The sequence below is a fragment of the Pseudomonas rhizoryzae genome, assembly GCF_005250615.1.
Taxonomy (GTDB): domain Bacteria; phylum Pseudomonadota; class Gammaproteobacteria; order Pseudomonadales; family Pseudomonadaceae; genus Chryseomonas; species Chryseomonas rhizoryzae.
On record NZ_SULM01000019.1, the window covers coordinates 1 to 57,671 of the forward strand.

Annotated in this window: 47 protein-coding genes and 2 pseudogenes (1 of these 49 running past the window's edge); 42 read left to right on the forward strand and 7 right to left on the reverse strand. The window is 63.4% G+C overall.

Annotated elements, in window-relative coordinates; genetic code table 11:
• The 5 genes from FAZ11_RS22785 to FAZ11_RS22805 all read right to left on the reverse strand — a co-directional run.
• Positions 1–9,406 (reverse strand): non-ribosomal peptide synthetase (locus FAZ11_RS22785; RefSeq protein ID WP_137283168.1); only part of this gene is annotated, 9,406 nt, incomplete at its 3' end.
• Positions 9,406–14,619, reverse strand: a complete 5,214-nt coding sequence (locus tag FAZ11_RS22790; protein WP_058773050.1) for a non-ribosomal peptide synthetase — start codon at positions 14,617–14,619, stop codon at positions 9,406–9,408. The genes FAZ11_RS22790 and FAZ11_RS22785, both read right to left, overlap by 1 nt.
• A gap of 47 nt (positions 14,620–14,666) precedes the next feature.
• Entirely contained in the window at positions 14,667–15,653 is a 987-nt protein-coding gene (locus FAZ11_RS22795; RefSeq protein WP_058773049.1) for a TauD/TfdA family dioxygenase, read from the reverse strand.
• A complete protein-coding gene (locus FAZ11_RS22800) occupies positions 15,650–16,375 on the reverse strand; it encodes a thioesterase II family protein (RefSeq protein WP_058773048.1) in 726 nt (241 codons plus the stop codon). Before FAZ11_RS22800 ends, FAZ11_RS22795 begins: the two co-directional genes overlap by 4 nt.
• Before the next feature lie 3 nt (positions 16,376–16,378).
• A complete protein-coding gene (locus FAZ11_RS22805) occupies positions 16,379–16,594 on the reverse strand; it encodes an MbtH family protein (protein WP_058761231.1) in 216 nt (71 codons plus the stop codon).
• Between the two features lie 261 nt (positions 16,595–16,855).
• Here FAZ11_RS22805 and FAZ11_RS22810 point away from each other — a divergent pair, with 261 nt between their 5' ends.
• From FAZ11_RS22810 to FAZ11_RS23000, 42 genes and pseudogenes are all read left to right on the forward strand, one after another.
• On the forward strand, positions 16,856–17,407 hold the full coding sequence (locus FAZ11_RS22810) for an RNA polymerase factor sigma-70 (protein WP_058773047.1): 552 nt from the start codon (positions 16,856–16,858) through the stop codon (positions 17,405–17,407).
• 478 nt (positions 17,408–17,885) lie between these two features.
• Positions 17,886–18,014, forward strand: a pseudogene (locus tag FAZ11_RS22815) (transposase); the annotation flags it as partial.
• Between the two features lie 378 nt (positions 18,015–18,392).
• Positions 18,393–19,253, forward strand: coding sequence for a ParA family protein (locus FAZ11_RS22820; protein WP_137279567.1), 861 nt, complete (start codon positions 18,393–18,395; stop codon positions 19,251–19,253).
• A gap of 1 nt (position 19,254) precedes the next feature.
• Entirely contained in the window at positions 19,255–19,956 is a 702-nt protein-coding gene (locus FAZ11_RS22825) for a DUF2786 domain-containing protein (protein WP_058783989.1), read from the forward strand.
• A complete protein-coding gene (gene dnaB / locus FAZ11_RS22830) occupies positions 19,953–21,365 on the forward strand; it encodes a replicative DNA helicase (protein WP_081320997.1) in 1,413 nt (470 codons plus the stop codon). Before FAZ11_RS22825 ends, dnaB begins: the two co-directional genes overlap by 4 nt.
• Positions 21,362–21,793, forward strand: coding sequence for an FYVE zinc finger domain-containing protein (locus FAZ11_RS22835; protein WP_058783988.1), 432 nt, complete (start codon positions 21,362–21,364; stop codon positions 21,791–21,793). Before dnaB ends, FAZ11_RS22835 begins: the two co-directional genes overlap by 4 nt.
• Before the next feature lies 1 nt (position 21,794).
• Positions 21,795–22,184, forward strand: a complete 390-nt coding sequence (locus tag FAZ11_RS22840) for a hypothetical protein (protein ID WP_058783987.1) — start codon at positions 21,795–21,797, stop codon at positions 22,182–22,184.
• Entirely contained in the window at positions 22,181–22,420 is a 240-nt protein-coding gene (locus FAZ11_RS22845; protein WP_007160909.1) for a hypothetical protein, read from the forward strand. The genes FAZ11_RS22840 and FAZ11_RS22845 overlap by 4 nt, the downstream gene beginning before the upstream one ends.
• The gene (locus FAZ11_RS25245) at positions 22,417–22,695 is read left to right on the forward strand and encodes an Arc family DNA-binding protein (protein WP_058783986.1); all 279 of its coding nucleotides are present in this window, start codon (positions 22,417–22,419) and stop codon (positions 22,693–22,695) included. The genes FAZ11_RS22845 and FAZ11_RS25245 overlap by 4 nt, the downstream gene beginning before the upstream one ends.
• Entirely contained in the window at positions 22,692–24,440 is a 1,749-nt protein-coding gene (locus FAZ11_RS22855) for a ParB family protein (protein ID WP_058783985.1), read from the forward strand. The genes FAZ11_RS25245 and FAZ11_RS22855 overlap by 4 nt, the downstream gene beginning before the upstream one ends.
• 58 nt (positions 24,441–24,498) lie before the next feature.
• Positions 24,499–25,254 (forward strand): STY4526/YPO1902 family pathogenicity island replication protein, encoded by a 756-nt coding sequence (locus FAZ11_RS22860; RefSeq protein ID WP_158295291.1) that lies wholly within the window; start codon positions 24,499–24,501, stop codon positions 25,252–25,254.
• Positions 25,251–26,549 (forward strand): STY4528 family pathogenicity island replication protein, encoded by a 1,299-nt coding sequence (locus FAZ11_RS22865; RefSeq protein ID WP_058783983.1) that lies wholly within the window; start codon positions 25,251–25,253, stop codon positions 26,547–26,549. Before FAZ11_RS22860 ends, FAZ11_RS22865 begins: the two co-directional genes overlap by 4 nt.
• A 474-nt stretch (positions 26,550–27,023) precedes the next feature.
• Positions 27,024–27,821 (forward strand): PFL_4669 family integrating conjugative element protein, encoded by a 798-nt coding sequence (locus FAZ11_RS22870; protein ID WP_058783982.1) that lies wholly within the window; start codon positions 27,024–27,026, stop codon positions 27,819–27,821.
• Positions 27,822–27,826: 5 nt separating this feature from the next.
• On the forward strand, positions 27,827–28,402 hold the full coding sequence (locus FAZ11_RS22875) for a DUF3158 family protein (RefSeq protein WP_058783981.1): 576 nt from the start codon (positions 27,827–27,829) through the stop codon (positions 28,400–28,402).
• A 1-nt stretch (position 28,403) separates the two neighbouring features.
• A complete protein-coding gene (locus FAZ11_RS22880) occupies positions 28,404–28,874 on the forward strand; it encodes a single-stranded DNA-binding protein (protein ID WP_058783980.1) in 471 nt (156 codons plus the stop codon).
• Between the two features lie 240 nt (positions 28,875–29,114).
• Positions 29,115–29,564, forward strand: coding sequence for a hypothetical protein (locus tag FAZ11_RS22885; RefSeq protein WP_058783979.1), 450 nt, complete (start codon positions 29,115–29,117; stop codon positions 29,562–29,564).
• A 57-nt stretch (positions 29,565–29,621) separates the two neighbouring features.
• On the forward strand, positions 29,622–29,822 hold the full coding sequence (locus tag FAZ11_RS22890) for a CrpP family ICE-associated protein (protein WP_081320996.1): 201 nt from the start codon (positions 29,622–29,624) through the stop codon (positions 29,820–29,822).
• A gap of 96 nt (positions 29,823–29,918) precedes the next feature.
• Positions 29,919–30,899: a hypothetical protein gene (locus FAZ11_RS22895; RefSeq protein WP_058783978.1), complete on the forward strand. Its 981-nt coding sequence runs from the start codon at positions 29,919–29,921 to the stop codon at positions 30,897–30,899.
• Entirely contained in the window at positions 30,856–33,672 is a 2,817-nt protein-coding gene (locus tag FAZ11_RS22900) for a hypothetical protein (protein ID WP_137279564.1), read from the forward strand. Before FAZ11_RS22895 ends, FAZ11_RS22900 begins: the two co-directional genes overlap by 44 nt.
• Entirely contained in the window at positions 33,665–35,632 is a 1,968-nt protein-coding gene (locus tag FAZ11_RS22905) for a DEAD/DEAH box helicase (protein WP_240043640.1), read from the forward strand. The genes FAZ11_RS22900 and FAZ11_RS22905 overlap by 8 nt, the downstream gene beginning before the upstream one ends.
• A 433-nt stretch (positions 35,633–36,065) precedes the next feature.
• Positions 36,066–36,332: a DUF3606 domain-containing protein gene (locus FAZ11_RS22910; RefSeq protein ID WP_137279565.1), complete on the forward strand. Its 267-nt coding sequence runs from the start codon at positions 36,066–36,068 to the stop codon at positions 36,330–36,332.
• 102 nt (positions 36,333–36,434) lie between these two features.
• Positions 36,435–37,637: a PFGI-1 class ICE element type IV pilus protein PilL2 gene (gene pilL2 / locus FAZ11_RS22915; protein ID WP_058783976.1), complete on the forward strand. Its 1,203-nt coding sequence runs from the start codon at positions 36,435–36,437 to the stop codon at positions 37,635–37,637.
• Positions 37,634–39,370, forward strand: coding sequence for a PilN family type IVB pilus formation outer membrane protein (gene pilN, locus FAZ11_RS22920; protein ID WP_058783975.1), 1,737 nt, complete (start codon positions 37,634–37,636; stop codon positions 39,368–39,370). Before pilL2 ends, pilN begins: the two co-directional genes overlap by 4 nt.
• A 4-nt stretch (positions 39,371–39,374) precedes the next feature.
• The gene (pilO2, locus tag FAZ11_RS22925) at positions 39,375–40,709 is read left to right on the forward strand and encodes a type 4b pilus protein PilO2 (RefSeq protein ID WP_081320994.1); all 1,335 of its coding nucleotides are present in this window, start codon (positions 39,375–39,377) and stop codon (positions 40,707–40,709) included.
• A complete protein-coding gene (gene pilP / locus FAZ11_RS22930) occupies positions 40,699–41,343 on the forward strand; it encodes a type IV pilus biogenesis protein PilP (RefSeq protein WP_058786276.1) in 645 nt (214 codons plus the stop codon). Before pilO2 ends, pilP begins: the two co-directional genes overlap by 11 nt.
• A gap of 15 nt (positions 41,344–41,358) precedes the next feature.
• Positions 41,359–42,975: a GspE/PulE family protein gene (locus tag FAZ11_RS22935; RefSeq protein WP_167497029.1), complete on the forward strand. Its 1,617-nt coding sequence runs from the start codon at positions 41,359–41,361 to the stop codon at positions 42,973–42,975.
• Positions 42,965–44,056 (forward strand): type II secretion system F family protein, encoded by a 1,092-nt coding sequence (locus tag FAZ11_RS22940; RefSeq protein ID WP_058778674.1) that lies wholly within the window; start codon positions 42,965–42,967, stop codon positions 44,054–44,056. The genes FAZ11_RS22935 and FAZ11_RS22940 overlap by 11 nt, the downstream gene beginning before the upstream one ends.
• A gap of 34 nt (positions 44,057–44,090) precedes the next feature.
• Positions 44,091–44,615: a type 4 pilus major pilin gene (locus tag FAZ11_RS22945; protein WP_058778673.1), complete on the forward strand. Its 525-nt coding sequence runs from the start codon at positions 44,091–44,093 to the stop codon at positions 44,613–44,615.
• Between the two features lie 6 nt (positions 44,616–44,621).
• Positions 44,622–45,557: an ATPase, T2SS/T4P/T4SS family gene (locus tag FAZ11_RS22950; RefSeq protein WP_058778672.1), complete on the forward strand. Its 936-nt coding sequence runs from the start codon at positions 44,622–44,624 to the stop codon at positions 45,555–45,557.
• A complete protein-coding gene (gene pilV, locus FAZ11_RS22955; RefSeq protein ID WP_081320993.1) occupies positions 45,554–46,969 on the forward strand; it encodes a shufflon system plasmid conjugative transfer pilus tip adhesin PilV in 1,416 nt (471 codons plus the stop codon). The genes FAZ11_RS22950 and pilV overlap by 4 nt, the downstream gene beginning before the upstream one ends.
• Before the next feature lie 20 nt (positions 46,970–46,989).
• Complete coding sequence (gene pilM / locus FAZ11_RS22960; protein WP_058778671.1) at positions 46,990–47,427, forward strand: type IV pilus biogenesis protein PilM; 438 nt, start codon at positions 46,990–46,992, stop codon at positions 47,425–47,427.
• 203 nt (positions 47,428–47,630) lie between these two features.
• A complete protein-coding gene (locus tag FAZ11_RS22965; RefSeq protein ID WP_058783972.1) occupies positions 47,631–49,523 on the forward strand; it encodes an acyltransferase family protein in 1,893 nt (630 codons plus the stop codon).
• Positions 49,524–49,631: 108 nt separating this feature from the next.
• A complete protein-coding gene (locus tag FAZ11_RS22970) occupies positions 49,632–51,656 on the forward strand; it encodes a DNA topoisomerase III (protein WP_058783971.1) in 2,025 nt (674 codons plus the stop codon).
• Positions 51,657–52,650: 994 nt separating this feature from the next.
• Positions 52,651–53,070: a hypothetical protein gene (locus tag FAZ11_RS24875; protein ID WP_058783970.1), complete on the forward strand. Its 420-nt coding sequence runs from the start codon at positions 52,651–52,653 to the stop codon at positions 53,068–53,070.
• A 79-nt stretch (positions 53,071–53,149) separates the two neighbouring features.
• Positions 53,150–53,326, forward strand: coding sequence for a hypothetical protein (locus FAZ11_RS24825; protein WP_167497030.1), 177 nt, complete (start codon positions 53,150–53,152; stop codon positions 53,324–53,326).
• A gap of 1 nt (position 53,327) precedes the next feature.
• On the forward strand, positions 53,328–53,453 hold the full coding sequence (locus FAZ11_RS25250) for a hypothetical protein (protein WP_256203955.1): 126 nt from the start codon (positions 53,328–53,330) through the stop codon (positions 53,451–53,453).
• A 299-nt stretch (positions 53,454–53,752) separates the two neighbouring features.
• The gene (locus tag FAZ11_RS22980) at positions 53,753–53,983 is read left to right on the forward strand and encodes a hypothetical protein (RefSeq protein ID WP_058778667.1); all 231 of its coding nucleotides are present in this window, start codon (positions 53,753–53,755) and stop codon (positions 53,981–53,983) included.
• A 103-nt stretch (positions 53,984–54,086) separates the two neighbouring features.
• A complete protein-coding gene (locus tag FAZ11_RS22985) occupies positions 54,087–54,557 on the forward strand; it encodes an STY4534 family ICE replication protein (protein ID WP_058778666.1) in 471 nt (156 codons plus the stop codon).
• A gap of 141 nt (positions 54,558–54,698) precedes the next feature.
• Positions 54,699–54,866 carry a hypothetical protein gene (locus FAZ11_RS24830; protein WP_167497031.1) on the forward strand — a complete coding sequence of 56 codons (168 nt, stop codon included), beginning with the start codon at positions 54,699–54,701 and terminating at the stop codon, positions 54,864–54,866.
• Between the two features lie 51 nt (positions 54,867–54,917).
• Positions 54,918–55,142, forward strand: a complete 225-nt coding sequence (locus FAZ11_RS22990; RefSeq protein WP_058767891.1) for a hypothetical protein — start codon at positions 54,918–54,920, stop codon at positions 55,140–55,142.
• A 73-nt stretch (positions 55,143–55,215) separates the two neighbouring features.
• Positions 55,216–55,773, forward strand: coding sequence for a hypothetical protein (locus FAZ11_RS22995; protein ID WP_058767892.1), 558 nt, complete (start codon positions 55,216–55,218; stop codon positions 55,771–55,773).
• Between the two features lie 113 nt (positions 55,774–55,886).
• Positions 55,887–56,318, forward strand: coding sequence for a hypothetical protein (locus FAZ11_RS23000; RefSeq protein ID WP_042133145.1), 432 nt, complete (start codon positions 55,887–55,889; stop codon positions 56,316–56,318).
• Positions 56,319–56,641: 323 nt separating this feature from the next.
• On the opposite strand, the gene FAZ11_RS25640 is transcribed toward FAZ11_RS23000, so the two are convergent.
• Complete coding sequence (locus tag FAZ11_RS25640) at positions 56,642–57,397, reverse strand: methyl-accepting chemotaxis protein (RefSeq protein ID WP_420849724.1); 756 nt, start codon at positions 57,395–57,397, stop codon at positions 56,642–56,644.
• Between the two features lie 102 nt (positions 57,398–57,499).
• Positions 57,500–57,671, reverse strand: a pseudogene (locus tag FAZ11_RS25645) (methyl-accepting chemotaxis protein) (its annotated part continues 1,097 nt past the right edge of the window); the annotation flags it as partial.

Genomic DNA, 57,671 nt, shown 5'->3' on the forward strand with positions numbered 1-57,671 from the left:
CGGGAGTGCGCCGCGCCTGCTCGGCCAGCAGCGTCGGCAGCAGCGGCGTGCGCGGATAGGCTACGGCGGTCTGGTTGCGCGCCGCGACCTGGGCCTGGCACTCGGTGGCATCCAGCAGGCACAACTCGCCCAGCGGCTGGTCGACCAGCTCAGGCAACTGGATCAACAGCGCCTCGAAGGCGGTCGCCAGGCGTTGCACCGTGGCGCGGGAGAAACGCTCGGCGCGATAGCTGTATCTCAGTTGCAGCCGCTCGCCGGCGCTGGCGATCAGCGCCAGGGGATAGTGCACGCCATCGACATGGCTCGGCGTGCCGATGCGCAGCCGCGGAGGGGGACTAGCCAGCGACGCCTCCAGGGGAAAGTTCTCGAACACCAGCAGGGTGTCAAACAGCCCCTGCCCGGCCTGGCCCGCCAGGCGCTGGATCTCGTGCAGCGGCACCTGCTCGTGCTCGCGAATCTCCAGGTTGTAGGCCTGCAGTTGCGGCAGCCACTCGCCCAGGGTGGCGGTGGCGGCCGGCCGCTGGACGATGGGCAGGGTGTTGATGAACAGTCCCAGCAGCTCCTCGGCGGCCGGCAGAGTCGCCGGGCGCCCCGCCACGGTCGCGCCGAAGCACACCTGGGCCTGTCCGGTATGGCGTTGCAGCAATAGGATCCAGGCGGCCTGCAACAGGGTGTTGAGGGTGACCCGCCGAGCCTGGGCGAAGGCTTGCAGGCGCTGGGTAGTGGTCAATTCCAACATCCTGTTCAACGGCTCGGCCGGCTCGTCAACGCGCTCTGCCAGGGGCGCCGGCAGGGCATCGGCCAGGCGGGTGGCACCGTCCAGATCGGCGAGCCGGGCCTGCCAGAAGGCCGTGCCGGCCCCGGCGTCCTGGGCCTGGAGCCAGGCGATGTAGTCGCGGAACTGCCCGGCGGGTACCGCGGGCGTCCGGCCGTCGTAATGCGCCAGCACCTCGCCCAGCAACCGGCTGCTGCTCCAGCCGTCCAGCAGCAGATGGTGGCAGGTCCAGATCAGGCGATAACGCTGCTCGTCCAGCCGCACCAGCGCCAGGCGCTGCAGCGGCGGCTGGAACAGGTCGAAGGGCTCGGCGCGCTGGGTCCGGGCGAGCTGCTCCAGCGCGGACTCGTCGACGTCATGCTCACGCCAGTCGAGCAGCGTCACCGGCAAGGCCGGCGCGCGGGCGACCCACTGCAAGGGTTCGCGCAAAACCGCCACGCCACCTGGCGCCAGGAAGCCGCTGCGCAGGATGGCATGGCGCTGCTGGACGGCACGCCAGGCGCGCACGAACGGCTCGGCGTCCAGGCCCTCCAGGGTCACCGCCAACTGGTTGACGTAGAGCCCATCGCCCGGCCGGTCCAGGGCATGGAACAGCAGGCCCTGTTGCAGCGGCGACAGCGGATAGAGATCCACGACGTCCGCCAACGACAGCGGCAGGTGATCGAGCTGTTGCTGGTCGAGACCGGCCAGGGGCACGTCGCTGGGCGTCAGGCCACGCGGGGTGTCCAGGCACAGGGCGACCAGCGCCTCCAGCTCCGCCTGGAACAGCTGCAGCAGCGCAGCCATGTCGCTGCTCGCGTATTGCGCCGCACTGTAGCTCAGGGTGAAGCCGAGACGACCGCCGAGGACCTGTCCGGTGAGCGTCAGGCGATTGCCCAGGGGGGCCGCCAATTCGACGGTACGCCCGGGCGACTCGGGCGCCAGGCTGAACAGCGCCTCGCGACTGAAGGCCTGGTCGAGCTGCCCCAGGTAGTTGAAGGTGAGCGACGGCTGCGGCAAGGCGGCCAGCGCGGCGCCCTGCTCGCTCAGGTAGCGCAGCACCCCGTAGCCGATCCCGCCACGGGGCACCTGCCGCAGGCGTTCCTTGACTGCCTTGAGGTTGGCCAGGCGCTCGCCGTGGCCCGGCAGGCGCACCGGGTAGAGACTGGTGAACCAGCCCAGGGTACGGTCGAGCACCAGCTCGCTGTCGGCGCTGGGTTGCTCGCGGCCGTGGCCCTCCAGCTGGACCAACGCCTCGGCTTGCCCGCTCCAGGCCCCCAGGGCGCGGCCCAGGGCGGTCAGCAGCAGGTCGTTGATGCGGGTGCGATAGGCCTGACCGGCCTCCTCCAGCAGGCGCCGGGTGGTGGTGGCATCCAGGGCGAAGCGGGCCTCGGCGACCTCGGCCCAGGTCGCCGGGGCCTGCGGATCGCCTAAGGGCAGGCAAGGGGCATGCTGCAGGCAGGCCTGCCAATAAGGCAGTTCAGCGAGCAGTTCGGGGCTGCCGGCCAGGCGCTGGAGCTGGGCCGACCATTCGGCGAAGCTGCTGCCCTCGGTGCCCTCCTCATGGCCGGAACCCGCTGGCGTGAGTGCCTGCCGATAGGCCTGTTGCAATTCCTCCAGCAGCACGCGCCAGGACACGGCATCCACCACCAGATGGTGGATGACCAGCAGCAGGCGCTCACTGCCGTCCGCCAGGCGCAGGTGCAGCAGACGCAACAGCGGTCCGGCGTGGATGTTCAGGCTGCCCTGGGCCTCGTCGAGCAGAGCGGTGAAGGCCTCGGTATCCGCCGCCTCGCGGATCCACAGCAACTCTTCCACGGCCTGGGGCTGGCCGGCGCGGGCCAGCCAAGGCGCGGTCTCGGCAAACACCAGATTGAGCACCGGGTGGCGCGCCAGCACCTGGCGCAGCGCGGCCAGCAACGCCGACCGCTGCAGGGGCTCACGGGGGATCAGCAGGATGCTCTGATTCCAACGCTGGCGCAGCGGCGCCGGCACCTCGGCGAAGAAGCGCGCCTGGATCGGCGTGGGGGCGATGGTGCTGGCGCTCTTGCCTTGCGGTCGCGTCGGCGCGGTCTGGGTTCCCGCCAGCGCCTGGGCCAGTTGGCGCAACGTCTGCCGCTCGAATAACTGCCGTGGGGTGAGTGGGTAGCCCAGCTGACGTACCCGCGCGACGATCTGTAGGCTGAGGATGGAATCGCCACCCAGCTCGAAGAAGTTATCGTCCAAGCCCACCTGTTCGCGCTTGAGCACCTGCTGCCAGATCGCCGCGAGTTGTCCTTCCAGGGCATTCGGGACGGCCACTGGCGGCGTACCGGCGTCCAGGCGACGGGCGAGCTGGCGCACGGTCTGGCTCTCGAACAACTGCCGCGGCGTGAGCGCGTGGCCCAGCTTGCGCAGACGCGCGACGATCTGCAGGCTGAGGATGGAATCGCCGCCCAGCTCGAAGAAATTGTCGTCCGGCCCTAGGCTTTCGCGCTTGAGCACCTGCTGCCAGACGTCGGCCAGTTGCCGTTCGAGGGGCGACAGGACCGTTTCCGGTGCCCGGACCTCGGCCGTGGTGGCGGCCACCAGGGCCTGGCGATCGACCTTGCCGTTGGCCGTGCGCGGAATGCGTTCGACCAGGCTCAGCTGGGCGGGCAGCAACTGCGCCGGCAGGCGTTCGGCCAAGGCCTGCCGCAGGGCCTCGACGCGCTGCCCGGGCGCGACGCAATAGGCCAGCAGGCGTGCCGGCTGGTCCTCCGGCCGCTCGGCCAGGGCCCAGGCGTCGGCGATCCCCGGCAGGCTGGCCAGGACCCGCGTCAGCTCGGCGGGTTCGACGCGGTAGCCACGGATCTTGACCTGGTCATCGACCCGCCCGAGGAATTCGATGGCGCCACTGGCATTCAGCCGAGCCCGGTCACCGGTGCGGTAGAGGCGCTCGCCGCTCCCGTCCGGGTCGGCGACGAAGCGCTCCGCGGTGAGTCCCGGCTGGCCCAGGTAGCCGACGGCCAGGCCAGCGCCGCCGATATAGAGCTCGCCAACCATGCCCGGGGGCACCGGAGCCAGGTGCGCATCGAGCAGGCAGACCCGGGTATTGGCCAGGGGCCGCCCCACGGGCAAACGGGCAGGCGCACGGGCATCCCTTGGCCATTCGTGGGTCAGGACCCCGACGGTGGCCTCGGTCGGACCATAGTGATTGACGATGCGTAACCCGGGCGCCAGCGCGCGGAGCTGATCGAGCAGGTCCGCCGTGCAGGCCTCGCCCCCCAGTACCAGCAGACGCCGCGGCAACAGGGCACGTGGCTCGGGCGCCGCGGCGAGCAGACCACCCAGATGACCGGGGACGATCTTGAGCACCGCGACCTGGGCCTGTGCCAACGCCTGGGCCAGGCGCTCGGCGTCGGCGACCGTCTCGTCGTCGGGCAGGAACAGGCAGCCGCCACTGGTCAGGGCGCCGAATACCGTGGTGTAGCCCAGGTCCGCCGCCACCGACGACAGCATCGCCTGGCATTCCCCCGCCTGGGGCTCCAGGCGTCGAGCCAAGGCCTGGGTGTAGTTCAGCAGGGCACCATGGCTGACCAGCACCCCCTTGGGCCGGCCGGTGGAGCCGGAGGTGAAGACCACATAGGCCGGCTCGTCGGCCGCGGGCGTGACCAACGCTGCCCAGGGCGCGGCGTCCTTGGCCGGAGCGGTGACGCTCAGCGCCCGCTCCGCGAAGGGTCTTCCCTGCTCCCCATCGGCCACCAGCACCTTGACCGCCCCGCTCTCGTCGAGCAGCTCGTGCAACCGGGCCACGGGTTGGCGCGGGTCCAGCGCGACGCAGACGGCGCCGGCCCGGTGTACGGCCAGCAACGCGATGATCCAATCGCGGCCACGCGGTAGGCAGACGCCGACCCGCTGGCCACGCGCCACACCGGCGGCGACCAGGCGCTGCGCCAGACGGGCGGCGGCCAGGTCCAGCTCGGCATAGCTCAGCGCACCACAGGCATCGCGCAGCGCGACGGCCCCGGGAGTCCGGTGGCACCAGTGGGCAAAGGCCTGCAGCCAACTACCGCCGGCCAAGGCCAGATTCTCGCCGGTCAGTCGCGCCACGGCGCCGGGTACCGCCAGTTCGCGCAGCGGCCGCGTCGGGGCGGCGGCTAGCGCCCGCAGCCAGCCGCGGAAATGCGCGGCCAGCGCCTGGATGTTGGCCTCGTCGAACAGATCGGTGGCATAGGTGAAGGCACCCTTAAGGCCCTCGCCCCCAGCCGCTTCGGCCAGGTCCAGCGCCAGGTCGAAGCGGGCGCCGTACTGGGCCTCGTCGACCAGCGACAGCCGCAGCCCGGCCGGACTGGGCAACGCGGACAGATCGAAGCCGAAGTTGAACTTCACCTGCACCAGCGGATTGTGGGCCAGGCTACGCTCGGGTTGCAGCGCCTCCACCAGTTGCTCGAACGGCAGGTCCTGGTTGGCCTGGGCCTCCTGCACCGCCTGACGGGCGTACTCCAACAGCCGGTCGAAGCCCGCCTCGACGCGCACCGGACAGCGCAATACCTGAGTGTTGACGAAGAAGCCCACCACCCGCTCGAGCTCCTGCCGGGTACGGTTGGCCACGGGTACCGCCACGCTGATCTCGGACTGGCCGCTGTAGCGCGCCAGCACCACCTGGAAGGCAGCCAGCAGGACGGTGAACAGGGTGGTGTCGTGGGTCCGGGCCAGCTGGCGCAATGCCGCCCCCTCCTGGGCATCCAGGGTGAAAGGCAGGCTCGCGCCCTGCAGACTTTGCACCGCGGGCCGGGGCCGATCGGTGGGCAGGCGCAGGGGTTCGTGCCGCACCTCGCCCAGGCGGCCGGTCCAGTAGTCGAGTTGCCGCTGCCCCTCAGCGCCGGCCAGCAGCGCCTGCTGCCAGTGGGCGAAGTCGGCGTAGCGCACCGGCAGCGGCGCGAAGTCGGGTTTCTCACCGCCGGCATAGGCGCTGTAGGCGGTGGCGAACTCCTCGATGAGGATCGCTAGGGACCAGCCATCGGCGGCGATGTGGTGCAGGGTCAGCAGCAGCACATGCTCCTCCTCGTCCAGCCGCAGCAGCTGCAGGCGCAGCAGCGGTCCCCGCTCCAGATCGAAGGGGTGCAGAGCCTCTTCGCGGGCCAGGCGGGCGACTTCCCACTCCCGGGCGGCCGGTTCCAGCGCGCGCAAGTCCTGCACCGCAATGACCTGGTCGCCGGCCGGCTGCAGCCGCGGCCGGACCTGGCCGTCGCTCTCGTCGAACAGGGTGCGCAGGCTCTCGTGGCGTGCCACCAGGGCGCTGAAGGTCCGCTCCAGGGCAGCCAACACCAGCGGCCCCTGCAGGCGCAGGGCGGCCGGGATGTTGTAGGCCGCGCTCACGGGGTCGAGGCGCCAGAGGAACCACAGGCGGCTTTGCGCCGGTGAGGCCACCGGCACCCGATCGTCGTCCAAGCGCCGCAACGGCGGTACGGCGGTCGCCACGGGCGGTTTCGCCAGGCGCTGCACGAAGTCGGCGAACACCGGCGTCTCGAAGACCCAGCGCAACGGGCACTCCAGCCCCAGTTCGAACTTGAGTCGCGCGACCAGTCGAGTAGCCAGCAGGGAATGCCCGCCCAGGTCGAAGAAGTCGTCCGTGCGCTCCAGGGCGGGGAGCTCCAGCAGCTCCTGCCAGAGCGCCGCCACCCGGATCTCCAACTCGCCTCGTGGCGCCTCGCGCGGTGCCGTAGTGGATACCGGCGCCGGCAGCAGACGTCGATCCACCTTGCCATTGGGCGACAGCGGCAGGGCGTCGAGCACCAGGATCTGGCTGGGGACCTGATGATCGGGCAGTTGCAGGCGCAAGGCCTCGCGGAGGGTACGGCCGTCCAAGGTCGCTCCCGCCTGGGCGGTCACGTAGGCGGCGAGGTAACGACCCTGAGCGCCTTCCACCGCGTCCACCACCGCTTCGCGTACGCCCGGTAGCTGGCGCAACTGCGCCTCCACCTCACCGGATTCGATGCGGAAGCCACGGATCTTCAACTGGCCGTCGAGGCGGCCGAGATAATCAAGGGCGCCATCCGCCCGCTGCCGCACCCGGTCACCGGTGCGATACATCCGCCCGCCGGCCAGGAAGGGATCGGCGATGAAACGCTCCGCGGTGAGCCCCGGGCGCTTCAGGTAGCCGCGCGCCAGGCCCGGACCGCCGATATGCAACTCGCCGGCAACGCCGAACGGGACCGGCTGCAGGTCGGCGTCCAGGATATAGAGTCGCCGCTCGCCCACGGCGCTGCCGATGGGCGCGTAGGCGGCGCCACACGGCTGGTCCGGTTGCGCCTTCCACAGCAGGGGGGTGATGACCGTCTCGGTGGGTCCGTAGCCGTTGATCAGGTGTTGCGGGCGCAGGGCCTGCCAGGCCTGCCGGTAGCTGGCCTCGGGCACGGCGTCGCCACCGAAGCAGTAGATGCGTACCGGCACCGCCCAACCGACCCGCTCGGCGTGTTCGGCCAGTTGCTGCAGGTAGGCTGGCGGAAAGGCCGCCACCGTCACGCCGAAGCGCTGCAGCGCCGCCTGGGTCTGTTCCGGCGTCCAGAGCTCGTCGCCGCGCAGCACCAGGCTGCCGCCATGGGCCAAGGTCGCCAGCCAGCGTTCCTGGACGCCATCGAAGGCGAACGACATGAACAGCAATTCGCGATCCGCCGGGCTCAGGGCGTAGCGCTCACCGATGGCCTGGCAATGCATGTCCAGTTCGCCGTGGGCCACGGCCACGCCCTTGGGCTGGCCGGTGGAACCGGAGGTATAGATGACGTAGGCCAGTTGGCCGGGATGGAGGTCCGGCCAGGCCGGCGGAGCCGCCCCCTCCTCCGCCAGCAATTCCTCCACAGCCAGACACTGCACACCCGGCGGCAACGGCAGGCGGCCCGCCACCGCGCGGCTAGTCAGCACCCAGTGCGCGCCGCAGTCCTGCAGCAGATAGGCCAGCCGCTCCCGTGGATAGTCGATGTCCAGCGGCACATAGGCGCCGCCGGCCTTGAGCACGGCCAGTAGGGCCGTCGGCAATTCGAGACCGCGCGGTAGCGCCACCGCCACCCGCGCTTCGGCCCGCAGCCCGCGCCACCACAAGGCGGCAGCCAGACGCTCGCTGCGCTGGTGCAGCTCGGCATAGCCGAGCTGACCCTGCTCGGTCAGCAGCGCCGCGCGCTCGGGTTGCCGCTGCGCCTGGGCGACGATACGGCCGACGATGCCACTGCGCGACCAGCGCCCCGCGGCATCGCCATGCAGCTCGGGCAGCGCCAGCCAGCCGAAGTCGGCGACCGAGCGCTCCCAGGATGTCTCCAGCAAGGCGCCCAGTAGCGCCTGATAGTCCGCCAGCAGGCGGGCGACGGTCGCGTCCTCGAATAGCGCCGCGGCATAGGTGAATTCGCAATCCAGCCGACCATCGGCCTGCTCCAGGGCATCCAGGGCCAGGTCGAACTTGGCCACCGGCGGCGCATCGTCTAGCAACCGGGCGTTCAGCCCAGCCATCGCCAGCGTCTGCCAGGCCTCGCGCCGCTGATGGTTGAACAGCACCTGGAAAGGCCCGTTGCCGGTGGCGCCACGTTCGGCCGAGGAGGTCTCGCACAGCCGCTCCAGGGGCAGCTCACCCTGGGTCTGGGCTTCCAGTGCCTCGCGCTGCACCGTCGCCAGGAAGGTCCCCAGGCTCAAGCCCGGGTCGCGCGGCGCACGCAGCACCAAGGTATTGACGAAGCAGCCGATCAGCCCGCTGGTTTCGGCCCGGGCACGCCCGGCGACCGGCATGCCGAGGCGCACGTCGCGCTGCCCGGCATGGCGCTGCAGCAGCAGCATGAAGCCACCCAGCAGCAGGTACGGCAGGGTGAGGCCCTGAGCCTGTGCGCGCTGACGCAGCGCGGCCACTACCGACGCCTCCAGGCGCAGGCGCAAGCGGGCGCCCCGGGTATCCAGCTGCGCGGGCCGCGGGTGGTCGAGCGGCAATTGCAAGACCGGCGTCTCCGCGCCGAGATAATCACGCCACCACTGGCGCTGGCGCTCGGCGTCGCCGGCGGCCAGGCGTTCCTGTTGCCAATGGGCATAATCGGCGAATTGCAACGGTAGCGCGGGCAGCACGGCCTGCGGCTCGGCATAGAGTGCCGCCAACTCGCGCAGGAAAATCTCCACCGAGACGCCATCGGCCACCACGTGGTGCAGGCTCACCAGTAGTTGCTGGCGTCCTGCGGCCAGGTGCAGCAGTTGCACCCGCAACAGCGGACCGCGCTCCAGGTCGAAGGGCCGCAGGGCGAAGGCTTCGCGCTGCGCCGCGGCGTCTTCCGGGGCCGCCGTCAGATCCAGTCGCTCCAGCACCAGCTCGCAGCTGTCATCGATGCGTTGCCAGGTGCCCTGGGCATCCTCGTAGAACCGGGTGCGCAGACTTTCGTGGCGCTGCACCAAGGCTCGCAGAGCCTCTTGCAGGCGCGTCGGGTCCAGCTCACCGTCCAGCTCCAAGGCACCGGCGATGTTGTAGGCCGGGCTGTCCGGATCCAGACGCCAGAGGAACCACAGGCGTTGCTGCAGCCCGGTCAAGGGCAGCGGCCGGCCGCGGTCGGCGGGGGGGATGGGCAGGCGCTCGGCGATGTCGATGCCCTTCTTGGCCAGGACCGCAGTCAACGCCCGGCGCTGGGCGGGGGTGAGCTGCTGCAGGGACAACGTGAGGTCATTCATTACAGATTCTCTTGATCCGCGCGCTCGGCGAGCGCCAGTAGTTCGGCTTCGGACAACCCCTCGAGGGCGGCCAGGGCGGCGGCGACTTCTTGGTCGACGGCGGCGCTCGGAGCGTGCCGTTGCGCCAGCTCCACGCGCCGGGCCAGCGCCGCCAGGTCGCTGGCGGCGAACAGCTCGCGCAACGGCAACTCGACACCGAAACGCTGGTTGATCCGGGCCAGCAACTGGACCGCCAGCAGCGAATGCCCGCCCAGCTCGAAGAAATTGGCCGTGCGACTCACCCGCGCGCGCCCCAGGGCCTCGGCCCAGAGTTCTGCCAGGGCCGTCTCGGTGGCACCCTGGGGCGGCTGGTGCTGGCGCTCCTGGCTGTCGTGCTGGGGTTCGGGCAACCCCGCCTCGTCGAGCTTGCCATTGACGGTCAACGGCCATTGCGGCAGGACGAACAGCCGCGCGGGCACGGCCTGAGCCGGCAGCGCCTGACGCAGGCATTCCCGCAATCCGGACTCGTCCAGCGCCGCTCCGGAGGCGGCCAGCGCATAACCGACCAGCACCTCGGCGCCACTGGCATCGCGGCGCAGCCGCACCAGGGCGTCGGCCACCCCGGGGACGGCCCGCAACTGTGCCTCCACCTCGCCCAGCTCGATGCGGAACCCGCGTAGCTGGACCTGGCGATCGGCGCGCCCGAGGTACTGCATGCCGGTTTCCGGTGACCAGCGCGCCAGGTCACCGGTGCGATACAGGCGTGCGCCCGCGACCCAGGGATGGGCGACGAAGCGCTCCGCGGTCAGCCCCGGGCGGCCAAGGTAGCCGCGGGCCAGGCCGGCTCCGCCGATGTGCAACTCGCCCACCATCCCCGGTGGGACCGGCTCGCCGCGCGCGTCGAGCAGATACCAGTCGAGGTCCGCCAGGGGCGTGCCGATCAGGCTGGGACCGTCCAGGTCGGCCACCGCCAAGGTGCGCGCGGTCACGTGGACGGTGGTCTCGGTAATGCCGTACATGTTCACCAGGCGCGGCCGCTCGGCACCGAAGCGCTCGAACCAGGGCCGCAGCAGGGCCGGCTCCAGGGCTTCGCCACCGAAGATCACATAGCGCAGCGGCGACGGCCGCGGATCGGCCACTGCCACCGGGATCAGGCCACGGAACGCCGAGGGCGTCTGGTTCAGCACCGTGACGCCCTCCTCCTGCAGCAATGCCTGCAGGGACTCGGGCGAGCGGCTGGTCAGCCAGGGCACCACCACCAGACGACCGCCGTGCAGCAGGGCGCCGAAGACTTCCCAGACCGAGAAGTCGAAGGCATAGGCATGGAACAGCGTCCAGACATCCTGGGCGTCGAAACGGAATTCCGCCGAGGCGCTCTCGAACAGCCGCAGCACGTTGCCCTGGGTCACCTGGACACCCTTGGGCGTACCGGTGGAACCCGAGGTATAGATGACGTAGGCCAGGTGCTCAGGGCGCACCTGGCGCGGCGGATTGATTGCGGTCCGATGCTCGGCCCAGTCGTCCAGGTACAGGGTTTCCCGGTCCTGCGCCCAGGGCTGGTCATCCAGCAAGCCGCGACTGGTCAGCAACAGACGCGCGCCACTGTCGTCGCACATGAAGGCCAGGCGCTGGGCCGGATAGCTCGGATCGAGCGGCAAGTAGGCGCCGCCGGCCTTGAGGATGGCCAGCAAGCCCACCACCAGCTCCAGGGAACGTTCCACTGCCAGCCCGACCAGTACCTCGGCCCCGACGCCGCGGCGTTGCAGCTCATGGGCCAGGGCATTGGCCCGGGCATTGAGATCGGCATAGCTGAGCCGCGCCGTACCCCAGGTCACGGCGCTGGCCTGCGGCTGGCGTGCGGCCTGCGCCTCGATCAGGCCGGCCAGGTCCGCAACGGCCCAGCGCACTCCGGGCGGGGTCTGACACGGCCGCTGGTTCCAGGCCAGCACCTGCGCTCGCGCCTGCGCTGGACTCTGCCAGGCCAGGTGCGCGACCGGTGTAGCCTGGGGCACCGCCAGTTGTTCGAGCAGGCCCAGCCACCGCTCGGCAAAGGCCTCGAGGGTCTCACGCTCGAACAGGTCGCAACGATAGACCAGACGCGCCGACAGCGCGGTTCCGCACTCCAGGGTGTGCAGCGACAGATCGAACGGTGTCTGCCGCTGGACCAGCGCAAAGGCTTCCACCTCCAGCCCCGGCCAGGCGGCGAGCTCCGTGGCGGGCCGCCACTGGTGGTCGTAGACCACCTGGAACAACGGATGGATTCCCGCGAGGCGTTGCGGACGCAGCGCCTCGACGATCTGTTCGAACGGCAACTCGCCGTGCGCCTGGGCCGCCAGCAGCTCGTCGCGGACCTGGGCCAGCAGGGTGGCGACCGTGGCGTCCTCGGCCAGGTCCAGGCGCAACGGCAACAGATTGACGAAGAACCCCACCAACGGCTCCAGTTCGCGGCGATTACGCCCGGCCGTGGTTACCCCGATACAGACATCGCGCTGGCGGCCATAGCGACTCAGGACCTGCTGGAAGGCCGCCAGCAGCAGCATGGGCAAGGTCACCCCGCGGGCGACGGCCAGGCGCCGCAGTGCCTCGGTTTGGGCGTTGTCCAGGGTCATCTTCACCTCGGCGGCCGGTCCTTGGGCCGCCCCCGTGCGCGGACGATCCAGCGGCAGCGCCAGCATCTCCGGCACGCCGGCCAGACGCTGCTGCCAATAACGGAGCTGGCGCACGCCCTCGGCCCCGGCCAGGCGCGCCCGCTGCCAGCGAGCGAAGTCGCCATAGGCGATGGCCAAGGGGGGCCAGGCGGGTTGGGTGTTCTGAAGGGCCGCCCGGTAACCCTCGGCGAATTCCTCCAGCAACAGATTCAGCGACCAACCGTCCGCGGCGCTGTGGTGAGTACAAAGTTGCAGGGTATGCCGCTGCTCGGCCGCGGACAGTACCGCGACGCGCAGCAAGGGCCCCGTGTCCAGGGCGAAGGGGGCGTCGGCCGCCTGATCGAGGGCCGCGGGATCGGCCGGCAGGTAGCGGATCTCGACGGGAGCCGCCGGCAGCACCTCGGCCTCGGGCTGGCCCGCCCGCTCGATCACCCGGGTCCGCAGGGGCGCATGGCGGGCGACCAGACCATCCAGCGCCTTCTGCAAGGCCTGGTGATCCAGACTGCCGCGCAGGTGCAGGCGCCCGGCCAGATTGTAGGCCGCGTTGTCCGGCTCCAGACGCCAGAGGAACCACAGGCGATTCTGCGCCGGAGACAGCTGGTGGTGCTCGGCCTCGCTCAGCGCCACCAAGGCCGGCTCGGCGTCCGCCGCAGCAGCGGTCAGGTGTTGGGCCAGCTCGCCCAGGGTCGGCGCCGCGAACAGCGTCGCCAAGGGCAGCTCCAGGCCCAGTTGCTCGCGCACCCGACTGGTCAGTTGCACCGCCTTCAGCGAATTGCCGCCGAGGGCGAAGAAATGCGCCGCGCGCTGTTGTGGCCGGACGTCCAGCACCTCTTCCCAGAGCGCCGCCAGGCGACTTTCCAGCGCGTCCAGGGTATCGACCGCGACCGCGACCGGCGCCGCCGTGGCCAACAACGACAACTCACCGGCCTCCAGCAGGCGGCGGCAGGCCGAACGCTGCAGCTTGCCGCTGGAGGTCTTGGGCATGCCGCCCGGCTCCAGCAGCGCCACCTGTTGCGGCGCCTCGCCATGCACCTCGGTCACGGCCTGGCGGATAGTCGCGGCCAGCGCGGCGGTGTCCAGATCGCGCAGCCGGTTGCGCGCCACCTCGGCGGCGATACCGATGCCGGGCGTGCCGCTGGCATCGCTCACGGCGAAGGCCGCGACGCGTCCCTTGCGCAACGCCGGCGCGGCCATTTCCACGGTCAGCTCAATGTCTTGCGGATAAAGATTCTGACCGCGCAGGATCAGCAGGTCTTTCAAGCGGCCAGTGACGAAGAGCTCGCCGTCCAGCAGTACCCCCAGGTCGCCGGTGCGCAGCCAGCGCCGCCCTTCGCGCTCGACGAACGTCTCGGCGGTCGCCACGGGATTGCGCCAGTAGCCACGTGCGACGCTGGGACCGCTGGTCCAGATCTCGCCGACCTGGCCCGACTCCGTCAGTGCGCCGCTGTCGGCATCCACCAGCAGCAGGTGCTGGCCGGGGCAGGCGTAGCCGCAGGCGGCCAGTTGCAGATCGCTACCCGCCGCAGCGCGCCCGGCGGCCAGGGCGGCGCGATCGAAGCCGCGTCGTCCGATCCCGCCACCCGGAGTGCCGCCGCTGACATAGAGGGTTGCCTCGGCCAAGCCGTAGCAGGCCATGAAGGCTGCCGGATCGAAGCCTGCCGGCGCGAAGCGCTCGGCGAACAAATCGAGGGTATCCGGACGGATCGGCTCCGCTCCGGAAAATGCCACCCGCCAGCGCGACAGATCCAACTCCGCCACGGCGCTGTCGCGCAGGCGTTCGGCGCACAGTCGATAGGCGAAGTCGGGGCCGCCGCTGACGGTGCCGCCATAACGCGCCACCGCCTGCAGCCAGCGCAGCGGTCGTTGCAGGAAATGCAGCGGCGACATCAACACGCAGGGAATGCCGCTGTAGATGGCCTGCAGCAGACCGCCGATCAACCCCATGTCATGGTAGAGCGGCAGCCAACTGACCATGACGTCGTCGCTGCCGATGCCTAACCCCTGGCGAATGGCTGCCTCGTTGGCCGCCAGGTTGCCATGGGTAACCTCGACGCCCTTGGGCGTGGCGGTCGAACCGGAGGTGTACTGCAAGAAGGCGACCTGCTCGGGCGCCGGCAGGCACGGCTGCCAGTCGGCCGGCACCGGCAGGTCGTCGGTGGCCAGCACCAGGGGAGCCTCGGCGCCCTGGCCGCAGGCCTGCTGCAAGGTTGCCTGCAGGCTGCCCTGGGTCAGCACCAGGCGCGGCGCGCAGTCGGTGAGAATACCTTGCAGCCGGGCCAGATGCTGCGGGCGCAGGGATTCCGGTGGATAGGCCGGCACGGCGATGACACCGGCATAGAGACAGCCGAAGAAGGCCGCGACGTAGTCCGGTCCGCTGGGATACAGCAGGACGGCCCGCGCGCCGGGTTCGGCTTCGACAAGCAGGCGGCAGGCGATGGCACGCGCCCGGGCATCGAGTTCGCGATAGGTCAGAGGGGTCTCGCCCTGCTCATCGAGAAAGCGCAGGGCCAACCGTTCGGGGGCAACCCGAGCCCATTCGACCAAGGCCGCGGCCAGGCCTCGTTCGTCGTCAAAGCGACCGTCCATTGCATCGTCCTGTAGGCAGGCGAACACAGCCCCGCGAGGGGCCGCGTTCAAAGGGTTTCGTTGAGATTGGAATGGCCTTCGGCCATGGCCACGATGACCTTGCGCGGTCCCTCGAAAGGGGCGCGGGCATGGGCGACCAGCATGTTGTCGAGCATCAGCACATCGCCGCTCTGCCAGGGAAAGCTGACCTTTTCCTCTTCCAGCACGCCCCGTACGTCGTCCAGCAGGTCGGCCTCGATGGGGCTACCGTCGCCGTAGTAGACGTTGCGGGGCAGATCTGCCTCGTCGACGATCTCCAGCAGCGATTCGCGTACCTCGGGTGGCAGGTTGGAGACGTGAAACAGGTGAGCCTGGTTGAACCACACCGCCTCACCGGTCCGCGGATGGCGGGCGGTCGCCTGGCAGCGCTGCCGGGTGCGCAATTCGCCGTCGTCCTTCCACAGGCAATCGATGCCACGCGGTCGGCAATAGGCCTCGACCGCCTGGCGGTCGGAGGTGTTGAACACCTGCTCCCAGGGCACATCCAGGCCATTGCCGAAATTGCGCGTATAGAGCAGACCGCGCGCCTCGAAGCGCTCACGGATCGCCGCGCCCAGGCGGGCATGGATCGCGCGACTGTCGGCGATCGGCGTTTCGCCGCCGCGCTGGGCGGCCACCAGGCTGTAGAACCAGATGCGCAACGGCCATTCACGGGTATAGGCCTGCTCGTTGTGCAATGGGATGTGCTGGTGCGCCGGATACTCGGTGGAGGTGTACACCCCCTGCGTCACGTTGCTACGGGGCGTCGAGCCGAACTCGTAATTGAGCAGCGGCTGGCCGAAGCCGGCGGCGAAACTGCGGAAGCGCTCGGCCTCCCCCACGCTGAAACCGCGGAAAAGCAGTCCGCCGCAGCGCTCCAGGCGCTCGTCCACCAGCGGCCGGAGCGCCGCCTGGACGTCGAGCAGATCGATGCCCGGTGCGCGAGCCTCGACCAGCAGCGGCAGGGCACCCGGCACTCCGGGCAAGGTCTCGATACGGAACAACTCGCTATTCATGCGGGCTTCGCCTCCCCGGCCGTCGCGACGGCCGCTTGCAGGTGGGCCACGAGCACTCCGAGCACCTCGGACTCCTGGCTGTTGATGAAGAAGTGATCGCCCTGGAACCAGTCCAGGCTGAAGGCCCCCCGGGTTTCCTGCTGCCAGGCCTGCATCACCACCTCGCTGGCGTCGTCCTCGCGCCCGGCGAAGACATGCAGCGAGCAGCTCAGGGGCGGTCGCGCCAGCGGCTGGTAATGCCCGCAGAGGTGAAAGTCAGCGCGCAGCACCGGCAGGGTAAGGGCCATCAGCTCGGCGTCCTCGAGCACTGCCGAGGCCGTTCCACCTAGGCTGCGTAGCCGCGCGATCAGCGACTCGTCGGAAAGCGCCCCGCGCAGCTCGGCATCGTCACGCCGGGTCGGCGCCTCGGTGCCGGAGGCCAACAGCGCGCGCGGCGCCGGGGCTCCCTGCTCACTCAGGGCATGGGCCATCTCCAGCGCCAGTAGGGCACCGAGGCTGTGGCCGAACAGGGCATAAGGGCGTGCGGTAGCCGGTGCGATCTCGGCCGCCAACTGGCGCGCCAGGAGGCGCAGGTCGGTGGCGAAAGGCTCGTCGAAGCGTCGACCGCGCCCCGGCAGCTCCACCGGCCGCACCTCGATCCAGGCGGGCAGCAACCGGCGCCAGCGGGCATATACCATGGCGCTGGCGCCGGAATGGGGCAGGCAGAACAGTTGCAAAGCCATGACTCATTTGCCCGCCTGGACATCCATGGCCTGGCGCAGGCTTAGCGGCCGCATGTCGGTCCAGGTGCGCTCGACGTAGTCAAGGCACTCCTGCTTGGAACCTCGCGTCCCGGTCTCGCGCCAACCGGCGGGTACCGCCTTGTAGTCGGGCCACAGCGAGTACTGCTCCTCGTGATTCACCAGAACCTTGAAGGTCGCGTCTTCTTGATCAAATGCCATGTCGTTCTCCTCTGGATATTAGGCCTACTACCGCTGGATCACCGGGGTAAAAGCCGCTTCTCAAAGGAAGACGCGCGACCAGAGAAATTAATTAGCCACTGTTCATAGGCGCCTCCAACGCACGGTTGTGACCGACACCTCTGCTCCGGAGGAGAAAACCGCCCGTGGCCGGCGCGAGCACAAGGCCCGCTTTGTAAAATGGTTGTAAACCATTCTCATTAACATTAGATTTGTCAGCCCATCGCAGCAGGAGGCCAAACCATGTCCGTTCGCCCCGATCCTCTTCCCCAAGAGGGCTTCGAGTCCCTGCAGGAAATCTATCTGAGCAATCGGCCATCCCTGCTCAACGTGGCCACCCGTATTACCGGCTGCCGCAGCCATGCGGAGGATGTGGTGCAGGACGCGTTTTTCCGCTTGAAACGCTCGTCCTTATCCAATATCCGTTCGCAGATCAGCTATCTCTTCCAGGTCGTACGTAACCTCTCCATCGACCATTACCGCAAGCAGACGCTGGAACACCGCTACGCAGCTCCTGAAGAAGAGGGGCTGGATGTGGTCAACCACTCTGCTACCCCAGAAGAAATCAATGCTCAGCAGCAGACACTCGAGCTGGTACAGCAAGCATTGGCGCAGTTGCCGGAGCGAACGCGCTACGCCTTCGAGGCCTACCGCCTGCAAGGCCGCCCCCAAAAAGATATCGCGCGGGACCTTGGGGTATCCCCTACCCTCGTCAACTTCATGATTCGCGATGCGATGGTGCACTGTCGCGCAGAAGTACAGCGGCGTGATAGCGAGCTCGCCCGACGCTATTGACGGTGATAAGACCGGTGATTGAGCAAGCTGCTCTCGCCAAAGCGATCTCTGCACCCCTCAGCCAGGCCGAGGGGTGCAGAGATCGTCATGCCGGGAGTTGATAGGTACCGGGTACGACGCGCTCGAAGTAGCGCTCGTCCTGAACGACCTGCCGAATCTTGGCCTCCCAGCGGCAATTGACGTACCGCGACGCGCCAGCGTGATGCCTTGCATGGCCTACCGACGCAGCTTTCCCATCAAGATGCCGTAGGTAATGCCGCACTCAATGGCGTCGTGGATGTTCATCAAAGCCAGCTCCAGCACCTCAATGAACTCCCCATCGCCATGTGGCTCATATCCCACCGGCTGGATTCACCCAGACGTTCCCGCTGTACTGGATCATGCCCAGGTAGGCCGGGTGCCAGAAGTAGGAATATGTAGTGCTCTACTCACCCCGAACACCTTTTAGGCGAAGATGATCGCCATACAGAGGTATCCAATCAGCAAACAACGTTGCTCTTTCACGCCCAAGTTCAAGCGCGAGGCGGCAAGCCTGGTGCTGGATCAAGGCTATAGCCGTATCAAAGCAGCTCGTTCGTTAGGACTGGTCGAATCGGCACTGCGTCGCTGAGTCGATCAACTACAGGCAGATAGCTAGACTGCCAACAAGGGCCTGGAATGGATGGGCAGGATGCTCGAACGCTTTCCCGCAGCAGCAGGGTTAGGCGTCCATGCCAGTTATAACGGGATTCTAGGCGCTCCTGACTAGAGCTCGACGTCACTCGAAGGCGGGAATAGATTCGCTACAGAGGCTGTTTTGAGCGCTCAGAAACGCAAAAACCCTCCTTGCGGAGGGTTTTTGGTGAAGATGGTGGGTCGTGTGGGATTCGAACCTACGACCAATTGGTTAAAAGCCAATTGCTTTTGATCCACCACTGCACCCAGGCGCGACGCACCTCTCAGTGAAAACAAGCGGCCTCTAATGAACCCATTAGAGGCTGCAAATTTGAAAACTACATCCAAGATTTCTGGCAAGGGCGGTACCGGAAAAACCACGTCGGTAGCCAACCTAGGCGCTTTCTGCGCCGATGCCGGGCTCCGTACCCTACTGATCGATCTGGACCCCGTCCAGCCTTCCCTTTCCTCGTACTACGACCTGGTCGAGCCCGCCCCCTGCGGCGTCTTCGAGCTGATCGCCAGCAACGAGACCCGCCTCGATCGCATTGTCTCCAAGACAAATATCCAGAACCTGTCGCTGATCTATTCCAACGATCCGCACAATCACCTGATCAACCTCCTCCTGCAGGCACCTGATGGCCGGCTTCGCCTGGCTCATCTCAAGGACATCTTCCGGGATGACTTCGACCTGGTGCTGATCGATACGCAGGGCGCTCGTACCGTGCTCCTCGAGATGGTGATGCTCGCTTCGGATCTCGCCGTCTCCCCCCTCCCCCCTGAAATGCTGTCCGCCCGTGAATTCAACCGCGGCACTCTCCAGATGTTGGAGGGGCTTCGGCCCTACGCTCGCCTTGGGCTGCCGATACCGCCCATCAAGGCCGTCGTGAACGGACTTGATCTCACCTCAGACGCTCGCCAGCTGGATGCGACGATCCGCCAGACCTTCAGAGATCATCCCGACATTCAGGTCACGAGCACCATCATTCCTAAGGCGGTCGTCTACCGAGAGTCCGCGACTCGTGGCATCCCAGCTCATCGCCTTGAATACCGCCAGCCCTCTGACCGCAAGGCCCCAGCGGCACTGCAGGTCATACGTGACCTCGCCATCGAACTCTTCCCTGAGTGGGCTGATCGCTTCACGGCCATGAATGAGTCGGTTGTGCATGCCCTGGTGAAAGAGGGCAAGTGAGATGGATGCCAACAAGCAGAAGATCCTCGAACGGGTCGCCAAGTGCTTCGCACTGGCGAAGGACGCCGGTGCCGCGCCGAACGAAGCTGAGATCGCGCTGCGTCAAGCGCGCAAGCTTATGCAGCAGCACAACCTCATGGACGTTGACGTCCAGGCAGTGCTGGCCAGCGAAGCAGTCGTTGCCACCGGCACCCGCAAAGCGCCCGCCCATTGGCTTCACCAGCTCGCACTGGTGTGTGCCCAAGCATTCGATTGCGATCCCCTGGCCTTTCGCGATCAGCGCATGGGCTGGGCTTTCAAGTTCGTCGGTATCGGTGTCGGGCCTGAGATGGCCAGCTACGCCTATTCCGCGCTCCACCAGCAGCTCCTGGCCGCGCGCAAGGTATTCGTCCGCAGCCAAACTCGCTGCAAGCTGGCCACCAAACGCCGTCGTGGCCAGGTCTTCGCCGAAGGCTGGATCGAAGCGGTCAGCGTCAAGGTCCACCAGTTTGCCAAGGGCAAGCCAGATGAGACCCAGCGCGTCATCGACGCCTACCTGGCCGTTCACCATCCGGATCTGACCACCGTAGAGCTTGAGCACCTGGAGGCCAAAGGCCACGACGTGCGAGCGCGCTATCAGGGCTACGAGCTGGGGACTCAAGCTCAGCTCCACCGCGGCGTTGGCCAGCGCGGCGACCAGGTAGCGCTGGGAGGTCGGCCATGAACGCCGTTCAGCTCCTGGAAGCCCCCGACCACGATCACTCCGTGCATGTCTCAGACGCTGAGCGCGTAGCGGCCGGCTTGGTCCCGCCTCACTCTCAAGAGGCCGAACAGGCCGTCTTGGGCGGACTGATGCTCGACAACAGCACCTGGGACCTGATCGCTGACGTGTTGCTGGAGGAGGACTTCTTCTTCCGGCACCACCAGCTCATATTTCGGCGAATTGCCCTGCTCGCCTCTCAGTCGCGGCCCTTCGATGTCGTGACCCTCGCCGAGGTGATGCCCGACGTCGACGAAGTGGGCGGCCTTGCCTATCTGGGGACCTTGGCCAAGGACACCCCCTCGGTGGCCAACATCGTCGCGTACGCGGAGATCGTCGCGCAGCGCGCACATCTGCGCCGGCTGATCTTGCTGGGCTTCGCCAGCAGCCGCGAGGCGTCAGCACCGGGTGCCAATGCCGCCCAAGTGCAGGAGCAGACAGAGCAGCGGCTGTTCGCGCTGGGCCAAGACCGCAAGGGCGCCGAGTTCTGCAACGTCACTGCAACGTTGAGCAAGCTGATCGACACCATCGACGAGCGCTTCAACAACCCTATGCCGGTGACGGGCGTTCCTTCAGGTCTTACCGACCTCGATACCCTCACCTCGGGATGGCAAGACACCGACCTGATCATCGTCGGTGCCCGCCCCGCCATGGGCAAAACCGCGTTCTTGCTCAACTGCATTACCAGGGCGCTCCAGCATGCGCAGAACAAATCGGTGCAGGTCTACAGCCTGGAGATGCCAGCGGAGCAGCTGATGCTCAGGCTAGTGGCGATCATCGGCCGTATCGATGCCACGAAGCTCAAGAGCGGGCAGTTGGAGGATGAGGACTGGCCGAAGCTGACCATGGCCGTCAACACCATCAACAGCTTTGGCGATCGGCTAGTCATCGACGATGAGGCTGGCCTGTCCCCCACGATGCTACGTGCCAGAGCCCGTCGCGCCGCGCGCCGTTTCGGCCCGCCTGCCCTGATCCTGGTCGACTACCTGCAGATGATGCGCTGCGATGGCCAGGAGAACCGCGCCAACGAGATCGCCGAGATCTCTCGCTCGCTCAAGGCGCTGGCCAAAGAGATGAAGTGCCCTGTGATCGCACTCTCTCAGCTCAATCGGGGACTGGAATCTCGGCCGAACAAGCGGCCTGGCCTTGCCGATCTGCGTGAGTCCGGCGCCATCGAGCAGGACGCGGACGTGATCATGTTCCTGTACCGCGACGAGTACTACCACCCGGATACCGAGTTCAAGGGCATCGCTGAGCTGATCGTTGGCAAACACCGCAACGGTGAAGTCGGCACGGTCCGCGCCGCCTTCATCGCCAAGCAGACGCGCTTCGAGAACCTGAGCGCGCAGGCCTGGCAGGAGATGAATGCATGAACCTCCTGACCGATGCCCTCGTGCCCGCTACCGATGAGTCGCAACCCTCTTCCCTGCCCTTCCCCTCGTTCGTTCGCCGGCGGGAGCCGGCAAGGAGCCGCTCGATGAGCCCGCAAGCTATGTTGTCTGGGGTTACTCACCAGTGCCGCAACTGCGGCCATCACCTCTGCCGCCGCCCTCTTACCGCTGATGAAATTCTGGTCTGCAGCGTCTGCCATTCGCTCGACGTGGAGCCCCTGCAGGTAGTCGATCAGCCAGCACCTGGTCCCTTCCACGACACAACCGTCGTCTTCCGCGTCGCCGGCTCCCGCAATGACGCGGCAGGGCTGATCAAGACCCTGGACCTGCTGTTCAAGGACGATGGTCTGGCCGAGATCGTCGCCATCGAATCGGGCAACCAGCTCCAGCAACGGGCGGGAGGCCAATGACATGCTCCCCTATCACACCCCTGAACAGGATCTCCCCTCTCATAACGGTCGCGAACGTGACCGGCAAAGGCTGAGTGCAGCGCTGAACGACTTCCTAGCCAATGGTGGCCAGGTCGTCGAAGTGAAGCCGACCGAGCGCGCTGCCAGCGGCCCGAGCTTTATCATCAGCGCGCAGCGCGAGGAGTTGCGCCACTTGGCCGAGGCCAAGCCGGCAACCGAAGTTTCCGACGAGGACCTGGTGCGGCTCCTTCGAGCCCGCGCCTTGCTCGGGGATACCCTGCGTACCGCGTCCAAGCGCCTACAGCAGCCCCTAGAGCGTTGCCATGCCCTAGCCCGGGCGCATCGCCTGCCTTTCAAAGTCGGGTACGTGAAAGGGGGTAGCCGCTCATGACGACGCCCGCCCATGCCCTACGCGGTGCCAACAAGAACCTGCAGGACCTGGTGGCGTTCGCCCTGGACGAGGGCTGGATTGTCGCCCGTACCAAGGGCGGCCACGTCAAGTTCTTGAAAGTCGGCTACTGCCCCATTTTCACGTCTTTCACGCCCAGCGATCGCCGCGCCGGCCTCAATGCCCGCGCCCAGCTGCGCCGCGCCCAGCCTATGAATGAATTGGACCAAACCCTATGACTACCGCAGCCAAGCGCAAGCAATCCGTACGGAAATCTGCAACAGAGGATGAGAAGTTCGTCGTCCGCTTTCCCAAGGGACTTCGTCCTCAAATCGCCGAGGCCGCCAAGCAGGCACATCGCTCGATGAACGCCGAGATCATCAGCCGCATGGGCCGCACGCTCGAGCTCGAGGATGAGGTCTTTCGTCTACAGCGCGTTATCGACCAACTGCTGGCCGCCAATGATGAGCCCAGCCGGCCCGCAACTCGTGCTGCTCAGGAGATCCACGCATGAGCAAGCCCAGCAACGAAGCAGTCACTCAGCGCCTGCTGGCCGGCGGCTTTCCCGGATCGAGCGCTCCTGTCGCACGCCTGGCGGATCCCATCAAGGAAACGCCCATGGTCCTGACGTTAGACGAGATGGCGCCTTACGACCACAACCCCAGGACAACCCGGAATCCTCTCTATGATGAGATCAAGGAGTCCATCAGAGCCCGGGGACTGGATCAGCCTCCACCTGTAACCAGGCGCCCGGGTGAAGAGAAATTCATCATTCGTACTGGTGGTAACACGCGTCTGGAAATTCTCAATGATCTTTGGAGGGAGACCAAAGACGAGCGGTACTACCGTGTCCATTGTCTCTTTCGTCCTTGGTCTGACCGCGGTGAGATCGTCTCGCTAACTGGTCATCTGGCTGAGAATGATCTACGCGGTAACCTGATGTTCATTGAGCGTGCTGTGCACCTAGAGGCCATCAAGCAGCATTACCTGATGGAGTCTGGTGGATCTCTTTCCCTCCGAGAGTTTTCCCGCAAACTCAAAGAAGACGGTTACTCCATCTCGCACTCGCATCTTTCCAAAATGCAGGAGGCGGTGCGGATCCTGCTGCCAGCAGTACCTAGTCTCCTCTATTCAGGGTTAGGAAAGCCCCAGATCGAGAAAATTCTTGCGCTTCGTAGTGCGGCCTTGCAAGCCTGGTGCAAGTACAAAGGAACAGAAGACGATTTCTACATCCTTTTTCAGGAGGTGTTGAACAACTTCGATGGCCACACCGACAACTTCGTATTCGAGTCCATCCAGGATGAGCTGATCGGCCAGATCCGTAGGGCTCTCGATGTCGGCTATGAAGAAGTACTTGGGGCGATCCTTGACCATCAAGACAGCAGCCGCCGCTCGCAGCTAGTGGGGATGCAGGTGCCCGATGGCCAGGCTCCGCAGGTTCCTGCTACCAGTGCTATAGCCTCCGCCCCTGGCAATAGCCCCCCGCTCGAACAATCACCTGAAACGCCCAGCAAGCAGAAGCAGGGAGCTGCCTCCCCTTCCACACCACCGCCACTCCCTGAGCGTACGGGTGGCTCAGGCGCAATCGACACCACTCCCCTGCAGCACACTCCGCCGGATCCCGAGCAGCTCTCCGAGGAAGAACGTGCCGCTCGCCTGAACGGCCACATCGTCACGCCCGATGGCATCGGCCAGAAGATAAGGGACGTTCAGCGCCGCATTGCGGCCGAGCACGGCGAGACCCTGCCTGACTTCAACAGTGATGCCCTGCGCGCGATCCCTGTTCAGGCCGGCGGCCTGCATGCCATCTCGGACGTCTGGTACATCGAACGCAACACCGATACCCCAGATGAGTTGCGTAAGGTCCTGCGAGCGCTGGTCTTCGAAATTGCCCAGCTGTGCGACGTTCCTGGTGAGCTGCTCAAGACCACCGATTTCGCACTCGGCTTTACGCTTTCTACCCCTCAGTCAGAGCTGACCGCACGCGGAACAACGTCTTGGCAATTCCTGCAGTCGTTGACCGGCATGTACAGCTACGTGGTGTCACGTGATCCAGACACTGCCGAAGAACTCACGGCAAGCATCGCGGAAGAGAACGCGACCTTTGCCTTGAACCTGGGCCAGTTGCTTCTTGGCGATCCCCTTTTCGATAGCAAGCCAGCCAGCACCGAAGGCCGCATGACCGATGCCGCCGTCGTGAAGCTGTTCCGGGTGATCCGTCTCGCCCGCCGGCTGATCGAACTCGAGGCCGGGCAGTAGCCCGGTCACCTTCTGGACCTGCATTAGGAAGTCGCATATGTCCACGAAGTACAACCCCATGAACCAGGCGCTGATGGATCTGATCCTTCATCACCTGCGCAACGGTCAGGTTCAGCGCTGCCTGGACATTGGCCTGGACGTCGAAGTTTTGAACCTGCTGCGTCAGCCCCAGGCTCACAGCATCCTGAAAAATGCCCCGGCGCGCTGGTGCAAGATCCAGATCGATCTCGACATGGTCAAGAAGCTCCTGGAGAACTGCGAACGCGACGAGCGCGAGACCCGCCTCGTGCATCGCGCCATCCAGCTGGGTGCCACCAACGGCATGATCCGCGAGTTCTTCGGCATGGCCCCCAGCGAGATCAGCGTGGTGCGCCAGCTTCTGAACGTCCCCGGTCGCTCCGGCCGGGTGGCAGGGCTCAACGATACCGATCAGGTCTGGTATCGCTTTCTGGACCTGATGAGCGCTCATGAGGTGGATCACAAGGACGCCATCGCTCTGCTCGACATCTGCATGATGATCACCGAGGAGCTCAACGGCCCGTTCGAGTCCATCAAGGACAAGCACGATCAGATCACCCTTGGCCTCATTTGGAATCTCGTACAGACCTGGCTCAACGAAGGTCTCTACCCGCCCAAAATCACCCGAGCACCGCTCCTTCTGATATCCGATGCGAGGAAGCGGCGAGAACGGCAACTCGGTGAGGAGCAAGCCGTCGACGATGCCCTGCCCCAGGCGCAAGAACAGGATCAGTCCGCTGCCCTCGGGCAAATGAGCTTGATCGAACTGGATTCGGCAGAAGGCGACAATAGGTGAAAACCACTGCTCCACGCGGCTCCCATTTACTCGGTCGCGCCCTGGACGTTGCAGCGTCACACCTGAACGTCCATGTCCAAGCCCAGCGCGACTACAAGCAAAAAACCGGCGAAGACCTACCCAAGGAATTCGCCGGCATCGTTTTCAGCGGCAACCCTCACGAGACCGTTCCTCGCCGACTGCTGCTCGATGATCGTCTCTCGCCCCTTGAACGCAACGCCTGGCAAGTGTTTCGCCTGCTCATGAACGGTGATGGGATCACTGCGTTCCCGACCTACGATCAGCTGCGTCCCTACCTGGGCAACAACCCAGGCCGTCCTGCTTCGCGTGAGACCGTGGCCAAGGCCTTGACCGTACTGCGCCTGACTCGCTGGCTGAGCCTCGGCCGCCGTGTTCGCGACGCGATTACCGGCCAGGTCCAGGGCAATATCTACATTCTGCACGACGAGCCCGTGGCCTACTCCGAGGCCATCCAACTCGATCACGACTTTCTGCCACTCGTGGCTAATGGCCTCGAGCACACCAACACCTCAGTCCGCGAGATCGCCGGCCTGACCTTTGACGAGATGCTGGTCAGCGAGACCCAGGACCTGCCCACTCGCGTGGAGGTGTTCAGAGAGCGCTTTCGCGCCCAGGGGCTTGAAGATCCGGCACGCGCAGCTACGCCACCCGCTGAGTTCGGATTCCGAACTCCGGCCGTGGCAGCTATGAATCACCTGAGTTCGGATTCCGAACTTAGTCAAAAAAGCACGGTTGATCAGGTCTCGAGCCTCAGTTCGGATTCCGAACTCAGTGCAAATCACGGGGTTTCACCCTTAGTTCGGAATCCGAACTCATCTAGTACGTATACGAATACAAATACTGATGTATCTAAAAGCTCTGTACTGCGCGAGCAGGCAGATGTGGACCTTGTGTGGCCGAGTGCCTATCAGCGGATGACCTCGGAGCAGCAGCAGCGGGCGCAACTCGCGATCCTGGCTGTTCACTCTGATATCCGGGCGCCCCTGGTCAAGCAATGGGGCGTTCGCTGCGCCTCGGGCGGGGTAGCGAAGCCCTTTGGCTACCTGATGAAACTCATCCAGAAGGCCCAGACCGGTGACTTCAACGCCGATTGGCAGCCAGCCGCAGTTCAATCAGCCGCTGCAGCCATGCCGAGCCAGGCCCCTTCGGTGCTGACAATTCCAAGATTCGAGCCGGCCGCTGTCCAGCCCAAAGCTGTCAGCGATGCACAAACCGGGAATGAAGTGCTCAAGAGCATCCGGAGGTCGATGGGCCGGGGAGTAGGTGAGCAATGAAGCCACTTATCAACCAACGCCTAGTACGGCTCCGTTGCGTTCGGGACAAGCCTGCCAGCCAGGGTGCCAACTATGAGCGCAGAGCGCTGCTGAATCCCTCTACTGGTTCCACTGGAAACACTGGTCGGCTGAATCACACGGGTGGTTCCACTGGAAACACCGATCGGCTGGATCGTACGGGTGGTTCCACTGGAAACACCTGTCGGCTGGATCGCACGGGTGGTTCCACCGGAAACACTGGTCGGCTGAATCACACGGGTGGTTCCACTGGAAACACCGATCGGCTGGATCGTACGGGTGGTTCCACTGTAAACACCTGTCGGCTGGATCACGCGGGTGGTTTGAATGCTACCAGCACGAATTCACCAATGCTGTCGCAACCTCCTCGCACCCAAATACGGTTTTCCGCTGCCCTTCGGCGCCTGTCTCGGCACCCTGCCCGAGCGTCATCTCACAACCCAAGGAATCCTTCTCATGGCTGATACCTTCCAGCTCAACCTGGGCTCGCTCAGATCGAGCGTCAATCTGACCCTGCATACCCATCACGCCTCCCGCCTCTGGTTCGGTCGGCAGCGCTCTGATAACAAGCCCGGCATGATCGGCCTATCCGGCTTCTCCAACATCATCAACCGCATCTCCGCCGGCGCCGCCAAGGACGATCCCTACTCCGATCTTTTCCTCATCATCATCGAGGACAAGATCGAGGAGTCGGAGCAGCAGCTGACCGCTATAGATGAGCGACTGGACCAGGTCATGGCCATGCTGCCCAAGCAGCTCGACGTGGGGACCAATCTGTCGATCCAGCCGCTCAAGCTGCCGCTGTACCTGAACTCGCCGCTGGCCTTTAAAGGTGTGTATCTGCTCACCCGCTATGACGAGCTGGTTCGCCGGATCCTCCTGGCCGCCCACATCGGCTTGATCGATAACGGTTCCAAGGAGGCCTGGTTGGACGAAGGCGCCGCTGTGCTTCGCCGCCTGTACGGCGTGGGCCAGCGCTACAAGGGCTACAGCGGTGCATCGCGCGACGACATCGCCGCCAACAATGCCCGCGCCACCAACGCCCAGCAGATGTACAGCTTACTGGAAATGCCCAAGGACGTCCTGGAAGGGACCCGCCGTAGCAAGTTCGCCCCGGCGATTCAGCGTCCAGGTGACGCCCCGGCCACTTCCAGCGGCGGAGACGACGGCTTCGATGGCGACTCCGCCGACGAGGAAGAGCATTTGGACGCTATGGCCAGCGCTCACCCCGTCGCCGAGATCAGTGAGGCCTGATCGCTATGGCACTGCAACAGTCCACTCAAGGCGCGAAAACCGCAGACCTGCAACAGGCCGCCTTCCAGCCCCTGCAACAGGATGTCTTCGCGAACCTGCAACACGCTCCCTTCTACAAAGGGCTTTTAAAACCCTTTAAAGGTAAGGGAGCACTGGACCAATTAGCCGAGCAGTGCCGTTCCCTTGAAGCCGACCTGAACACCCTAGCCCAGGAGCGGATTCTCGCCCAGGCCCAGCGCTTCCCCTTCACGCTCCTGCCGATCCGGATGACCCACCAACACACCTCAGCTGGCCCAGTCTTTCTGCGCTGGCAGCAGAGCGGGACACGAAAGATGGGAGTGGGGCTTTGGGCGGACCTGTGCCGCCACGACCTGGTCACCGAAACACTGCTCCAGGACCTGCACGCCATGGAGCTACAGCGCATTGCTTTGAATATGCAGATCAGCCTGGTCCATGCCATCGGCCGCCAGGCCGTGGAGTGCGCCGAGAAGATGGCCCAGGCCGATGCCGTTTACACCGAACAGCTGCAACAGATCATCCAGTCCCGCGGCGAAGACGCCGCATCCCAACAGGAGGCCTGACATGGGCACAGCAGTAGTATGGGAAGGCAACATCGGCTCCGCACCCGAGTACAAGCGGTTCCAGAAGGACAATCAGGATCCGCGGCACCTGCTCCGCCTGAACGTCTATTTCGACAACAACATTCGCCTGCAGGATGGCTCGTACGAGGATCGCGGCGGTTTCTGGGCCAACGTCGAGCTATGGCACCGCGACGCGGAAAGCTATAGCCGGCTGTATCAGAAAGGTATGCGGGTGCTGGTCGACGGCAGGGCGGTGTTGGATACCTGGAAGGATGGCAACGGCGTCGAGCAGGCCGCGATGAAAGTCCAGGCCAACCGGATTGCGTTCCTGCCACAGCGCATCGAGTCCATCACGATGGGCCAGGGTACGGGCCAGGCGCAGTCACGGCCGGTAGCGAACGGCCAATCTCGCGCACCTGGCCCCTCGCCGGCACCGACGTCCGAAGATTTCGACGACCAGATCCCCTACTAACTGGCCCCGAAAAATTTGCCGCCCCAGCGTGAAGCTACCGGAAGACAGGACTCACTCAGCATGGGCCTGTCGCTCCGGGCCGGGCGGTGGCAGAAAAGTCGCGCCAATGCGTGAAGCTGCTGGGAGATCTATCTCGCACCTCGTGTCTCCTCAGCAACCCGCTCAACCTCAGGGTAGTCATGAGCCGCTGCTTAGCGTGAAGCCGCAGGTATCACTCACTCGAATAGCGTGGAACTGCACATGGACAACTCCTACCATTTCAAACGCGCCGTACAGATTGCCAGCTGCGATATGGATGCTATACGGGGCCTGTGTCAGGCAAAAATCAACGAGGTAGCAAAGGTTAGTAGGCTCCGCGCCATAGGTGATGTATCGATGCGCGCCCAGGGCTACATAGACGCGTGCCAGGATTTTCTGGGCCTGCGCGAAGACGATGTAAGGCGGCTGGTCTGGAGCCTGAACGAGTCTCGAATGACTCGACGCGAGCAGTTGGTCGGGGCCTATTTCGGTGATGAAGCTCCAGACGTGACCCATGAGGTTGAAGTCGCGATCGACTGGTGGAACGGTATGGATCAAGCCGAGCAAGAGCACTGGCTGAGTCTGGCCGAATCCACACGCCCGAGGGATGCGCGCCGGGCCTATCTGGCCCACCTGAAGCGAGAGTGCGAACGCATGGGGTTTCCTTCGTAGATCGCGGCTCAGCGTGACTCTGCTGGTGGACTTGGCCTTATCAATCGGGACACTGCCATGGTGAACGAAGCCCAATCTAGAGTGACTTCCGTGGGTGGTCGATCTGGAGCGAACGCCCACCGATCCGCCATGCGTGCTGGTGAAGCAGCAGCTCTAGCCAGAGCCGGTGTTCATACCTGTCCCTACCAGCATCCCGCCTTTCGGTCGTCCTGGCTAAAAGGGTATGCCCAGGCCCAGCAGCAGAGCTTGGATTTCTAGGCCAACCAATTTCCTTCCAGTTAGGGTTTTCCCTTCCGCCGCTGACCGGCTCACCGCGACCCTAGACCTTCCTGATCACTTCTGAAGGTCTTCACCATGTTTATTCGGACCCTCTTCTGGTTGTCCGTCATCACTGTCCTGGCTGTGGCGGGCGCAGCCGTTTACTGGTTGTACGGCTACTTCGCCCTGCGTGAGGCTCAATCCTTCCTCTCTTTCGGGTTCCGTGCACTCGCACTTGGCTGGGGCTGGCTGCTGACCTTCTGGGCGGCCAAGTTCGCACTGGAATTGCTGATTCTCGCCCGGAAGGAGCATCAAGATCATTGCCGCCAAAAGAAAGCCGTCGAGTGGTACGTCGAGGCGCTTGGAGGGGAAATCACCCAGTCCCAGGCGGATTTCATCAACGAGCGGCTGACCTATGGCGATCGCTGGGAAGCGGCGGAAGGATTGCTCAGGGCCTACTACGGCCCGGGCATTGAAACCAGCGACATCAAGCGCCTGGATGACCTCGCGGATCGAGGCTGGCGAGTGACCGGCAAGCTCAAGGTCGACGCTCTCTGCCTGAGCCTTGCGGGCCGGCATCAGATATACACTCCGCTACGCCTACTGCCTCAGTACTCGAAAGCCCCTTTGCCGGCCTCGCCTCCCTCCCCATCGCCGTTGAAGCCCTTCCGGGAGGACGATCCCTGGTACTCGCACGACGTGCTGAAGATGTTTGCCGCGCGCAACACCTTCACCTTATTTCAGCGCCATGGTGGCATCGATCTCGACTGGACGCGTAACGATGGTCAGCGCACTGACCCTATCTCTCGGGAAGACTGCGCGGCCATGCTCAAGGCCATGCAAGCCTGGATCAGGCGAAAGACGTCCGAGGCTGAAGCAGCGGCCCTGGGCACCGACCTTGAGTACGCGCGACACGATATTGCTCTCATCGCCGAGGCGCTGGCCTGCGAGCAGCATCAACACTGTCACAGCGTGATGTGGGAGGCCTCCCAGGATCATGACCGGGAGCGTGACGAGGACGAGCGCCGGGCGGATGAGTATTGCCACCGGCTGTATTCCGGGCCTGCCGATGAGTGAGTACGAAGCAGCGAGCCTTGTGCCTGCAGCGGCCAACACACCAGCCTTCAGCGAGCGGCAACGGGCAGTTGCGCAGACCTGGGCCGAGCACTTCCGTATCGAACCCAAGATCCGGGCTGCTTTCACCGAGAGCTACCTGAGCAACACCCTGCACACACGTTTTTGGAGCGTCGAACTCCCTGCGCGAGCGACGCTCGATCCGGCCGGGCGTGTGGTCACACCCGTGCTTGTACGATTGTCCGGGATGGTGCAATGGTTTGATGGTTTCCAGATCTGGACCTTGGCGCTAAGCAAGCCTGTGGAGCAGGAACTCCAGCAGCTCCTGGGAGGAACACGCCCCCTCCTGGAAGGCCCATCCCCTGCGCAGGCCTTGCTGATCGCAGATCTCGCCCAACGTCGGCGTCACTGCTGCTCCGGTTTGCTTACCGCCTTTTCCAAGGATGCCCGTGAGCTGGTTTTCAAACGGGCCGCCCTGGACCTGGCGCCTTGGGTAAAGCTCGTCACTGGGAACCGCTTCGAGGCGCGCTACTGTCGACCACGCAGCGCGTTCTATGGCAAACATCTCGGGGCCACGCTCAAACGCTTCAATGCGCACCTGGACCCCGAGGTCCTGCGCCTGATCCGTGGCATTCGATGCCCTGATCCACGCCTCTACAACTGGATCTGCGCGCCCGAGGGGCAGCGTGCCTGGCGTCTGCAGGCGGTGCGGGCCCAGCCGGTGCTCCTGCCGCTACTCTTGCTGTGGCCGGACGAATTCACACGCGAGCGTCGAACGGTGCCGCCTTTGCGGCGCGGGCATTGCCCGTGGCTGGAACTCGCGCCCTATGTCCACGACGAATGCGTGTTGCTGCTGCCGCAACTGCTAGGCACCGCCGTGGACCAGGCGCTGCCCTTGCACGAGGTGCTGGCGTGGCTGTTTCAGGTACCGGTTGCGCATCTGCGCTATCTGGGCCGGCAGCGCGTCTACGACACCGGCGGCGCCTTGAGCTTCCTACATCCTGTGGATGGAGAGCGTGGCTTTCGCGTGCTGCTAGGCGCAGCAACCACCGGCAATCGCCGACCCCAGAGCAAGTCGGAGTGGAAGGCCTTTCGTGAGGTGTGGGGTGCCCTGCCTTACGTGAACCAGATGCAACGAGACTTGACCGGCTTCATCAAAGGCGGGCCTGCACGCTGGTCGGATATTGACTGGATCCGCTTATGCGTCCGTGCGCAGGACCTCAGTGAACTGCACCGAGATCTTAGTGGAGGTGATCCCCTCAATGCGCTGCTGGACCGCTTTCAAATCCTGAAATCTCCAGCTGAGATGGCCCGTCTCGCGGATCGCTATCAGGCGCAGCGCCGAACCCTCGTCGCTCAGCATCAACAGGCGATTGAACGTGAAGAGGCGCACCGTCTCCAGTCCTTCCAAAAAAGCGAGGGGTGGCCAGGGCTGCTGGTCGAGTCCGCAACAATCCTGGCGCCCAATGGCTTGGAGATCGTCGAGCTGCTCACGCCACAGGCGCTGGTTCATGAGCACCATGCGCTGTGCCATTGCGTGGACCAATACGACTATGCCGCCTTGAGCGGCGGATGCCGCTTGTTTTCGGTACGCCATGACGGCGTGTCGCTGGCCACGGCCGAGGTCATCCAACCGGGGGCATCCCCGTACGCCTACGACTACGACTACGACTACGAAGAGGACTATGAGGATGAGCGTCCTCGGGCAGACCCGTTGCTCAAGGTTCAACAACTCCGGGGCTATCGCAACGCATCGCTCGCCCCGGAATCCGCGGAGAAACAGGCGTGGGACTGGTTCTGGCAGGAGCTTTTGAAGGGTCGTTGGCCGTTGAGACTCGATTGGCCGCGGCACGTCGAATCACCCGAGTACGAGCGTGCCCGCCTCGCCCTTGAACGCAGTCTGCCGGCCCTGACCCAGTGGCTCGCCCACCAGCTACGCGATGTAGCAGAAGTGCCTTCGCCCTCACGTCTTGATCTGGAGGTTGACCCTGTGGGACTGCAATACGCCTCGGACCTGCATTATCTCAATCGCTTCGCTGATCTGGAGGATCAGACTCGCCCGCTACGCACCTGGTCTGATGTTTTCACACCCGACTCGATACCCTTCGCGCAGCGCATCTACAGCACCTCGCATGACAGCGTGCATCCCAAGCAGATAGTGGGCTATGCCTCACTCGATCACACCGGCATGTCGTGGGAGCGCCTCATGCGCGACGGGCCGAAGATGGTGGAGAACCTGGCCTGGCTGGAACGTAATCCGCGCTACTACTTCGATGGCAGCACACCGGGCGTACCGCCTGATCCGGTGCAACTTGCGACCCTCGATGGCCTTGAGTTCTACGTCACCGGCCAAGGGCTACACCGGGCCTGTATCGCGCGCTACCTGGTCGAGCAGCATCCTGAGGTGCTTTTGCGCAAAGTCAGGGTCACGCGCTACGACCTGCGGCAGGATTTCATCGAGCTGTGCGATCGCTTCAATGCGCGAATGCAGGCGTTGGACACCAAGGTGCTCATTCGCCCCCTTGAGCTGGCCACCCATGAGATGGCCATCCACGGCGGAACGCTGAAGCGCTGCGACCTCGCCTTACTCATCGAGCTGAGCGACTCACGCGATTGGGTCGTAGACGTCCCGACCGCTGAGCGTTTCCTCGCCGAGATCAATTCCGCCTCGTGCCGGCAGCCTGCTGTAGAGCCCAAATTCAGCACACGGATGCTGAACCGGCTCCTGAAAAAGCTTGGACCGCTGGCTATGCTCGGCGGTGTAGGCCGTGGCTAGACCGCTGCTACGAAACACGTCTGGTACGGCGCAGCTTCTGCAGCGCGCCGTATTCGACGGCTACGATTTTGGCCTGAAGATGCCCTATCTCGAAGGGGCCAACCGCCTGCTGACGGGCCGTGGCGGCACCTTCATTCGCCGCGGCGAACATCCGTTGTCTGGATACTGGCGGCTGCCACAGCGACGGCTGCTGGAGGACCTGGACGTGCTCTTTCACCAACTGGGCGAGCTGGCCGACGGTCGTTTTGTCCAGGACTGGCCGGGCTTCAGCCGCAAGATCGCCGACGCCCAGGCCGATGCCCGACGAGACCTCTTCATCTGGGGAATGCGCCTGCGGATCGCGCCGCTGTCCGGTGGCGGCGTGGTGCTCTCCGGCGACTACCACCCGGGCTGCGTCGCCGTGGCCAAGCGCATGCACGGCGCCTTCCTCTCGACCAGCCGCGCCTGGCGAGTGCCTGCCTCCGCCGAGATCCTGCGCAGCAACCTGATCCTGGAGCTGGGGCTGCTCGAGGAGCAGTTCGAGATGCTCGACGTGCTCCAGGAGCTACTGTCCGACGGATCGGTCAGCGCAGCGCGTGACGTCACAGCGATGTCGATCGGAGGACCTCCGCAAGAGCACAATGCGTCCTCTGCAGACGAGGACAGTGCAGCAGATGTTTACCTGGCCGCGGTACCTGACATCGCCAAGACCAGCTGGACGCTGCAGGCCATTGAGGCCGAGCTCAAGCCCTATTCGTTGATGTCCCACCAGCCCGCAGGGATCCGACACCTGCTGCAGCGCACTAGTGCACTGCTGGCCGATGACATGGGGCTGGGCAAGAGTCGCCAGGCGGTGATCGCAGCCGGCATCCAATCCGCCGGCCACCAGATCCTGGTGGTGGTCCTGGCCAGCCTGGTGATCAACTGGGAGCGGGAGATCCTTGCCGTCTATCCGGACGCGCGAATCGCCCGGCAGCGCTATCAGGCTGAGGCCCAGTGGGTGATCGTCAACTACGAGCGCCTGGGAGACTTCGTCGCGCTCGCCGATCAGTTCGCGGTGATGATCATCGACGAGGCGCACCGGTTGAAGGAGCCTACGGCCGCCTGGACGCGCAACGGCTTCGACATCGCCGCCAAGGTGCCCAACCGCTACCTGCTGACCGGGACGCCGGTGCTCAACCGGGAGTCGGAACTCCACACGCTGCTGCGCTTGTCCGGTCACCCCATCGGGCAGTTGCCGCTCAAGGACTTCTGCGAGCGCTTCGCCGGTAGCTCCGAATTCCGCCAGGGGCTGCGCGCCGAGATCAGCGACTGGATGCTACGCCGGCGCAAGGACGTGCTACCCGACCTCAAGGGCAAGCAGCGGCAGACCGTGCCGGTCGTGCTCGATGAGGCACAACAAGTCGAGTACAACGCTATCCGCAACGCCGACCAGCCGATCTTCGCGCGCCTGGGCCGGCTTCGCCAGCTCCTGGAGCGAGTGAAGGTGCCAGTTGTGATTGAGTTGCTGGGTGAGCTGGACCCTGAGGACAAGGTAATCCTCTTCTGCGAATACAAGGAGACTGTCACGACGCTGCAGCAGCTGTGCGAGGCCGCAGGCCTGGGATGCGTCACCCTGGTGGGCACTGACAGCCTCACGAAGCGGCAGAAGGCGATTGATCGCTTCCAGGAGGATTCCGATTGCCGGGTTTTCATCGGCACGACGTCAGCGGCCGGCACCGGCAACAACCTGACCGCAGCCAACTACGTGTTCTTCCTGGGGCTGCCTTGGACGCCAGGCCTGCAGGATCAGGCCGAGGACCGAGCGTACCGTAATGGGCAGCGACGCCTGGTGGTGGTCAAGATTCCGCTGGTGGAGAACAGCATCGACCTGCAGCTCTGGCAGATGCTGCAGGACAAGCGGCGGATCGCCCAGGACCTCATTGAGCCGGACGCAGTCAATAAGGCTCAAGAACGGTTAGCCAGAGACCTATGCCCTTGAGTGATGAGCATAAATCCCAGGCCTTTGTCGCCCGGCTCAAGCGTGAGCTTCCAAACTGCAATTGCTTGATGAGCGGAGTGTGCCCAGACCGTGGTGCGGCTATCTGCGTGATGCCAAAGCATGGCGGTGGGACCCTCACGCTTCAGCTGGATGTCTCGCAGCTGGGCGATGCGGGATATCTGGAGCGGATGCTGAAGGTGATCCTTGATCAAGTAAGGCGCAGTTGAACACCGGCACATCACGACGGTCATTTTATCTGAGTGCTCGCACTCATCTCCTAGAGGTTGGCAAATCTGTAGGCTTCGAACTGAGTTATCCCCTGCCAGGTGCGGGGGATTTTTTTTGCCTACTGATCACCCCTTTCTGTTGCGCAGGCTGATGCTCCAACTGCACGCTGATTAAGTGGCACTTCGCCACGCATCAGGAGCTATTCATGGAAAACAATAACGACAAAACTCTTCAGTCCGTGGACCGCAGCAGCGTCAACCTAAACTCACCAGAGGCGATGACCTATTGGCTCTCTTTCTTTGGTTGCGACCGGGACGATCTGATACAGGCTTGGAAGTTAGTCGGTTCAGGATCGGTGGCAGGCATCCGAGGAACGATCGCTTATCTGGAAGGGCTTAAAGCCCCGCCCGTAAAAGCCCCATCCGTACCGAAAAAACCCAAGCGCAACTACGACGACCCCTCGCCTAGATAACTGGGGCACTTAACCTCTTTCGCTCTAGATACGGTTATCTCCTGCTTTCCAGACAGGTGCCTGGCACCGTGAGCCCCACTACGAAATGGGGCCACACCGCACATGATCTGGAAGCTCACCACCCTCTCGCCGCTCGCCTTCGCCGTCGCATTGGCAGGCTGTGCCCAGCAGGAGCCTGCGCCCAGCGCACCCGGCCCCGACAGCTCGCGCAATCCTGAGCTGCTACAACCCGATCTCTATCCAAAGGGCGCTGTGTCAGAGCCGCAGGTCCGGTACGGCCGCTACACCCTGGTCAACACCGCGCCGGAGACCGAGCAGCGGGACCTGATGGCCCAAATCATCGACGTGAACATCCCGGCCAACATGAAGCCGACCGTTCGCGACGCCATGCAGTACGTGGTCAACCGGTCTGGCTACAGCCTGTGTGGGCCTGAGCAGGGGCACGTCAACATTCTCTTCACCCGGCCATTGCCGGCGGCCCAGTACAAGCTTGGGCCGATGAGCCTGCGCAACACTCTCCAGGTGCTGGCCGGCCCCGCCTGGCAGGTGAAAGTGGATGAGGTCATGCGGTCGGTGTGCTTCGTACTCCGCCCGGGCTACCAGCTGCCGGAGGGCCAGCGCTACGCTGCTGCGCCGGCAGCGACCCCGAGCCCTGTGGCCGCCAAACCTGTATCACCTGTCGCCAGCCCAGCGGTGACCGTCGCCACAGTGCCCGCCGCTAAACCTCTGGAAACGCACACCGTATCCGCCAAGCCGATACCGAACGTCGCTGTCGCTCCGGAAGCCAAACCTGCGCCCGCCGGCGCGGCGCTGACATCCGCGCCGCTCAAAGCGCCTGGGGGGGCCTTGCATATCGGGCAATCTCCGAACGCCTCCCCGGCGAAGGGCACCTCTGCCACACCTTCTACTGTAGCGGCTTCGGCTCCTGCCAAGCCTGCTTCTCCCGTCCCAGTCACAACAGCAAAGCCGTCGCCCACAGTGGCCGCGACCGCCGCCGGCGCCTACACCCTGCCTTCGGTCCGACTGACCGAGCCAGCCTCTGCCATGACCCAGACCTGGGATGCGCCCATTGGCAGCACCCTGCGGCAGTCCGTCGAGGCATGGGCCAAACGCGCGGGCTGGCAGGTGGTCTGGGAGCCCGATGACCTGGACTACCCCATTGAAGCCGCCCTGCACTTCCGCGGCACCTTTGCCGAAGCTGTCGCACAGGTCTTCCCGCTCTACGACGGCGCTCGCCGCTCCTTCATCGTCGATGGCAACTCCAGCCAGCGCATCGTTCATGTTTCCGAGAGGAAGAAGTCATGACCCTCCCCCTTCGCCTGAGCGCCCTGGCCGCGGCGCTCCTGCTCGCCAGCTGCTCGGTGCAGCGGGTGGACGAATCGGCCCAGCGCGCCGAGAACGATGCTGCTATGGCCAGCCAATACGCAGCCCTGCTGCGTAATCAGCAGCAACAGCCCAAGCGCGAGACCGTCGTGTTCAGCGACAAGCCTTGGGTCTCCACGCAACCGGTGGTGGCCAAACGTGGAATGCCCTCGGCCCTGGACTGCGAGCTCAGCTATCGGCCGTCCGGCAGCGTCGGCATCACCGAGATCGCCCAGTACATCACCAGCCAGTGCGGTATTGCCGTGCTGGTCTCGCCCGATGCACTGAACCCCAATGCCGGGACGGCCGGTACGCAACCTGTCAGCACGGGGCCGGCGCCGATCGGCAATCCCAGCCCAGATAGCCTGGTAGGCCTGTTGCCTGCAGGTGTCATCACCAACCCGGCGACCATGAGCGCTGCCGCGAGCTCAGCAGGTTCCAGTTATCGCGCGGCCGACTTCACCAGCCTGGGCGGCGGAAGTCAGGTCAGCGGCCTCAAGTACAGCGGTAAGGCCTCCGGCCTGCTCGATGAGGTGACGGCGCGCCTGGGCCTGGGGTGGCGCTATTTGCCCGTCGAGCGCGCCGTTCGGATCAGCTATTTCGAAACGCGGGTCTTTGATGTCTGGTCGTTTGGCGATAAGCAAGTCATCGCCAGCACCGTGAAATCCGGAATGGCCACCGCCGCCGGCACCAGCGGCAGTAATTCGGGCGGATCGAGCACCAGCTCCGGTGTTTCAGGCGACGCGGGCAGCAATCAGAGCACCACGGTGACCCTGGAGTCCTCGATCCTGCAGGACATTCAGAACAACGTGAAGGCGATGCTCAGCGTCGCCCCGGCCGGGCGGATGTACTTGGCCCCTTCTACCGGGACCCTCACCGTCACGGATCGCCCTGAGGTTATCTCCCGGGTCGAGGCCTATCTCAACAGCACCAACCGCAGCATCACTCAGCAAGTGCTGTTCAACGTGAAGGTGTTCGAGGTCACCCTGACTGACTCCGATCAGTTGGGTCTCAACTGGGCTGCGGTCTACAAGTCGCTCAACACCAAATGGGGCCTGTCACTCTCCAACACCGTCTCGGGGATCAGCACCGGCGCGACCTCGGCCTCTGTCGGCATCGTCGATACCGCTAACTCGGCCTGGGCAGGCTCCAATGCCATCGTCCAGGCCCTCGCCGAGCAGGGCCGGGTCTCTAACGTCCGGTCGCCCTCGGTCACCACCCTGAATCTGCAGCCGGCGCCGCTACAGATTGGCAACGTCCAGGGCTATCTGGCCTCCAGCCAGACGACGTCAACAGCGTCGGTTGGCTCCAGCACCTCGCTCACGCCCGGCACCATCACCAGCGGCTTCAACATGACGCTGCTGCCGCGCGTACTTGATCACGACGAGATGCTGCTCATGGTATCGATCAACATGAGCAGCAAACCGACCTTCCAGACCTTCACCAGTAACGGTTCCAGCGTCCAGCTGCCGGACTACGACGCCAAGTCGCTGTCGCCCAAGGTCAAGCTGCGCAGCGGCCAGACGCTGATCCTGTCCGGGTTCGAAGAGCTCAATGAAAACGCGGCCAAGACCGGCGTGGGTGACCCCGGCTTCTTCGGCCTCGGCGGCAGCCGCACGCGGACCTCGGGTCATAGCGTCCTGGTGGTGCTGATCACGCCGATCGTGACGGGCTGATCGCATGGCTATCTCTGGTACCCCACCGGCAGCCCCCGCGCAGAACGTGCAGATCCTGACCTATCACGGCAAAAGCTTCGTGTCAGGTCTGGACTGGCATCCGCTGGACAGTCCAACCAGCTACATGAAGGAGGCCCGGCAGTACGGCCGCCTGCATAAGATGGACATCATCGCCATCCGCCGGGCCCGTAACGTCATCCAGGCGGGCTTCGTCGCACGCAGCGCGGGTGCCATGAAGGGCATGTATTCCTTGGCGGCGAGCCTTGCCGGTCAACTGGGTGACTCTTGGCTTGCTGCCTGGCGGATCTCCCCCGATGAGCCACGCTACGCCCTGGTCGCCGTCTTGGATGGCGCGATCATTCCCAACGCCGACCTGGTTGGCTCCGTGGCGGACGTGCAAAAGCGCGTAGCCCAACTGCTGAGTCGGTCCATCACCTTCGACGCGATGTTCCTGCCTGAGGAATTCGGGCTAGGCGGTCAGCCGCTGGACATCGAGGCGCTGCTGCAGCCTGGCAATCTCAAGCGCGAGTACGCCTTGCGTCCGCTCGCCTTCGGCATGAGCAAAGGCGAATGGGTCAAGGTCGCTCTGCTCGGTCTGGTAGTCGTTGGCGGTATCGCAGGCTACGGCCAGTGGAAAGCGCACCAGCATGAGCTGGCGCGGCGCGCGGCCGAGGCTGCAGAGGCCGCTCGCCAAGAGGAACTCAGAGCCCTGAGTCAGCGTTCCGGTGAGCAATTGCCCGTGCAGGCCCTGGAACATCCCTGGGTCAGACGCCCCGGGGTGGCGGCCTTTCTTGCCACCTGTAACGGCGCGATCGACCAACTTCCTTTGTCGATTGCCGGTTGGCTCTTCACGTCGGCGCAATGCGACGGCGTGCTGCTGTCCACCAACTACAGACGTGAAGGTAACAGCACCGCCTCAGGCTTCCTGGCAGCTACCCGCGGGCACTTCGCCGATCAGCCGGCCTTTTTCGATGAAGGTAACGGCGCCGCGCTCAAACTGACCTTCGAGCCGCCGCTGGCCGGTGACGATGAGCTGCTGCAAGAAGCTGCTGCGCTCGCCGACCTGACTTCTTGGCTGCATGGCCAGGGCCTGGCTCCAACGCTCAAGGAAATCCCGGTCGTCGTGCCAGCGCCGGAAGCCTTGCCCGGCCAGCCGGCACCGCCCCCACCGCCACCGCCGGACTACAAGCACTTCGAGCTGACCTTCAACACGGCGCTGCCGCCGGCGATCGTCCTCAAGGACGTGCCCGACCAGGGCCTGCGGCTACGCGAGATCAAGACCCTTCTGCAGAGCGATCAGCTGGCCTGGTCGGTGACTGGTGACCTCTATGTCAAATGACCTTCCCCTCGCCGTAATCGGCGCCCTCATGTTGACGCTGGCCGGGCCTGTGCTGGCCGCTGAGACGAAGTCGGCTGATCCAGACGGTATCACCGTGGGTGAGCTTTCCCGGGTACAGAGCGAGACGATCCTGTTCAAAGCCCAGGGCGAACGCGCCAAGGCGCTGCGCGAGATCAATGGCGGTGGCGTTCAGGCGACCTCCGTACCTCAGCCCAGCTACCCGCAACAGACCCTGCCCATCCAAGGCAATCGTGGAATGACGACGGCCGATCCAGCGAATGCCGTCGAGCAGTTGCCGGTAGTGAAGCTGGTATACGGCTCCGGTAAGGCACTGCACGCCACCCTGCTCTACAGCGGCGGATTCGAGATCGATGCCTCCCTGACGTCAACCGACCTTCCCGGTGGCTACCGCGTCGCCAGCCTGACGTTGGACAGCGTCGTACTCAGCCGCGGCGGTAAGCGTTTCCCTCTGGGTTTCTCCAACCGCGCGCCGAGCTATCCGGTAGCCAGCGTGGCAGCAAGTCAGGGGCCTGTCCTGCCGATGACTGTCACGCCGATGAATCCCATGCCTCCCGCACCTATAGCCGCACCTACGCCTATTGCCCTCCCGGGCGCTACGCCTGGTGGTCTCTGACCTGGAGTTCCGCTGATGACCTCTAACGTTTCCATTGAAAGCGCTGCGGATGAACCGGATGACTCGGCCAAGGCGATCGGCCAGCGCCTTGCAGGTGAGCTGGTTAACGAGCTCCTTCCCCTCCAGGCACGCAACGTCTTGACTGCCGAGGGCGCTCCCTGGGGTTTGATTAAGCCAGAACTTCGGCAGCTACTGGCCTTGGTGGAAGGCTTACGTCCGACCGATCGCGCCCAGCTGCTGGTCTCGGGTCAGCATTTGCGCGATCCCTTCGTGATGGCATTTATGGGCCAGCTGGACCGGGCGGACCTGGATTACCAAGTCGTACCGAGCACCCTGAGTGACATCCAGGCGCTGTACAAGGTCGAGGCGTCCCGCAGTGTCGTGGCTATCTCCGTCGATGGAACCTCACGTCAGCAGGAGGTCATTCGACTGCTGGGCGAGGCCCATACTCGAGGCGCTTCCGACGTCCACTTCGTGGTGGGCCGCGAGATCACCCACATCCTCTTTCGTATCCATGGTCTTCTGACCGAGTACGGTCAGATCCAGAGCCGCATTGGCCGTGAGCTGTGCTCGGCGCTCTATAACTCCATGTGCGACGTGGCCGAAGAGCACTATCAGCCGGAGATCAGCCAGGATGCACGGGTCAAGCACGACTTTGTGGCGCAACTAGGTCTGTTCGGCGCGCGGGTCGCCTCGCGCCCCCTGGTGGGGGGGCCCCTCATGGTCCTGCGACTGCTCTATGACGAGAAAGCCAAGCAGTCCTTGGACGAGCTTGGCTTTCTCTCAGAACAGATCGCCCTGCTCGATCGGCTGCGTCGACTCCCGTACGGCGTCATTCTGATCACTGGACCAACCGGTTCCGGCAAGTCGAAGACCTTGCAGGTCACCCTCAATACGCTGCATAGCGAAACAGAGGGCACTCGCCACATCCTCACCGTTGAGGATCCACCCGAATATCCGCTCAAGGCCAACCAGTCGCCGTTGGGTCATGCCGAGACCTGGGACGGCGCCATCACCAACACCATGCGCCTGGATCCGGACATCCTCATGTACGGCGAGGTGCGAGACCTTGCCACGGCCCAGGCAGCGTTCCGCGGCGGCATGACCGGCCACCTGGTCTTCTCGACCCTGCATACCAACAACGCGGTGGCGAGCCTGCAGCGCCTCATCGACATGGGCGCTGATCCCAGCCTCGTCACAGACCCCGCGCTCATGTCAGGCCTCATCAACCAGTCGCTGCTACCCGTGCTGTGCAGTCACTGCGCCCTGCCCCTGGCCAGCCAACACGAGCAGCTAAATGCGGCCCTCGTCGAGCGACTGACGCGGGTCATGGATACGAAAAGCGTCAAGCTGCAGGGTCCAGGCTGCGTGCACTGCCGCAATCTGGGCGTCTCCTCTCGCACCGTCGTCGCCGAAGTACTGCTGCCCAACCAGCGCTTCATGCAGATCTTTCGTGAGAAGGGAGCCAGTGCGGCGAAAACTTACTGGGTCCGGGAGATGGGCGGGATCACCAAGATTCAGCACACCATCCGCAAGGTCGCCGCCGGCCTGATCGATCCTCGCATGGCCGAAACCATCGTCGGCCCGCTGGACTTCGACCTTTACGTCCTGGAGCAACCCCATGATCAGTAGGGTCCTGGATAGCTTCAGCACCTTCGCCGATACCTTCTACGCCAAGCAATTTGGGAGCAAGGAGCGAATCCAGTTCTACGAAAGCCTCTGCGCGCTGATCGAGAACGGCGTTGGTATCGACCAGGCCCTGGACGAGGTTCGTGGGATCTATAGCGACAACGGCAAAAAGCCGCGTCACCCGGTGGCGCTGGCCAGCGCGGGCATGGTCCAAGGCGTTCGCAACGGCAAATCCTTGGCCGAGGCCTGCCAGAAATGGATGCCCTACCAGGAAGCCGCGATCATCGGCGCCGGCGAGCGTTCCGGCGCCCTGGTCCAGGCCTTCCTGGATTGCGTCCGCATGATCGAGGCGCGCAGCCAGATTAGCTCGCTGGTCGTGAGCACGACGCTGTACCCCTGCTTTATCTGGGCCTTGATGGCGTATCTGCTACACGTTGTGGCAACCCGCATGGTGCCGGCCATGACGCGAGCATCGAACCCGGACAGCTGGTCCGGTGCACCGCGTGTGCTCTATCTCCTCGCCACCTTCGTTCAGCAATGGGGAACGCTCACGCTCATTACGCTGGTAGCCCTGCTGATCGTCATCATTACGACGCTGCCCTACTTCACCGGTCCGCTGCGGGTGAAGCTTGAGGATCTTCCGCCATGGTCGATCTACAAAGCCCTTCACGGCTCCACCTTCCTGCTCAACATCTCCGTGATGCTCAAGGCCAACATCAACCAGGTCGAGGCTTTGGAGTCTCTCTTGCGGGGCGCCAAGCCCTGGCTGCGCGAGCGCCTGGTGGCAGCCATCTACGGCGTGCGGATGGGCAAGAATTTCGGTGAAGCGCTGCGCCTGGCCGGACACGACTTTCCGGACAAGACGGCCGTCCAGTTCCTCTGCGTGCTGGCCACCCGCAAGGGATTCTCCGAGGCCATTCACCGTTTCAGCATCCGTTGGCTGGAGCAGTCACTCAAGATCGTGGGGCGTTACAGCAAGTCCATGCTGACCCTCTCAGCCATCGCCATGGGGTCGCTAATGATCCTGGTGCTACTGGGCACCTACGGCATGCAAGAAGCCGTCACCTCAAACATACACCGCTGATTTAACCCAACCCCCTGCAGTGAGGAAGTCGCAGATGCGTACCCAAAGTTTTTCCGGCAGTCGCCGTCAACGTGGTTTCTTGGAGCTGAGCACCCTGTTCGTGCTTATCGTCGTAGCCCTGGGCATCGCCGGGGCCGTATCGGCCGGGCTGGGCCTGCTCGGCAGCTCTGATGTCAGTACCGAGCAGTCCAACGTCGGTACCCTGATCGCCAATACACGCAAGCTCAAAAGTAGCTCCGGCTATGGCACGTCTGGCACGAACCTGATCTCCCAGCTGGTCACCACCAAGGGCCTGCCGAGCATGAGTCAGTCGGGCTCGAACCTTTACAACAGCTGGAACGGCGCCGTCACCGTTGTATCCGGTGGCATGACCTTCACCGTGACCGAAAACGGTCTTCCGGCGGATGCCTGTGCAACGTTGGCCACCAAGATCAGCCGCGGCACAAAGGTGACGACCACGATCAATGGCGGCACCGCCATCACCGGTGAAGTCGACTCCGCCACGGCCTCGAGCGGTTGTAGCAAGGACAGCAACATCGTCGCTTGGACCGCCTACTGAGTCGGTATGAGCCTGATCACGCAAGCCAATTTCGTCGATCTCTTTCTCGGCCCGGATTTCTCCGATGTAAAGGGGCTGGACGGCTCTGGAAGCCGGCGCGATAGCGCGCCTGCCTCCTGGGGTGATGAGCTGCAGGCGCTGCGTGAGCAGTGCCTGGCCACAATCCTTGATCATGGAGACCCTGAATTCTCGCTGGTTCAAGACGGCATTGTTCTGCGGGTGACCCAGATCAAGGACGCCTTCGCTCAAGACGTCTTCATCATTCGAAAATCCAATGCACAGATCCGTCCCTTCCACCTGCTTGGTTTCCCCGAGCCGCTGGCCAACGCCATGCTCAATGACCAGGTGCGTGGCTTGGTCGTTTTCTGCGGCGAGATGGGCACTGGCAAGACCAGCAGCGCGGCGTCCCTGATTGCGGCTCGCCTGCAGGAATGCGGCGGTACCGCGCTGGCGATCGAGGATCCTCCCGAAACGAACCTAAACGGGCTGCACGGGCAGGGACGCTGCATTCAGATGCAGGTGTCTCGCCGCACAGGTGGCTACGAAGAGGCCTTGCTACGGGCGCTACGCACGGGCGCCGACATGATCCTGATCGGCGAGATCCGCGACACCGCTGCAGCTGTCCAGGCTGTGCGCGCCGCCATCAACGGCGTCTTCGTCGTTTGTACCTTCCACGCCGGCAGTCCGACACAGGCCCTTGATCGTGTCCTGGCGCTTGCCAGCAACGAGATCAAGAACGCCCGCGAGATTCTGGCCCAGGGCCTGGTCGCCGTCGTGGCGCAAACGCTGGAGACCCAGAAGGATCGCCGCATCCTCAAGGTACGCAGCCTGCTGCTGACTGAGGCGGACGGCCCCGCCATCCGGGAGAAGATCCGCAAGAATGAAATATCGAGCCTGGATCAGGACATCGAAAACCAATCCACCAGGAGTCTGTGGGCATGAGCGCGCAAGCTAACGTAAGGCAGGCCGGCTTCATCGCCGTGGAAGTGCTGTTTGGCCTGATCGTGTTGTCGATCCTTGCGGGGATCGGCATCAACCAGTTGATGAACCGCATGGACTCCCAGAACTACCAGATCGCGGCCGACCAGCAAAAGCAGGTAGCGGATGCCGCGGCCAAGTACCTCAAGGACAACTTCGCCACGGTCTACGCCGCGGCCGGCACCACGACGCCGGCGCAGATCACGCCGGCGATGCTGCGCAACACTAATTACCTCCCCGCTGGCGTCACTGACACCAATGCTTTCGGTCAGACCTTCGTCGTGCTCGCCAGAAGGGTGGGCACCAACCAACTCGAATCTATTGTGCTCACCACCGGTGGCCAGACCATCGATGAGATGGGTACTCGTGAAATCGCCGAAAATCTCGGCGCTCCGGGTGGCTTCGTCCCAGTCACCAACACCGGCATCGTCCAGGGCGTGCGTGGAGGCTGGTCGCTTACGCTCAGCAACTACGGTGTGAATCCGGGCGCGGGCCATACCGCCAGTGCCTTATTCCTTCAGGGCGGCACCCTGGCCAACGACTACCTCTACCGCAATGCCATCGCCGGCAAGCCGGAGCTGAACCGGATGAACACCGCGCTGAACATGGGCGGTAACGACCTGAACAACGCGGCCAATATCACCGCCTCGGGTACCGCCAGCATCTCTGGCGACGTGAATGCCGGCCGCAACGTCAATGCCAGTGGCAACGTGAACCTCAATGGCACAGTCACCGCTGGCGGCGACCTGCGGGCTGGATCCATGTACCTGCAGGGCAATGCCTCGATGAATGGCAATGCAACAGTCGGCGGCAGTGTCGCTGTGACAGGAGACGTCACCACCGGCTCGATGTACGCCCGCGGCAACGTCCAGGGCGTCACTGCCAGCATGTCGGGAGAAACCTACACCACAGGCTGGTTCAGGACCCGAGGGGACACCGGCTGGTACAGCGAAAAATGGGGTGGTGGCTGGCACATGACCGATAGCGACTGGATCAGGGCCTATGCAGGAAAGAACGTGTACACGCCGGGGCAAATGCGCGGCAACAGCCTGTTCTCGGAGGGACGTACTTACGTTGGTGAATACCTTCAGCTCAACGGCACCGCCAATGAAAAAGATGGCTGCAACCCGAATGGTCTGGTGAGCCGCGACGGCGCAGGCAAGCTTCTGTCCTGCCAAAATGGGTTGTGGAAGCCGATGGCCTCAGATGTCTCAGGGACGATCTGTGGCATGGCAACCAACTACTGTGGTTGGGATGGGAACATCCGCTGCCAAGGCATGGATCCATATTGCGGGGTCTGTCCTTCGGGCTACTACCTGGTGCATTGGATTGTTCAAGAAGGCGATAAGAATCGATACGTCTGCGCCAAATCCTGAATCACCCCCAAGGTTAAGTCATGCCCATTCTCTGGATTATCCTCTCGGTTGGCCTGATCGCCATGGGCTCCCTGACAGACATCGTGAACCGTGGGGATGAGAGACGTCTTGCCGTCGATGTCTCAGCCCTGGCTCACAATCTGCTGATCTACCGTAACGCCCTTGCCGAATACGCTTACAAAAACCCTGGCGCCAACGGGGTTCCAGCAGATTCGGCACTAGCGTTGCCAACGTGGTGGATACACGCTCCGGGTGTGAGCGGCTATGTTCAAGCCGGCTCCAGTTACACCTACTACCCGACGCCGCCTAATGGGCTGGTCACGGCACTGAGTGAGCTTACGGAATCCACCGCGGTTGGTTATGCCTCAGGCGGCCAGCTGATAAGCCCTACGGGAGGTGCAACCGGCATCGTCCTCCCCGCTGCAGTGCCCACCGGGGCGGCCGTAGCCTATCGTTGAGCGCCGATGTCTCTCCCCCTGCTCTAGCGCGGTCATCTACAATGCCCAACTCTCGCCCTGGGGGGAGGCATGACGGCTGCGGCACTTCATCTCCTTGATGAAAGCTATCCAATCGAAAGTCTGCCCGCCGCTGGAGCGATGCCATGCTTCAACTCCGGTGAAGGCTGCAAAGCAACCACCGGTAGCAATCTGCAAGGAAGAACATGAAATTTCGCCGTGACATAAACGCGCTCCGCGCACTGGCCGTCTCCCTAGTCATCCTCTTTCACTTCAAAGTCCCAGGATTCGACTCTGGCTTTATTGGCGTTGATATATTTTTCGTCATATCCGGCTTCTTAATGACCAGCATCATATTGTCGGGCTTCGAAAAAAACAGCTTCTCTCTTTTGCAGTTTTACCAACATCGGGCTAGACGGATCATTCCTGCATTAGCTGTGCTGTGCACAGCGCTTCTAGCATTTGGTTTCTACGCGCTACCGAATGACGACCTCAGATCTTTGATTCGAGATATAAAATCCAGCCTTCTATTTTTCAGTAATTTCGAGCTGGCTCGTGATGGTGATTATTTTCAAGCCCCGATCAATGAGCATTGGCTGCTGCATACCTGGTCACTATCAGCCGAATGGCAATTCTACCTGCTATACCCGCTGATACTCTTGGGTCTGCGAAAGACGGCGCCCCCTAAAGCCATACCGCTCACTCTCGCGGCTCTATGCGCTCTTTCCTACGCGCTATCTTGCTACTTAACTCCAATAGCGCCCTCTAAGGCTTTCTATCTACTACCGACACGCGCCTTTGAAATGCTGGCAGGCGGACTGGCCTTCGTCGTGAAGGATAAAATCGCCGCACACTCCAAGGCGTATCCACTGTTGGTCGGTTACGCAGCAATCGCTGCGTCGATAGCACTCCTGAATCCAGCGGATGACTGGCCTGGGTACCTAGCCATCCTACCTGTAGCCGGCACCGTGCTGATCATCGTCGCTGCAGCTGAATTCAGGGTTTACCGCCTGAGCGCCGTTCAGTGGCTCGGCAAGATTTCCTATTCAGCCTATCTATGGCACTGGCCGCTCGTTGTCGTCCTCTACTTCATGGGCAAATTAAACGATGCTAAATGGGTAGCGTCAGCCATAGGATTGACCCTGATATTGGCTTCGCTCTCATATCGTCTGGTTGAGCAACGATTCAAGACTAAAAGTTCCCATGGACGCTCTATCATTCATTACGTAGGCTTCACGGCCCTATTCGTCGTCGCGGCGAGCTTGCTGTCAACCTTTGCTAAATCTCATCCAGACTTGAGAGCAGCTCAAAGAGATGACCACCCGCCCGTCTATAAAAGCAGCCTTTTTGATCAAACCTGCTCTTTCTATAGCCAAGGCACCGCCACCTGCATCATGGGCAAAGGTCCCATTCGTGCCATATTGATCGGGGACAGCCATGCACAGGCCACAGCTGCGGCCCTGCAAATAGACAACCCGGAAGCAGCCATAGTCTGGGCTCAAGGCGGTTGTCCTTTGCTCAATGACTTTGAGATGCGTGACAAGAAAGATCAGGCTCTATGCCAAAGCTTCCTAGAGGAAAAGCTGAAAACGCTTGCGACCGATTACAAAGGCGTACCGGTAGTTATATTCAACCGATATTCGCTGTACCGAGATCCGGCCAGCGGCCACTACATATCCTCCGTAAATGAACCGGGGACATCTACCCTGAATGACGCTTACAGCAAGCAATTCCGCCGGACTGTTTGCACTATCGCACAGGATCATCCTGTCTTCCTGGTCAAGCCCGTTCCAACGATGCCATTCAACGTCTATAAGGCGACTGCGCTGCAAAAGCGCCTGATGGCTAGCTCCTCAGATTTCAGTATTCCGGTTGAAGACTATTATCGAGCCAACAGGTCTTCGTTGCAGATGATCGATGAGGTTGCTCAAGCGTGTAACGCTCGGACGCTTGATCCCATGCCAAGGCTTTGCCCAGAGGGACGGTGCCTTGGGGCCAAGAACGGGAAGTCCCTTTATGTCGACGACAACCACCTCGTTGATGCGGGCAACCTTCTGTTGAAAGGACTATTCGAGCCTGTCTTTCAGGTCACGCAATGAGGGACGCGTCTAAACCATCATGAGGCTGGATACGGTTAGCCGCTGAGGCCGTGCCAGTCCTCTGGCAGGGTTCATCCGAACGCCATGTGGCGGTGGACAGGTGAACCCATGCGAGTTTTTTTGTGCGAGAAGCCCAGTCAGGGCAAAGACATTGCCCGGGTGCTCGGCGCCACCGGGCGCGGTGAGGGCTGCATTCACGGTCAGGGGGTGGTAGTGACCTGGGGGATCGGCCACCTTCTGGAGCAGGCGCCACCCGAGGCCTACGATCCGCAGTTGAAGTCCTGGTCGCTGGAAGCGCTGCCGATTTTACCGGCGAACTGGAAGGTCGAAGTCAAGCCCAAGACCAGCAGCCAGTTCAAGGTGGTCAAGGCACTGCTCAAGGAAGCGACCGAACTGGTCATCGCCACCGACGCCGATCGCGAGGGCGAGATGATCGCCCGCGAGCTGCTGGAGCACTGCGGCTACCGCGGCCCCGTCCAGCGGTTGTGGCTATCAGCGCTCAACGACGCCTCGATCCGGCAGGCCCTGGCGAGCCTCAAGCCCGGGACTGAGACATTCTCCATGTATCACTCGGCACTCGCGCGCTCCCGGGCGGACTGGTTGATCGGCATGAACTTCACCCGGCTGTTTACCCTTCTCGGCCGCCAGGCCGGCTACAGTGGGGTGCTGTCGGTAGGACGGGTGCAGACGCCTACGCTGCGCCTGGTGGTCGACCGCGATCGGGAGATCGCCCACTTCGTCCCGGTGCCGTTCTGGAGCCTGGACGTGCTGCTGGCCGCCAACGGCCAAACCTTCACCGCCCAGTGGCGACCTGCCCGCGACATCACCGATGACGAGGGGCGCTGCCTGGACCAGCGCCATGCCCAGGCCGCGCAAGCGCGCCTCACGGCGGGATCTACCGCCATTGCAGTGTCGGTTGAGACCGAGCGGGTCAAGGAGGTAGCGCCCCTACCCTTCGATCTGGGCACGCTGCAGGAGATCTGCTCGAAGAAGCTCGGCCTCGGGGCCCAGGAGACCCTGAACGTCGCCCAGGCGTTGTATGAGACGCACAAGGCGACGACCTACCCAAGGACCGACTGCGGCTACCTGCCCACCAGCATGCTGCCGGAGGTGCCGGCCGTGCTCGAGGCGATCCGGCGCACGGACCCGTCCATTGCCCTGGTGCTGGCCAGCATTGATCCGGCGCAGCGCTCGCGAGCCTGGAACGACGCCAAGATCACCGCGCACCACGGCATCATCCCGACCCTGGAGCCTGCCAACCTGGCGGCCATGAGCGACAAGGAACGTGCGGTCTACAGCCTGATTCGCGCGCACTACCTCGCCCAGTTCATGCCCCACCACGAGTTCGACCGGACAGTGGCGGATTTCGACTGCAACCAGGTGGCGTTGCGGGCGGTGGGCAAGCGCATCGTCGTGCCCGGCTGGAAAACGCTGTTCCAGGCCGCGCGTGCCGCTGAGGATGATGAGGACAGCCAGGAAAAGGACCGCTCGCAGATCCTGCCGCCGCTGCAGAACGCCTCCCGCGCCCAGGTGCAGCAGGCTCAGCTCAAGGCGCAGCAGACGCAACCACCCAAGCCCTACACCGAAGGCGATCTCATTAAGGCGATGAAGACCGTGGCCAAGCTGGTGACCGACCCACGCCTGGCCGCCAAGCTCAAGGAAACCACCGGCATCGGCACCGAGGCCACCCGGGCCAGCATCATCCAGGGGCTGATCGATCGTCAGTTCCTGCTCAAGAAGGGCAAGGCAGTGCGGGCATCCGACGCCGGCTTCTCATTGATCGCCGCGGTGCCCCCGGCAGTGGCCGACCCGGGCACTACCGCTATCTGGGAGCAGGCCCTGGACATGATCGAGGCCGGCACCATGCAGCTGGATGACTTCATCGCCAAGCAGGGCGCCTGGATCGGCAAGCTGGTCGCCCAATATTGCCAGACCACGCTCCACATCAAGGTCCCGGAGGGTCCGTCCTGCCCGCTCTGCCAGGGCAAGATGGCGCAGCGAAAGGGTAAGAGCGGCGACTTCTGGTCCTGCCTGCGCTACCCCGACTGCAAGGGCCTGGTGAACATCGAAACGTCGAAAGGGAAAGGCAAGGGCGGCCCAGGAAAAGCCAAGCGCAGCAGCGCTTCGGCGTAGGCTCCAGGGCCGGTGGGAGCTTTCTTGCCTTTGTCACGGTCACAGCCCCATAATGCAAGCGTTCCACCCCGCTCGCGCGCTGGCGGTCATCAGCGGCAACCCCGGAGCTTCTCGACCTGGTCCTGAAGCTCCACCCCCAAGAGCACGCTAAGCATCGGGTAGGGCGTGTAGATCTTTGCGTGATGCTCTCCCTGTGTCTCCCTGCTCCGCAGCTGACACGCAGCCGTCTAACTTCGTGATAAGCGGGTTTACAGGCACATAGGGCTCACAGAAGGTTCGGTGCACACTGTACTTCGGGCCGACCTGGTGTGTTGGCCCACACTGTTCCTCCCCTTCAGCTGCATTCGAAGGGTAGCCTGGTCCTCTCGGCATCGCCTGGTGGACGAGGCTACCCGTCGGGTAGCCCTCCTCTCTGCCGGTGCCCGCCGGCGCAAAAATGGGATCCCTTTGTGCGCGGATGCGTGCCTTGCGATTACTGGCCCTAGCCACGATAACGGGTCGGGTGAATGCGACGATCATCAGGACGGTAGGTCAATGCCCAGGGACCACCAGTGCCGGTGCTCACGCTCACAGGTGGCATCTTTCTCTTGAGCTCCACTAGCCTCACCCTCGCCGAGGCGCCTTGCTGCTAGACCCAGCGCTGCGCCTGGCGCGCTTCTCCTGCCCCCTTCCTCGCTCCACCGCCGCTTCCGTTCCCGCCCTGCTATACCCTCCTTCCGCTTGACAGCCCTATCCGCCGCCTCCGATGATTGCCCCATGTTCCGCTGACGTGGTCAGCAACATGCCCAGGCAGCTCAGGATCTCAAGACTGCAACGTGGCCACCCACGTCGATCCGAACCCATAGTTCGCCAAGCTTCCGGAGGCGCGAACGGTTGACCGGTTCTTCCGGTTGATGGAGGCACCTCACACATCTGCTCGACCTACCCAGCGGGGACACACTCCCCCGCCCGGAATCAGTGTTTCTCCGCATTACTCACCTGCAGGAGAAACACCATGACCACCCCTACCCTGAGCTATCGCTTTGGCGAATCCGTCGGTACTGCCCTGCGTGAAATCATTCGCTCCGTGCGTAATGCCCAAGCCCAGGCACGTGCTGCGCGTCCGTCCATAGCACCGGCTGAACGTCGTGTAGTCGAGTTCCCACAACCGATCGTATCGGCTGCTGTGCTCGAGGAGATGGATCACGTGCCGGCGTTCGTTCGCCGAAACGCGATCGACCTCAACACCTGGTTCAAGCAAAACACCCAGGAAGCCCAGCCTGAAAAGCCCAAGCGCGAGCGTAAGCCGCGCAAACCCAAGGCTGCCGCCTCTGTCACTGAGCCCGCCCAGTCGCCAGCGCCCCGCGTGCTGCGTCCGGGCTCACTGGACCAGCTGATCGCCCCGTTCGACCCTGAGGTCGCGCTGGCCAGCTGATTCACACCTCACCCACCCCTGTCGGGAAACCTCCCGTCAGGGGGGTTTTCCTGATTTCACCCCTTGATCAAGGAAAACCATGACCTCAAAGAAACTCGCGGCGGTCGCTGAGGACCTCCGCAAGATCGGCACTACCTCGGTAGCCGCTGGTCTAGTGGGTGTCTTCCTGAGCGATCATCGGCTGCTAACGGCTTACGCCATTGCAGCAGGTGTTATAATCTGGCTCGTAGGCATCTACTTCACCTCGGAGGAATGACATGAGTCAGACCGCCTTTGGGATCACCATGTTGTCATTGCTGCTGATCGTCTGTGTTGGTACGCCTGTCTGGCTAGACTGGCCCAACGTCAAAGACAAGGCATTGAAGCTGATCCGCTCGCATTGATGCACCGCTCTACCAAAGCCCTCCTCGGAGGGCTTTTTCATTTCAGGGGTATTGACAAGCGATACGGCCCTGAACATTCTGAGGACGTATGCCGCTGACGTTGTCAGCAACATGCCCCAGGCAGTTTCGGATCTCACGACTGCGATGCGCCCCAGGCGCATTGATCCAAACCCAAGTTCGCTAAGCATTCGGTAGCGCGAACGATTGACCGGCACCCCCGGTTGATGAATGCACCTTCCACCCACCCTCGACGGGACTACCCGTCAGGGCCGGTCTCCGTCACAACCTGGAGACCTTCCATGAGAAGCGGTTTAGCGTTGTACCAGGCATTGCGCTCCATCGATGTCTCGGAAGACAAAGCAACTGCTGTTGTCGATGCTCTGGAGACTGAAATGCAAACCCAGCTGGCTACCAAAGCTGATCTGGCACAGCTCAAGTCCGAGCTCGAACTCAAGCTCACCATCCGCATGGGCGTCATGCTCTCGGCCGCTGTTGGCGTCATGCTGACTGCGTTCAAGTTCATGCACTGACCTGGCACCACCTTTTCTGGCTACACCCACCCACGCGGGGAATACTCTTCCCCTCCCGGGCAAGGTGTTCTCCGTTTTCACCTATTGAAACTGGAGATACACCATGAGCAACCAAGCCAACGAAAGCCAATACTTCGACCTGCACACCACCGGTATCGGTTACCTCAACCGCATCCGCGAAGTGAAACCCAAAGGCAGAGGTGCCAAGCCGTTTTTGGCCGTCACCGTAGCAGCCCTGTGCGGCAGCAAAGAAGCGGTGGAATACCGCTACATCGACTGCAATGTCGTCGGCGCCGAAGCTGAAAAGCTGGTTCGTCGTTGCATTGAAGCCGTCAACGCTGAGAAGAAGGTCCTCGTGTCCTTCCGCATCGGTGATTGCTGGGCTGATCCCTTCACCTACTCTTCCGGACCGAAGCAGGGACAACACGGCGCAAGCCTGAAAGGTCGCCTCCTGTACATCGGCTGGATCAAAGTAGAAGGTGAGTTCGTCTACGAAGCCAAACCGCGCGACGCAGCCCCGGCTGAGCAGCAAGGTACGGATCACGGGGATGACAGCGACCAATCGGCCGCTTGATTCACCCAGTTCTTCCAGGCGCCCACCGGGCGCCCCTGCTCTACCTAGGCTTTGCCCCCTTTCTCTTCGCACACCCATCCGGGGGCACCATCCCCGGACCGGGGCATGGTGATCTCCATTAGCTGAATTTTGGAGCCCATCATGCAAGTCATCGCCACCATCAAGTCCGAGCTGCCCGCCCTGCCCATCGTTGCCGAAGTGTCCTATGACGACGCAACCGAAGAGCTGCTGAGCAGCGACCTGTTCTGCGACAACGCCTGGTTTCTGTTCGAGATGAACGCCACCAGCGCTGATCGCGTTCAAGCCTGACTGACCACACCCTATAGGCGCCCTCGGGCGCCTTTGTCTTTTGGAGGCCCCATGGCAACCAATACCGCACCTGCTCACAGCAAGTTCGATCACGACGACGCCGGCAACAACTACCCGTTGCAGGTCCTGAAGTCACACCGTGGCTACTACCTGGGCACAGTGGACGATGAGGGTCTGCCCTTCAGTCGTGAGTCGGCCGAATACTTCCGCAGCGAACAGGCTGCAGAAGGCGCACTTCACTCAGGCAAGTGGACTCGGCATTCGCTGGGCATCTGACGAGCTAAAATCTACCCTCAAGGGATTCATCATCCCTTGAGGGCATGATGAATCCCAGGACGTTGGAGGCATCATGGACTTGATTATTCAACACTTCGAAGGCCAGGCATTCGTCAGCAACCCTTACGCACCTGGTACCTCTCTTCGCCAAGACCTCTTCGAGCGGCAATTCACCATTCTCCTGCATGGGTCGATGGAGCGCCTTGAGGACTCCGGTCGCGGCACCTTCCACATCGATGGGTACGTCCAGCTCGGCCAGTGCGGCCTGCTCGATGACATCCTGCCCATCGCCCTGGATGCAGTCCGACAAGACCGCTATCCAACACCTGCAGCAGCGCTTACCTTCTGCCCGAAACGGATCTCCGTTTCTGATCGCCACGGCCACCTGGTCATGGCGGGCAAGGTGGATCTTGATAGCCGCAGCATCGACTGGATCGACCCCTGCCGCACGGTTGAGGAAGAAAGGGTGGTGCTGGCTCAGATCCAGCTGTTGCGTTCGCGCTCTGCGTTCCAGCATGGCTGGGACAATTTCAGCACCTCGCGGCTGCTGGAAACCGACGCTGACCTACTCAAGGGTCGGCTAGTCCATAAGTCCTGGCGGCCGCACGTGCTTGCGCTGCTGAACGCCTGATTGAACCTTCACCCACCCGGGGCTTGCCCCCGGTGGGGTATGGCTCCGACGCTTCTTGGTATTTGCCAGCTAGCTAACGATTGCTATGCTGCGCCTTCAACAGGATGTGAACCATGCCATATAACGTTGTGATTTCAGGATGCGTCGAATACGCGGTCGTGAGCCTTCAGGCTGCCGGGCAAGCCCTTACTTTTTATCGAGCGCTAGGCCACAAACCCCGGCTGTTCTACTCGATGTCCTTCGATCACCTCGGTGATGAGATCGATGACGATGGCAATCCTTTACGCCAGCACACCTCTATGACTGCAGCGGACTTCGCCGAATACCTGAAAGGATTCCGCCAAGTTCGATATACCCGCGATCTTGATTTCGACCCTCCCGTTTTGTTAGCGCAGCTTTTCAAGGTATTCGGGGCTTACAAAGGCCAGGAACGCTTGATAGCCGAGCTTCACTACCAAGGTGGATCTGAACAGCCCGTAGAGATTCGCGTCTGTACCCATTTGCTGCGTGTCACCCAGGGCCTCATGGCGCTGGAAGACTTGTAGCAACACTCAACACAACCCAGAGGGGTTGACCCTCTGGGCAGCTCTTCGTCCGAGGAGCTGCATATAAACAACGAATCCACTTCCGTCATTCACCCCGTCACCGAACACACCGGCCTAGTTGCCGCTCTGGCCGACTTGCAGCGTCAGGGTTGGCGCGCGACTGAACTGTGGGATGGCGAGGTCTTGATGCGACACGCAACATTGGTCCGATGATGAGATGACCGAGCGTGCGCGAAAAACCGAATTAAATACATCGCTCACCTTGTCGGCAGGCAATTGAGGCATTAATAGTCAGGCTTAGCGTCAAGTCAAGCTCAAGCCCTCTATACCCTGAAACGCGCAGATAATTTTGCTTGCTTTAATGCTAGATCGCTAAGTTGATCGCCTGCGGTTAAGACCTCTTCGACATGATTATTAACTGAATGCGCTACTTCCCCTATGTTGAGCATGTTGCGATTGATGTCCTCTACAACAGCACTCTGCTCCTCAGCTGCACTAGCAATTTGGAGATTCATGTCGCTGATATCCTTGACCTCCGCGAGGATTGTTTGCAGCGCTACACGAGCAATTTCGGTTTGCTCTACCTGTTGGATGGTCTGCTCCCGACTGCTTTGCATCACCTCTACCGCTTCGCGGGCTCCCGACTGGAGCTTTTGGATCATGTCATGGATCTCACCCGTAGCCACCTGGGTCCTCTGTGCCAGGCTCCGCACTTCGTCAGCCACCACGGCGAAACCTCGCCCCTGGTCACCAGCGCGCGCAGCCTCAATGGCGGCGTTGAGCGCCAGCAGGCTGGTCTGGGCGGCAATGCCATTGATGGTGGTGAGAATGGAGCCGATGCTAACGCTGTCGTGCGCGACCCGCTGAACTTGCTCCACGGCCAGTTCGATCTCTTGGGCCAGCCTGCTGCTCTCCTGCACGCTTTGCTGAACCACCTGCTGGCCGTCGTGGACCGCAGCAGTCGCCTTTTGGGTGGCCTTGGCCGCGTTTCCGGCATTACGGGCGACATCGTGAGCCGTAGCGGTCATCTCGTGCATGGCGGTCGCTACTTGATCGACTTCTAGCAACTGCTGATGCATGCCATCGCGTACCCGGCGTGCGATGTCGGAGGTGTGCTGGGCGCTGTCGCTCACTTCCCCAACCGACTGTACCAGCTGTTTGATGAGATGCTGCAGGGAGGCCAGGAAGGTATTGAAGCCAGTAGCGATGGCCCCCAGTTCGTCGCGACGATTGACCTGCAGTCGCTGTGTCAGATTGCCTTCGCCCTTGGCAACGGCATCCAGCATGGCGACCATCCTGCGCAAGGGGCGAGCGATATAACCACTGATGACCCAAAGCAGCAGCAAGCCGAGG

Coding starts and splice junctions, on each gene's coding strand:
- FAZ11_RS22860 (WP_158295291.1), top strand. CDS start 24,499: ATGAACCAGGCGCTGATGGATCTGATCCTTCATCACCTGCGCAACGGT.
- FAZ11_RS22985 (WP_058778666.1), top strand. CDS start 54,087: ATGAGCAACCAAGCCAACGAAAGCCAATACTTCGACCTGCACACCACC.
- pilO2 (WP_081320994.1), top strand. CDS start 39,375: ATGGCTATCTCTGGTACCCCACCGGCAGCCCCCGCGCAGAACGTGCAG.
- FAZ11_RS22875 (WP_058783981.1), top strand. CDS start 27,827: ATGGCACTGCAACAGTCCACTCAAGGCGCGAAAACCGCAGACCTGCAA.
- pilP (WP_058786276.1), top strand. CDS start 40,699: ATGTCAAATGACCTTCCCCTCGCCGTAATCGGCGCCCTCATGTTGACG.
- FAZ11_RS25640 (WP_420849724.1), bottom strand. CDS start 57,397: ATGCATCAGCAGTTGCTAGAAGTCGATCAAGTAGCGACCGCCATGCAC.
- FAZ11_RS22980 (WP_058778667.1), top strand. CDS start 53,753: ATGAGAAGCGGTTTAGCGTTGTACCAGGCATTGCGCTCCATCGATGTC.
- FAZ11_RS22810 (WP_058773047.1), top strand. CDS start 16,856: ATGTCCGTTCGCCCCGATCCTCTTCCCCAAGAGGGCTTCGAGTCCCTG.
- dnaB (WP_081320997.1), top strand. CDS start 19,953: ATGAACGCCGTTCAGCTCCTGGAAGCCCCCGACCACGATCACTCCGTG.
- FAZ11_RS22835 (WP_058783988.1), top strand. CDS start 21,362: ATGAACCTCCTGACCGATGCCCTCGTGCCCGCTACCGATGAGTCGCAA.
- FAZ11_RS22945 (WP_058778673.1), top strand. CDS start 44,091: ATGCGTACCCAAAGTTTTTCCGGCAGTCGCCGTCAACGTGGTTTCTTG.
- FAZ11_RS22845 (WP_007160909.1), top strand. CDS start 22,181: ATGACGACGCCCGCCCATGCCCTACGCGGTGCCAACAAGAACCTGCAG.
- FAZ11_RS24825 (WP_167497030.1), top strand. CDS start 53,150: ATGACCTCAAAGAAACTCGCGGCGGTCGCTGAGGACCTCCGCAAGATC.
- FAZ11_RS22885 (WP_058783979.1), top strand. CDS start 29,115: ATGGACAACTCCTACCATTTCAAACGCGCCGTACAGATTGCCAGCTGC.
- FAZ11_RS22895 (WP_058783978.1), top strand. CDS start 29,919: ATGTTTATTCGGACCCTCTTCTGGTTGTCCGTCATCACTGTCCTGGCT.
- FAZ11_RS22940 (WP_058778674.1), top strand. CDS start 42,965: ATGATCAGTAGGGTCCTGGATAGCTTCAGCACCTTCGCCGATACCTTC.
- FAZ11_RS22910 (WP_137279565.1), top strand. CDS start 36,066: ATGGAAAACAATAACGACAAAACTCTTCAGTCCGTGGACCGCAGCAGC.
- FAZ11_RS22880 (WP_058783980.1), top strand. CDS start 28,404: ATGGGCACAGCAGTAGTATGGGAAGGCAACATCGGCTCCGCACCCGAG.
- FAZ11_RS22790 (WP_058773050.1), bottom strand. CDS start 14,619: ATGGACGGTCGCTTTGACGACGAACGAGGCCTGGCCGCGGCCTTGGTC.
- FAZ11_RS22990 (WP_058767891.1), top strand. CDS start 54,918: ATGGCAACCAATACCGCACCTGCTCACAGCAAGTTCGATCACGACGAC.
- FAZ11_RS22855 (WP_058783985.1), top strand. CDS start 22,692: ATGAGCAAGCCCAGCAACGAAGCAGTCACTCAGCGCCTGCTGGCCGGC.
- FAZ11_RS24875 (WP_058783970.1), top strand. CDS start 52,651: ATGACCACCCCTACCCTGAGCTATCGCTTTGGCGAATCCGTCGGTACT.
- FAZ11_RS22840 (WP_058783987.1), top strand. CDS start 21,795: ATGCTCCCCTATCACACCCCTGAACAGGATCTCCCCTCTCATAACGGT.
- FAZ11_RS22825 (WP_058783989.1), top strand. CDS start 19,255: ATGGATGCCAACAAGCAGAAGATCCTCGAACGGGTCGCCAAGTGCTTC.
- FAZ11_RS22995 (WP_058767892.1), top strand. CDS start 55,216: ATGGACTTGATTATTCAACACTTCGAAGGCCAGGCATTCGTCAGCAAC.
- pilM (WP_058778671.1), top strand. CDS start 46,990: ATGCCCATTCTCTGGATTATCCTCTCGGTTGGCCTGATCGCCATGGGC.
- FAZ11_RS23000 (WP_042133145.1), top strand. CDS start 55,887: ATGCCATATAACGTTGTGATTTCAGGATGCGTCGAATACGCGGTCGTG.
- FAZ11_RS25245 (WP_058783986.1), top strand. CDS start 22,417: ATGACTACCGCAGCCAAGCGCAAGCAATCCGTACGGAAATCTGCAACA.
- pilV (WP_081320993.1), top strand. CDS start 45,554: ATGAGCGCGCAAGCTAACGTAAGGCAGGCCGGCTTCATCGCCGTGGAA.
- FAZ11_RS22935 (WP_167497029.1), top strand. CDS start 41,359: ATGACCTCTAACGTTTCCATTGAAAGCGCTGCGGATGAACCGGATGAC.
- FAZ11_RS22890 (WP_081320996.1), top strand. CDS start 29,622: ATGGTGAACGAAGCCCAATCTAGAGTGACTTCCGTGGGTGGTCGATCT.
- FAZ11_RS25250 (WP_256203955.1), top strand. CDS start 53,328: ATGAGTCAGACCGCCTTTGGGATCACCATGTTGTCATTGCTGCTGATC.
- FAZ11_RS22950 (WP_058778672.1), top strand. CDS start 44,622: ATGAGCCTGATCACGCAAGCCAATTTCGTCGATCTCTTTCTCGGCCCG.
- pilL2 (WP_058783976.1), top strand. CDS start 36,435: ATGATCTGGAAGCTCACCACCCTCTCGCCGCTCGCCTTCGCCGTCGCA.
- FAZ11_RS22805 (WP_058761231.1), bottom strand. CDS start 16,594: ATGGCATTTGATCAAGAAGACGCGACCTTCAAGGTTCTGGTGAATCAC.
- pilN (WP_058783975.1), top strand. CDS start 37,634: ATGACCCTCCCCCTTCGCCTGAGCGCCCTGGCCGCGGCGCTCCTGCTC.
- FAZ11_RS22965 (WP_058783972.1), top strand. CDS start 47,631: ATGAAATTTCGCCGTGACATAAACGCGCTCCGCGCACTGGCCGTCTCC.
- FAZ11_RS22970 (WP_058783971.1), top strand. CDS start 49,632: ATGCGAGTTTTTTTGTGCGAGAAGCCCAGTCAGGGCAAAGACATTGCC.
- FAZ11_RS22795 (WP_058773049.1), bottom strand. CDS start 15,653: ATGAATAGCGAGTTGTTCCGTATCGAGACCTTGCCCGGAGTGCCGGGT.
- FAZ11_RS22800 (WP_058773048.1), bottom strand. CDS start 16,375: ATGGCTTTGCAACTGTTCTGCCTGCCCCATTCCGGCGCCAGCGCCATG.
- FAZ11_RS22870 (WP_058783982.1), top strand. CDS start 27,024: ATGGCTGATACCTTCCAGCTCAACCTGGGCTCGCTCAGATCGAGCGTC.
- FAZ11_RS22900 (WP_137279564.1), top strand. CDS start 30,856: ATGAGTATTGCCACCGGCTGTATTCCGGGCCTGCCGATGAGTGAGTAC.
- FAZ11_RS24830 (WP_167497031.1), top strand. CDS start 54,699: ATGCAAGTCATCGCCACCATCAAGTCCGAGCTGCCCGCCCTGCCCATC.